Origin of the sequence: Dokdonella sp. (genome assembly GCF_051958935.1) — a bacterium.
GTDB lineage: Bacteria > Pseudomonadota > Gammaproteobacteria > Xanthomonadales > Rhodanobacteraceae > Dokdonella_A.
The window spans coordinates 57,672-114,342 of sequence record NZ_JBQCFP010000023.1; the positions used below are offsets into that span (position 1 = coordinate 57,672).

Below are 56,671 nucleotides of genomic sequence, written 5' to 3' on the forward strand. Positions count from 1 at the left end.
CCCGCACGGCCTCATCGACACGCTGGTCTGGCTGCGCGACCGCTACGGCAATCCACCCGTCTACATCACCGAGAACGGATCCGCGTTCTACGACCCGCCGGTCGCCGAAGGCGACACGCTGGACGATCCGCTGCGCGTGGACTACCTTCGCAAGCACCTGCGGGCGATCCATGCGGCGATCGGCATGGGTTGCGACGTGCGTGGTTACATGGCGTGGTCGCTGCTCGACAACCTCGAGTGGTCGCTCGGTTTCTCCAAGCGGTTCGGCATCGTGCACGTCGACTTCAGGACGCAGAAGCGCACGCCCAAGCGGAGCGCGCGGCTGTATTCGAAAGTGGTCGAAAGCAACGGTCGCGTCCTCGCCGAGTAGCCGCGCGCCGCGCAGGAGCAAAGGCCGCCGCGGCGGCGCGCGACAAGGAGGCGACACTTGCACGATACGCTGCTGCTGTTCGGCGCCACCGGCGACCTCGCCGCGCGCCAGCTGTTCCCGTCGCTGCTGCACCTCGCCGTCGACGCGCTGCTGCCCGACACGTTCCGCATCGTCGCGGTCGCGCGCCAGCCGATGACGACGGAGGAGTTCCGCGCCTGGCTCGGCGAGAAGCTCGCCAAGGAAGCATCCGGCAGCGATGCGGTCGCCGCACTGCTCGCACGCGTGGAGTACGTGCACGTCGACCTCGCCGACGCGGCTGCGATCGCGCCTGCGCTGTCGGCGATCAGCGGCCGTTGCGTGAGCTACCTCGCCACGCCGCCGTACCTGTTCGTGACGATCGCCCAGGGCCTCAAGGCGGCCGGGTTGCTCGAGGAGCCGTCGCGGCTCGTGCTGGAAAAACCGATCGGCAGCGACCTCGCCTCGGCGCGCGCGATCAACGCGGCGCTCGACGCCTGCCTCGGCGAGGACCGCATCTTCCGCATCGATCACTACCTCGGCAAGGCGGCGGTGCAGAACCTGCTCGCGCTGCGCTTCGGCAACACCCTGCTCGAAGCGGTGTGGCACCACAGGTGGATCGAATCGGTCGACATCCTCGTCGCCGAAACGGCCGGTGTCGACGGCCGCGAGAGCTACTACGCCGACTACGGCGCGCTGCGCGACATGGTGCAGAACCACGTGCTGCAACTGCTCTGCCTCGTCGCGATGGAGCCGCCCGCGTCGCTCGACGCCGACGTGCTGCGCGACGAGAAGGTCAAGGTGCTGCGTGCGTTGCGGCCGTACCGCGCCGACAGCGTGGCCGACGATTCCGTGCGCGGCCGGTATGAAGCCGGCCTCGTCGATGGCGAACCCGTGCGCGGCTTTTCGCTGCAGGCGGTCAAGGGACGCGAGCCGGTCGAGACCTTCGTCGCGCTGCGCGCGTCGATCGACAACTGGCGCTGGGCCGGCGTGCCGTTTCGCCTGTGCACCGGCAAGCGCCTCGCGCAGCGCGTGACCCAGGTCGTGGTGAATTTCCGGCCGACCTCGCACTGGCTGTTCGAGAAGCCGCGGCGTGAGCGCGCGAGCGCGAACCGCCTCGTGCTGCGCCTGCAGCCGAGCGAGAACATCGAACTCGAGCTCATGAGCAGCCTCGCCGGACCCGAATGGGGCGCGCTGCAGTTGCAGCCGCTGCCGCTCGACCTCTCGATGGAACCGCCGCTACGCAGGCGCATCGCCTACGAGCGCCTGCTGCTCGACGCGCTCAACGGCAACTCGACGCTGTTCGTGCGCAGCGACGAAGTCGAGGCGGCGTGGGCTTGGATCGACAGCATCGAGTCGGCCTGGCGCGAAGCCGATGCGCCGATCCTGCCGTACATGGCCGGCAGCTGGGGTCCCGGCGCCGCGGCGGATTTCCTGCGCAACCTGCCGACCTCGGCCGAACGCGCGCGCGCGGCGCGCAAGGCGTGATGGAGAGGCCGGCCGGCGAGTGGGTGCTGCTCGCCGACGTCGGCGGCACCAACGTGCGCTTCGCGCTCGCCGACACGGGCGCGGCGATGCCGCTGCTCGGCGACAGCGTGCGGCGTCGCCGCGTCGCCGACTTCGCGAGCTTCGGCGACGCCGCGCGCGACTATCTCAAAGCCTTGCCGCAACGCCCGCGTCGCGGCGTGTTCGCGGTCGCCGGGCCGGTCACCGGCGACAGCGTGCGGATGACCAATCACCCGTGGCTGCTCTCGCGCAGCGCGCTCATGGACGAACTCGCCCTCGGCGAACTGAGCATCGTCAACGACTTCGCCGCGATGAGCCACTGCGTTCCGCTGCTCGGCGCGCGCGACGTCCATCCGCTCGGCGGCGCGCACCGCGCGGCCGATCCGCACCGGCGTTGCACGTATGCGATCGTCGGCCCCGGTACCGGCCTCGGCGTCGGCGGGCTGATCGTCGAGCAGGGGCGCTACATTGCGCTCGAGACCGAGGGCGGCCATGTCGGCTTCGCGCCCGGCGACGAGGTCGAACTCGAGGTGCTGCGCCGGCTCATTCCGCGCTTCGGGCGCGTGTCGGCCGAGCGCGTGCTGTGCGGTTCGGGCCTCGTGAACCTGCATGCGGCGCTGCATCCGGACGCTGCGCCACGCACGACGCCGGAGGCGATCACCGCGGCCGCCGCGGACGACCCTGCCTGCAGCGCGACGCTCGATCGCTTCTGCGCGATGCTCGGCTCGATCGCGGGCGACTTCGCGCTCGCATTCGGTGCGTGGGACGGCGTATACATCTCAGGCGGGCTCACGCCGAAATTGCTCGCGCGCCTCGAGGCCGGCGAGTTCCGCCGCCGCTTCGAATCGAAGGGTCGCTATGCGCGCGTGCTCGCGAACGTGCCGACGATCGCCGTGTTGCACGAAGACGCGGGCCTGCTCGGGGCCGCTGCGCTCGCGGTGCTCGATGCGGGGCGTGCGCTGGCGCCGGTACAGGCTCCGGCATGAATGCATCGTCGCCCCATGCATGGCATGCGAGCGCCGACGAATCGTCGTGGGCGCGCGGTGCTGCGGACCGGTTGCGCGACGCGCTTGCGACGACGCTCGCGCGCGCGCCGCGCGCGCTGATCCTGTTCTCGGGCGGCAGCACGCCTGCGCCGGTGCACCGAACGCTTGCCGCGGCGGAGCTCGACTGGTCGCGCGTCGTCGTCTCGCTCGTCGACGAGCGGGACGTGGAGCCCGATGCCGACGGCAGCAATGCGCGCCTCGCCGTGGAGACGCTGCTGGTCGGCCATGCCGCCGCCGCGGAATTCTGGCCGTTGCGCCCTCCACACACCGCGCTCGCCGCTGCGGTCGATGCCGCCAACGCGCGCTGGCACGCGGCGGGCGGCGCGCTCGAACTCGCCGCGGTCGTGCTCGGCATGGGCGAAGACGCGCACACGGCATCGCTGTTCCCGGGCTCGCGCGGGCTCGCCGCCGCGCTCGCCTCGCCCGAGCCGTACGCAGCGATCGATGCGAGCGGTTGCCCGGGCGCCGGGCATTGGCCACGACGCATCAGCCTCACGCCCGCGGGCTGGGCCGGTGCAGCGACACGCCTGCTGCTGCTGCGTGGTGACGCCAAGCGCTCGGTATTCGAACGCGCGATGAACGCGGACGCGCTGCACGCGCCTGTGCGCGCCGCGCTTGATGTGGGCACCACGGCTCTCCATGTCCACTGGTGCGCCGCATGAGGTGGCGCTGCTCCGGAGTCCATTCATGTCCATGAATCCGCGCATCGAGGCCGTGACGCAGCGCATCCGCGAGCGCAGCGCCGCGACGCGCGCCGCCTATCTCGCGCTCGTCGAAGGCGCGCGCTCGCGCGGGCCCAATCGCAGTCATCTTTCCTGCGGCAATCTCGCGCACGTCGCGGCCGGTTGCGGCGCGGCCGACAAGGCGGCACTGATGGGGACTGCGAGGCCGAACATCGGCATCGTCACCGCCTACAACGACATGCTGTCGGCTCACGAGCCGTTCGAAACGTATCCGGCGCTGATCCGCGAAACGGCGCGCTCGGTCGGCGCGACCGCGCAGGTCGCCGGCGGCGTGCCCGCGATGTGCGACGGCGTGACGCAGGGCCGCGTCGGCATGGAACTGTCGCTGTTCAGCCGCGACGTGATCGCGCAGGCGACCGGTATCGCGCTCTGCCACGACGCCTTCGACGCCGCGCTCTGCCTCGGCGTGTGCGACAAGATCGTGCCGGGCCTCCTGATCGGCGCGCTCGCGTTCGGCCACCTGCCGGTCGTGTTCGCGCCCGCGGGGCCGATGCCGTCGGGCCTGCCGAACAAGGAGAAGGCCGCCGTGCGCGAGCGCTACGCGGCCGGCCAGGCGACGCGCGAGGAACTGCTCGCCGCCGAGTCCGCCTCGTACCACGCGCCCGGCACCTGCACGTTCTACGGCACCGCGAACTCGAACCAGATCCTGCTCGAGGCGATGGGCCTGCAGTTGCCGGGCACGTCGTTCGTCAATCCCGGCACGCCGTTGCGCGACGCGTTCACGCGTGCGGCGACGGTACGCGCGGCAGCGATCACCGCGCTCGGCGACGATTACCGCCCGATCGGCCGCCTCGTCGACGAGCGCGCGCTGGTCAATGCGATCGTCGCTCTGCTCGCGACCGGCGGCTCGACCAACCACACGATCCATTTCGTCGCGGTCGCGCGTGCCGCCGGCCTGCTCGTGACCTGGGAAGATTTCGACGACCTTGCCGCGAACGTGCCGTTGCTCGCGCGCATCTATCCGAACGGCGATGCCGACGTGAACCGCTTCCATGCCGCGGGCGGTACGGCGTTCGTGTTCCGCGAGTTGCTCGACGCCGGCCTATTGCATGACGTCGAGACGATCGTGCCGGGCGGTCTGCGCGCCTACGCGCGCGAAGCGCGGCTCGGCGCGGATGGTGTGGACTACGTGGAGGCGGTAGCGACGAGCGGCGACGACGAGATCGTGCGCCCCGCGAGTGCGCCGTTCGAGGCGACCGGCGGGCTGCGTCTGCTGCAGGGCAATCTCGGCCGAGCGCTCGTCAAGATCTCCGCGGTAAAGCCGCAGCATCGGCGCGTAGAGGCGCCTGCGGTCGTGGTCGACGACCCCGGCCGCCTGCGCGAGCTGCACAAGCAGGGCGGCCTGCCGCGCGACTTCGTCGCGGTCGTGCGCTATCAGGGCCCGCGCGCGAACGGCATGCCGGAGATGCACAGCCTCATGCCGCTGCTCGGCATGTTGCAGAACCAGGGGCGCCACGTCGCGCTCGTCACCGATGGTCGCCTCTCGGGCGCGTCGGGCAAGGTGCCGTCGGCGATCCACGTGACGCCGGAGGCTGACCTCGGCGGTGGCATCGCGCTCGTGCGTGACGGCGACATCGTGCTGCTCGATTGCGAAGGCGGCATGCTCGAAGCGCGCGTCGACGCGGCGACGTGGGGCGCCCGCCGGCCCGCGCCGAACGGCTCGCCGGCGGGCCTCGACATCGGCCGCGCGCTGTTCGCGCTCAGCCGCGCCGATGTGGGCCCGGCCGACGAAGGCGCGCTGTCGATCTCGTGCGGCCCGCCGCGGCCGCCCGCGCCGGTCGGCGAGCGACGCACCGAAACCGAATACGACCTCGGCCGCGTCGCGGCGCACGCGCCGTTCGAGGCGAAGGATGCCTGAGACCATGGCCGCTGCGAGCCTCGAGAACACGCAACACGCGGCGATCGGACTGCTGCGCGCCACGCGCATCCTGCCGGTCGTCACCGTCGCCTCGGCGGAGCAGGGCGTCGCCGTCGCGCGCGCGTTGGTTGCCGGCGGCATCCGCGCGATCGAGATCACGTTGCGCACGGCCGCGGCGATCGACGCGATCGCCGCGGTGAAGCGCGACGTCGCCGGCATCGCGGTCGGCGCGGGCACCGTGCTCACGCCGCGGCAGCTCGACGACGTGCGCGCTGCGGGCGCGGAATTCCTCGTCACGCCCGGCACGCCGCCCGCGCTCGCGGACGCGCTCGCCGCGTGCGGCCTGCCGGCGGTTCCGGGCGCGGCGACGCCGACGGAACTCCTCGCGCTGCGCGCGCGTGGATTCCGCGTCTGCAAGCTGTTCCCGGCCAGCGCGGTCGGCGGCCTGCCGCTCGTGCGCGCGCTGCAGGCACCACTCGCCGACGTGCTGTTGTGCCCGACCGGCGGCATCGGCGAAGCCGATGCACCGCAGTACCTCGCCGAGCGCAATGTCGCCTGCGTCGGCGGCTCGTGGATGGTGCGCGCGGACTGGATCGCCGAGGGCCGCTACGATCTCGTCAGCGAGGCGTCGGCACGCTCACTCGCAGCGATCGGGGCTGCACTCGCCCAAGACTGATCAGCGCGCCTGATCAGCGCGCGCGGCGCGCGTCGATCACGAGGTCGGCCGGCAGCGCGCGGATGCGCACTTCGCGACGGTCCGCTTCCACGGTCTTGCCGTCGAGTCGGATGCGCGCCGATTCGATGCCCGCCAGCCCGAACACGAGGCCGCCACGTGGCAGGCGCAGGTCGCCGCGCTCGACATGCAGCCGCGTGCGCGTACCGTCGCGACGCAGCGAATACGACAGTCGCCCGTAAGGCGTGCGCAGGCCGTCGATCGCGACGCCATCGCCCTCGAGCCATGCATCCGGCACCCCGGCGGCGAGTACGAGCGCGTCGTCGGCCTGGCGTTCCCATGCGAACAGGTCGAGCACTGAGCGGATGAAATCCGACGCGACCCAGCCGTGCGGCATGTCGCCGACGAAGCGTGACTCGCGCGGATGGCGCCCGACCACTTCGGCCCACTGATTCCATTCGGGCGGGCGCCGGCCCTGCATGAAGAACGCGATCGCTTCCTGCGCGCGGTCGCGCCAGCCGAGCCGCACGAAGCTGCCGACGGTGCGCCATTCATAGGGCGTGTAGTCCTTCCATGCATCGCCGTCGCGACGGCGTACGAATTCGCGCCAGTAGCGTTCGAACGTGCCGCGCAGGAGATCGGACGGCAAAGCATCCTGTTCGCCCGCGGGCGCGAGCGCGATCGTCGTCGAGGTCGCGTCGAAGTCGCCGAGTTCGGCGCAGCCGGGCAGGTAGTCGATCGCATGCGCGGCGACCGCTTGCATGATCGAAGCGTGCAGGTCGGCGCGGAATTCGTCACGCGCCTCGGCGATGCGCGTGGCGTCGGCGTCGCGGTGCAGCGCGCCGGCGAGCGTGACTGCCGCCTTGTAGCCGGTGAGCGCCCAGAAGTCGTCCCAGTACGAATGCATCGGCTTGGCCGAATAGCCTTCGTGGCTGATCGAGGCCGGCATGAGACCGTAGTTCGCCGCGTTGGCCGGCGTGCGATGGGCCGCGGTGCGCTCACTCGCGCGCAGCGCGTCCATGTACTTCACCGCGGCGTCGACATGCGGCCATGCGGCCTCGGCGACACCGCGATCACGGGTGTAGCGCCAGACTTCGGCGGCGAGGTGCACGAGTTCGCCATGGCTGTCGTTCTCGGCCACGGGGTCCGAACCGCGCGCGTCGACGCAGCACGGCACCTTGCCGCTATGGAACTGGTACGGCGCGTACCAGTCGAGATAGGCGCGCGCGACGTCGTCGCGACCGAGGCGCAGCAGGGCGTCGGCCATCATCGCGCCGTCACGTATCCACGAGCGCGCGTACGCGCGCGTCCCCGGCAGCAACGCCGCGCCGTCGCGGCTGACGAGGATGTGCGCGAGCGCGGTGCGCAGCGTATCGGCGCGCGGCTGCGCCGATCCGGGGACGCGCAAGGCGACGCGGTCGAGCACGCCGTGCCACTGCGCGGCGATGCGCGCGCGCTCGGCGGCGAGGGCCGCGTCGTTGCCGATGCCGTCGAGTGGCGCAGTGGCGCCCGGGTCGAGCGGCACCGCGAGCGCGATGGTGCGACTCGCGCCGGGCGCGAGCTCGAGCGGGTAGAGCAGGGCGCCGGAGGCCAGCCGCGTCGGGTCCTCGGCGGTCGGGGCGAGTGGCGTGGATGCGCGGACCGCAAGGCGCTCTGCGATCATGCCGGCGTCGAAGGCGCTCGCGACGAAGCGTTCCGGCGCGTCGCGCGTGTATGCGCGCGCCCGGCCGTCGACGACGACGGCGCGATCCGCATAGCCGAGCGTACCGATCGGGCTCACACCGCCCGGCGTGTTGAGGAATTGCACCGACGGGTTCACCTGGAACGGCTGCAACGCCAGCGCGAGCGTCAATGCACGCGGCTCGGTGCCGGTGTTGCGCACGACGTAGGTCGCGACGAGGCGCGAATCGCCCGCTACACCCGCCGCGAACACCCCGATGTCGAGTTCGACGCCGTCCATCCGCCAGTGGACGCGCGGCATCGGCAGGTAGCGGTCCTCGAGCGCATGCGTGATCGTCGCATCCGCCCATGTCGTCAGGTGGCCCTGCCCGTCGAGCAGGAACGGCTCGATCGAGAAGCCGCCGCGCGCGACTTCGAGGGCGCCGTCTTCCGACAGCAGGCCGGTCTCGTGGCCGCCGTCGGTGCCCACCACGGTCCAGTAGGTCTGTTCGCCGAGGATGCCGCGCGGATAGAGGCCGCGTCGTGCGCGCTGAGCGAGTGCGCCGAAGAACGCGTTCGTCGACGCGCCGAACGCGAGTGGTTCGACCTCGATCGAGGCGAGCCCATAGCTCGCCGCCGGACCCTCGTGCATCGCTAAGCGGACGTAGCGCGCTTCGGACTCCGGCAGGGCGAGCGGATCGATGCCGCCGTTGCCGGCTTCGACGTGGCGCACGTCGCGCCAGTGGCGACCATCGTCCGACAGTGCGACGTCGTAGCGGCTCGCCGGCGCGTCATCGATCCAGTGCAGCACGAGGCCACCGAATTCGCGCCGCACGCCGAGGTCGAGCGTGAACACCTGCTCCGGGCCCTGGCGAGGATCGCTGCGCCATGCGCTGTGCGCGTCGCCGTCGAGCGCGAGCGGAGCGTCGTACCCGGATGAGGAAGCGCGCGCGCGAGGCGGCGGCCACGTCGCCGGTACGGCGGGCAGCGCCTCGAATGCGGGTCGGTCGAAGCAGGCTTCGCCCTTGCCACCGGTGCCTGCGTAGATCGTGAATTCGATGAACTCGCTGTGCCGGAGCACCTTGTCGGCGGCCGGTCCCCAGGCGAAGTCGATCTGGCGCTTCTTCAGGCGCAGCGCCCGCGGTTCGCGCGCGAAGGCGAAATCCGGGCGATTGACCCACCAGACGTTGTCGCCGCTCGCGTCGGCGAGCTTGAACTGCAACGCATTGCCGGGTGCATCGCCGCGCACGCGGAACGAGAACGCGTAGTTGTCCGGGTAGTCGATCGGCAGGCGCCGGCGCATCGAGGCGAAGCCCGAGACGCCGTTGAAGTCGAACGCAAGGCAAAGTGCGTCGCTTTCGGCGCGCAGCGAGGCGTCGACCTGGTCGGAGCCCGTGGCGGTCCATGCCGCGGGGTCGGCGAATGCGTTCGCGAACGCCGACGTGGCCGCGTCGGCATCCGCAGCGGCCGCAGCCGCGAGTCCGCAGGCGAACGACAGCGCGCGCCGCATCATCCCTTGACGCTGCCGAGCAGCAGCCCCTCGATGTAATGGCGCTGCAGTACGAAGAACAGCGCGAGTACGGGCAAGAGCGTGACGACCGAGCCGGCCATCATGAGTTCGTTGTCCTGCACGTGTTCCCGCGACAATGCGGCGAGGGCGACCGGCGCGGTCTGCCAGGCCTGGTCGCTGAGCACGATCAGGGGCCACATGAAATCGTTCCAGCTCGCGAGGAACGTGAAGATCGCCAGCGTCACGACGATGGGCTTCAGCAGTGGCAGCACGATCGACGCGAAGATGCGCAGCTCGCCCGCGCCGTCGATGCGCGCGGCTTCGATGAGGTCGTCGGGGATCGAGCGCGCGTATTGGCGCACGAGGTAGATGCCGAACACGCTCGCCAGCGCCGGCACGACCACGCCGCCGTAGCTGTTGACGAGGCCGAGCCATTTCATCAGCAGGAACAGCGGGATCATGCCGACCTGCGCCGGGATCAGCAGCGCGCCGAGCAACGCCTGGAACACGCGTTCGCGGCCGGCGAAGCGCAACTTGGCGAACGCGTAGCCGGCGGCGAGGTTGAACGCGAGCGAGACCAGGGTCGTCAGCGTCGCCACGATCGCGCTGTTGAACAGGTAGCGCCCCATGCCGGCGCGCTCGAACAGCTCGTGGTAGTTGGCGAGCGTGGGCCTGGAGGGCAGCAGCGGCGGCGGATACGTGCTCGCCTCGCCGTGTTGCATGAACGACACCGAGAGCATCCACAGCAACGGGAACAGTGCGACCACGGCGAGGCCGACGAGGGCGCCGTTGACGGCGAGCATTGGCCAACGCCGGTTCAAGCAACGTCCCCACGCCGGCCCATGCGCACGAGCACGCGCGTGACGGCGAGGATCAGCGCGAACAGCAGGAACGCGATCGCGGTCGCGCGCCCGAGGCTCCACCATTTGAAGCCTTCCTCGTACATGTAGTAGAGCACGCTGACCGTGCTCTGCAACGGATCGCCACGGGTCATCACGTACGGTTCGGCGAACAGCTGGAAATAGCCCGCGACCGTGATGATCGCGACGAGCAGCAGCGCCGGGCGCAGCAACGGCAGGGTGACGTGGCGGAACTGCTGCAGCGCGTTCGCGCCGTCGATGCGCGCGGCTTCGCGCAGTTCCGCGGGCACGGTCTGCAGCGCGGCGAGCAGTATCACCATGTTGTAGCCGAAGTTCTTCCACACCGCGAACAGGATGATCGCGGGCATCGACCAGTGCGGGTCGCCCAGCCAGTCGATCGGCGCGATGCCCGCCTTCGCGAGCAGGTAGTTGATGAGGCCGTAGCGCGTGTGCAGCAGGTAGCGCCAGATCACCGCGACCGCGACCACGGTGGTCACCACCGGTGCGAACAGCGCGGTGCGGAACACGCCTTTCCAGCGCGCGACGCGCGCGTCGAGCAGGAGCGCGGCGCCGAGCGAGGCGGCGATCGACAACGGTACGCCGACGCCGACGAAATAGAACGTGTTGACGAGCGCCTTCCAGAACAGCGGCGCACGCAGCACGTCGGAGTAGTTGCCGAGGCCGACGAAGCGCAGGGTATGGAGGTCGGCGAGCGCGTAGAGATCGAAGTCGGTCAGGCTCAGCACGAACGCGGCGAGCACCGGCACGAAGAAAAACAGCCCGATCACGAGGAGCGCGGGCAGGGTGAACAGCCAGGCGGCGCGGCGTTCGTTCACGGCGCGGCCTGGCGTCGTTCGACCATCCAGCGCCGTTTGGCGAGGATCGCGTCGACGCGCGCGTCGAGGCCGGCGAGGCTCCGTTCGATCGGCTCGCCGCCGCGTACGGTGCGCTCGGCCGCATAGCGGACTTCCTGTGCGATGCGCTCCCACTCCGGGATCTTCGGTGCCGCGACGACGCGCTCGAGCTGGTCGCGGAACGCTTTCGCATACCGGTCGCTCGCGAGCGCCGTACCTTGCCAGGCGCTGCGCCGAGGCGGCAGGTCGCCACAGAGCTCGTGCAGGCGTTGCTGCTGCTCGGGGCGCGAGAGGACCTCGATGAGCTGCCAGACCTCGTCCTTGTGGCGCGAGGCGTGGAACATCACGAGGCTGCTGCCGCCGCCGATCGCGGCGCCCGGGCCGTCGGGGCCGGGCAACGGCGCGGTCATCCAGTCGTCCTGCACGCTCGCGGGCAGGCGGCGCCTGAACTCGCCGACGTTCCATGGGCCGGTCACGTAGAATGCGTAGAAACCGTTCGCGAACTCGTCCCAGACGTTGGAGATCTGTGTATCGCTCATCGGTGGCGCCCAGCCGTTGCGATACATGTCGACGTAGTAGCCGAACGCGCGACGGAAGCCCGGGCTTTCGAAGTTGCCGCGCGTGGCGTCGTCGCGCAGCAGGGGATCGGCCTGCTGTACGCCGAGGTTGACGAGGAGTTCGAACTCGTTGAGGGGCAGCAGGATCGAATAGTCACCCGGTTTCGCTTGCTCCTTCACCGCGGCGAGCTGGCGCGACCACTCGGCCCAGTCGCGCGGCGGCGCGTCGAAGCCCGCCGCGCCGAGCAGGTCGGTGCGGTAGAACACGAGGCGGGTGTCGACGTACCATGGCACGCCGTAGAGGCGGCCGTCCATGACGTTGGTGTCCCAGATGCCCTCGAAGTAGTCGATGCCGTCGATCACCGGCGATGCATCGATGCGTGCCTGCAGCGGCTCGAGCGCGCCGAGCGTCGCGAGTTCGGGCAACCAGGTGTTGCCGAGCTGGCCGACGTCGGGCAGGGCATCGCCGGCGAAGGCGGTGAGCAGCTTCTCGTGCGCCGCGGTCAGCGGCAGCGCTTGCACCTCGACGTGCACGCCCGGGTGCAGGCGCTCGAACTCGGCGAGCAGTACCGGCACGACTTCGGCCTCGCGACCTATGGCCCAGAAGCGCAATGTCACCCGCTCGGCGCGCGCGCCGCCGCCGGCGCCGCGCGCGCGCGGCAACACGAGCGACGCGAGGCGGGCGAACGCGTTCATTCCTTCACGCTGGCCTTGCCCTGCGGCGAGTCCTGCGCGAGCCAGCCGCCGACGAAGCCCGCCCGCTCGAGGCCACGCCGGATATGCGGGTTCTTCCGCATCACGTTCCAGACGAGTCCGCTGCGGTAGTGTTCGATCATCGCCACGATCGGGCCCTGGTCGATGCCGATGTAGAGAGTGTCCACCCAGCCGACGCCGGGTACCACGCGGCCGGTGCGAAGCGGCCGGTCGGTGTAGTCGAAGCTCGGGTTGAACGCGTCGATGAAGCCGTAGCGCGTGTAGAGCGCGCCGTCGTAGCGCTCGCGCATCTCGCGGATCGCGGGAATCACGATCTCCGGCGCGAACGCGATCGACGATGTCGCCGCGGTCGGCGCGATCGTGCCGTCGTCGATCGTGCCGAACAGGCCCGCGCCGCGCGCGATGTAGCCGTAGAACGGCTTGGGGTCGTTCGCGTAGCGGTCGATCTCGCCGATACGGATGTCCTTGCGCGGTCCGTTGCAGGCGGTGAGGCCCCACAGGTCCTTGCCGTAGTCCTTCCATTGCAGCGGATTGTGGATCGCGTACTCGCGCTGGGCGAGCGTCGCGCGCTTGCTGTTCTCGAAGTAGTCGAGGTCGCGCGCGCGCATGTACTCGTCGCGGATGCCGCGGAAGTCGATCCAGACATGGCTGTACTGGTGGCCGAACAGCGGCGCGAAGCCGAGGTGCTGCTGGCCCTGGAACGTGCCCCAGGTATGGTCGTAGGTGGACGTCCATTCGCCCCATGCGGCCGGATCGACCGCATGCGTGGGCGAACCGAGCGCGAGCACGTACAGCAGCATCGCCTCGTTGTAACCGTGCCAGTCGGCGTGGATGAAGCCGGCTTCGGGCGTCCAGCCCATCGCGACCGCGGGGGCGCGCGGCGAAGCCCAGTTCCAGTCGACGCGCGCGTAGATCGCCTCGGCGAGCCGGCGGATCTCGCGCTCGTCGCGCGTATCCCGATCGTAGTAGGACTGCGCGAACAGCACGCCGCCGAGCAGCAGCGTAGTGTCGATCGTCGACAGCTCGACCCATTTCGCCGCGTGGTAGCGGCGCCCGCTCTGCATGTCGAGGAAGTGGTAGTAGAAGCCCTTGTAGCCGGTCGCGTCCGGCTGCTCGCCCTGCGGCGCGTCGTGGAAGAAGCGCAGGGTCGCGAGCGTGCGCTTCACGGCTTGGCCGCGCTTCATCCAGCCGCGCTCGACGCCGATGCCGTACGCGGTGAGGCCGAAGCCGATCGACGCGATCGACGAGAAGTAGTCGCCGCTGTGGTCGTCGGGCCAGTGGTCGGGAATCTGGCCGTTGGCGGTGTTGGCGCTGTCCTTGAAGAACGCGAAGGTGCGCTGCTCGACGTCCGCGATCAGGTCGCGGTCGTCGCGTGAGAGATCGGCATACGTCCCCGCCGAGGCGCCATGCGCGGTGGGGACTTTCGCACCCGACGAGAACGCGAGTGCGATGAACACGAGGATGCGGCTGATCGTCGTCAATTGGACTCCCATCGGGGAAGGAGGGCCGCCGCGAAGGGCGGCGGCCCCGTTGTTCAGAAACTGACCCTTCCCGATACCTTGATCGTGCGCGTGGGGAACTCCACGCCGAGGCCGTTGACCGTGCCGAAGTTCGGGTTCGTGTCGGTGGGTCCGCCGCGCCAGGTATCGTAGTCGGTCCAGTTGCGCGCGTTGAGCACGTTCAGTACATCGACGCGCAAGTGGAGGACCACTTTGTCGTCGAGGTTCCATTCCTTGGATGCCGCAAGGTCGAGTTGCTTGAACCCGACCGTCTTGTCCGGGGTGAACGGATCGAAATAGCAGTGGTCGAAGTCGGGCGTGTCATGGCAGTTCGTCGCGTCGAGTGTTTCCGGGCTCGCGACCGTCGCCTTCGCCGAGTAAGTCACTCCCCAGGGGCCGTCGAGAATGCCGGTCATGACGAGGCGGTGACGGGCGACGCCGACCGAGCGGTGCCAGCCGACCTGGTCGACGTTGGGATAGTCGAACACGTAGTGCTCGTCACCATCGCCGGCGTTCGGCCGGTTTTCGCGCGCATCGCTGAAGGTGTAGGCGAATGTCACGCCCCAGCCCGAGTCGCGTGGGTAAGGCTTTTCGAGCGACAGCAGCAGCGAGTTCAGGCGCGTCTCGATGCCGTTGTCGGCGAGGATCAGGCGGCCGTAGCCCGGGACGCCGTAGTCCCAGGGCTGACTGCCCCAGGTCGCTCCCGGAATGCCGCGGAAGCCGCCGTCCGGATAGCGGTTGCCGAGCGTGAACACGATGCCGTCGTGGCTTTCGATGTGCACGATCGTCGCCGACGACCTCCAGTCCCCGAAGGCGTTGCGCATGCCGATGCTGAACTGGTCGGAATACGGCGTCTTCAGGTTGTTGTTGATCAGGTTGAGTTCGCCGCCGAGATTCGGGTTGGCGGCCACGAGCGCGGCGAGGTTGGCGGGGTCGAAATAGGAAGGGTTCCAATCCAGGCACGTTCCATTGCCGACCTCGCACGGGTGGTCATGCGTATTGAAGTCGAAACCGTAGCTCGGGAATATCGCGCTCGATTGCTCGAGTGCGAGGTAGTCGAACAGGTTGCGGTCGTACGCGCGCCCGGCGCCGCCGAAGATCACGTGCTGTTCGTCGCCGTCGAGATCGTAGGAGAACCCGAGACGCGGTTGCCAGGCGTCCTTGAACGCGTCGCGGTTGTGCCCATTGCTGATGTAATCGTCGATGTTGTAATCCGTGCGCTGGATGTTCTGCCAGCCATGCAGGGCGGCGACGAGCGGTGCCGGGGTCACGTAGTCGAGGTAGCTCGGCGTTTCCTCGTAGTCCCAGCGCAACCCGAGGTTCAATTGCAGCTTTTCGGTGACGTCCCAGTCGTCCTGCAGATAGAGGCCGAACTGCCGATTGCCCGACTTGACGTTGAGGTCCCCGGCGCCCGGAACGAGCTGGCCGAATTCGACGCGGATCGGAACCGTGAGGCTTTCCTGGATGTCGTAGAAGTATTGCGGGTTGTACGGCTCCTGCTCGAACGAATTGACGTCGATCTTCTTGTACTTGATGCCCGCCTTCATCACGTGCGAGCCGGCGAACGTGAAGCCGGTGTAGGTGAAGTCGTCCTGGAACGAATAGCCGCTTTGTCCCTTGTCCTGGAAATCCGGGCCGCCGCCCGTATTGAGGATCGTCCTCCGGTCAGGAGTGATCAAACGATAGCCGGGTGCGTTGTTGATCGCTTTTGGGTTCCACGACTGGTCCTCGTAGGTGAGATGGGCGTCGTTGAGCCAGGTGTCGGCGTTGAATTGATAGCGAAGGTCGACGCGCGTCTCGTCGTTGGTCTTCCGGCTGCCGAAGGAAGCCGTATTGGGCCCATCTCCGACGCCGCCGATGTCCGTTTCCTTGCGATACTTGCCTGTGAGTTCGAAAAGATGCTGGGTGCCGGGCGTCCAGGTCAGCTTGCCGAAATAAAGGTCCTCGTTGAACGGCGCATTCGTCGTGCCGACCTGGCTCGCGAGATCGGGAGGCAAGGCACTGATCGGCACGTTCTCCCCGATCTTGACTTCTTTCGGCGCGAGGATGTCCTTCGCCTCGTACGCCACGAAGAAGTGCAGCAGGTCCTGCACGATCGGGCCGCCGAAACTCGCGCCGTACTGCTTGTCGATCGTGGGCGTCTTCTTGTGGTCGCGCTGTTCGGATGGCGTGGCGGAGCGCAGATCCTGGTCGCTGTAGTCCATGAAGACATCGCCATGGAACTCGTTGGTGCCTGATTTGGTCACCGCGGTTATCGCGGCGCTGCTGATCTGGTCGAACTCCGCCTTGTAGTTCGACGAGATCACCTTGTATTCGGCGATCGCCGATTGCGGAAACGGATTGCCGCGCGTCGAATCCTGGCCGCTGACGCCGCCTTTTAGCACGTAGTTCTTTTGCCCGACGCCGTCGATGTAGACGTTCACGCCGTTGGAGTTCTGCGCGCCGCTCTTGAGTTGGGTCGAGCCATCGCTCTTGGTGACGAACTGGACACCCGGGACGATGTCGGCGAAGGCGAGGAAGTTGCGCGAGTTCTGCGGCAACGCCTCGATTTGCCTGGTCGATATGTTGGTGCCGATTTCCGAGGTCTTCACCTCCACCAGCGATGGCGCCGTCACCGTCACACCTTCGAGTACGGTCGCTTGCGGCGCCACCCCTGCCTCGGGGGCGAGGTCGAGCGTCGCCGTGGATGAAACCGTCAGGGTCGCCGTTCTTTCGGTGCCGGGCCCGGCATCGACGCGATAGGTGCCGGGCGGCAGGCCGAGCAGCGAATAGTTGCCATCGGCGGTGGCCTTGGTATGGCGCGTCGTTCCGGTCGCAACGTTCGTCGCGGTGATCTCGCTGTTCGCCGGCGCCTTGCCGCGCAGGTTCGCGTCGGCGGTCTGCGCCCACGCGAGCGTGGGCAACGCGCTCGCGGCGACGACGGTGCTCGCGATCATCGTCGCGAGCAACTTCCTCTTCAGCATCGATGTACGCATGGCTCTCTCCCCGGCACGCTGGCGATGATGGTTCGGTGGCTAGGATCGGGCGGCCCCGCAGGAGGCGCGCACGACGATTTCGCAGGGCAATACTTCGCTTCGCGCCGGGAACGCTCCCGGCGTTTCCAACTCGGCAATGAGGCGCGTGAACGCGGCGCGGCCGAGGTCGGCGACGCGCACGCGCACGGTGGTGAGCTGCGGCGTCACGTAGCGCGCGATCGGCACGTCGTCGAAACCCGCCAGCGCGATGTCGTCGGGGACGCGCAGCCCGCTTTCGGCGAGCGCGATGAGGCAGCCGACCGCCATCATGTCGTTGGCGGCGAACAGCGCGTCGGGCCGTTGCGCGAGCCCGGCGACATGCTTGCCGGCCGCATGGCCGGATTCCTCGGAGAAATCCCCCTCGAGCAGCAGCGCATCGCGCGCGAGCGACGCCTCTTCGAGCGCGTCGAGCCAGCCGCGGCGCCGTTCGTCGGCGTCGAGGTTGCCGACGGGGCCCGCGATCATCGCGATGCGCCGGTGGCCGCGGCCGAGCAGGTGGCGCGTCATCGCGGCGGCGCCGCCATGGTTGTCAAGGTTGAGCGTCGGGAAGCGCGAATGCTCGTGCGGTGCGTTCATGAGCACTGCCGGCAACGCCTCCGGCAAGCTCTCGTGCAGGAACGAGGCGTCGACGTGCGGCGACATCACGAGCAGGCCGTCGACGCGGCCCTGCATCGAGCGGATCGCCGCGGTCGCCTCGTCGGCATCGCCGTGCGAACTCGACACGAGCAGGTGCAGGCCTTGCGCCCGTGCGGCGACGTCGATGCCGCGGATGAGTTCGGAGAAGAACTCGCCATGGAGATCCGGCAGCACCGCGCCGATCGTGCGCGTGCGCCGGGTGATGAGACTGCGCGCCGCGTCGTTCGGGCGATAGCGCAGCTTGGCCGCTACGTCGAGGATGCGATGCCGGGTCTGGTCGGTGACGTTGTCGCGCCCGTTGAGGGCGCGCGACACCGCTGCCACGGACACGCCTGCTGCCTTCGCGACGTCCTTGATGGTTACGGCCATGTATGCGTCGGGTGATGTAAACGTTTACATCATGCGAGCGCTTAACGGAATTGTCATGCTGCGTCACAGCAGCACAGCCGGACGCCACACGCCGCACCGCGTCGGCGTCGGCGGCGTCAGAACAAGCCGCGGACGCCGATCGAGACGTTGCGCCCAGGCAACGGCGCGGCATCCTTGATCAGCGACGTCGAGAGGCGTGCGGTCTGGTTCGCGAGATTGTTGCCGTCGAGGAACACTTCCCAGCTGCTGCGGTCATCGGCGAAGAAGCTGAAGGCGACATGCGCGTTGACGAGCGTGAAGCCGTCCGTCGAGGTTTCGAAGACCGCCGTATCGTCCTGCGCGAAGTAGCGCGTCGCGCCGACGCTCGTGCGCCAGCGGTCGTTGCGCCATGACAACTCGCTGCCGACGCGAGCGGCCGGGATGCGCGGCAGATTGCCGCCGTTTTCCAGTGTCGCGCGCACGGTGTCGCCCCAGACGCGCAGGTCGTAATCGCCGCTCGCGTTCTTGGCCAGATGGACGGTCGCTTCGGCTTCGCCGCCACGGAAACGCGCGTTCGCCTGCGACCAGTCGCGCACGGGCAGGTCGTCCTCGACGAGGCCGGTGTCGGCGAGATAGATGAAGTCGTCGTAGCGATTCGCATAGACGGCGACTTTCGCCTCGACGCGCTCACCGTGCCAGTGCAGGCCGAGTTCGGCCTGGTTCGCGGTTTCCACGTGCAGCGTGGGGTTGCCGACCTCGAATGTCGCGGAGGCGTCGTGTGGACCATTCGCGAACAGTTCCTCCTCGGCCGGCGCGCGCTGTGCGCGATCGAGATTGAAGCTGAGATGCCAGGCATCGTCGATGCGCCAGGCGAACCCTGCCGACAGGCTGACCGGATGGAAGTCGCGCTCGCTGGCGCCCTCCGGCGTGCTGCCCTGGCGATCGACGCGCGCGCCAAGTTCGACGCCGAGTGCACCCAAGTCGCGGCGCTCGGTCATGAACACGCCCAGCCCGCGCGTCGATGTCGGTGGGACGAAGGTTTCGTCGCCGACCGCGGCGAAGTCGCGCCGGAATGCCTGCACGCCGAACGCGCCGGACCAACTCGCGAGTGGAGCATGCGTCAGCAGCAGGCGGCCTTCGTCGGCGTCGTTGCTGAAGGTCGTGCCCGGGACATCACCCTCGAATTCGACGTGCTGGTAGTCGGTGTGGCCGAGGTCGAACTCGAGTTTGTCGATGCCGGTGAACGGCGCGTTGATCGCGCCCTCGAGGTCGTAGCGCGTCTGCGCCATCTGCAGGTGCACGGGCGCCTCGCCGGTTGCGGCATCACCGGGTTCGGCCGGATTGCCGTAGGTGTCGAGATAGCGCGAAACGGAAACGCCGAGATGACCCCAGTCGCCGATGGCCGAGCCGCCGATCGCACCGGCATTCGTGTGCACATAGCTGTTCGGCAGCGTCGCGCCGGGTACGTCGTAGTCGTGGTCGCGCCGGTCGAGGCCGTCCGCGTGCAGCGCGAAGCCGTTGCCACCCGCGTCGACGCGGAACACCTCGGAGCGGCCGTCCGACACGCTGTCGTAACCGACCTGCACGCGGCCGCTGACGCCGTCGGGAGGGATCGCGGTCGGAATGCGGCCGTCGACCACGTTGACGATGCCGCCGATCGCGCCGGAGCCGTAGAGCAGGGTGGCGGGCCCCTTGAGGATCTCGATCTGGTCGGCGAGGAAAGGTTCGACCGTGACCGCGTGGTCCTGGCTCACGTTCGACACGTCTTCCGAACCGAGGCCATTACTGAGCACGGATACGCGAGGACCGTCGAAGCCGCGGATCACCGGCCGGCCGACGCCTTGGCCGAACGAGGTCGACTGCACGCCGGGCACGTTCGATACGGTCTGGCCGATCGTGCCGGCACGGGCGTCGTCGAGTTCCGCGCCGGACAGCACGCTCACCGGTGCGACGACCTGATCCGCCCTCTGCGCACCGGGCAGTGCATTGACGACGACGGTCGGCAGGGTCTCGCGATCGACCTTCGGCTTGGCACCGCCGAGTTCGGCGTCGGGCGGCGTGGCGGCGTCCTTGCCGGTGTCCGCGGCTCCATCCGCGGGGGCGGCGGGTGCAGCGTGCGTGGATGGCGTGGACAGCACCAGGCCGGCACAGATCGCCAGGGCGAGACGGTGGATCGGCATTGCGGAATTTCCTCGGGCGGGCTAGTGAGTATGTTATATAATAACAATATCACACCGGCCTCCGCCGAAAGTCATGCCCGTAGATGAATGGACCATTGAAACTGCCTCTCGCCGCCGCCACGCCTTCGCATACGGCGTTACGATATAGCCTTGCGAGAGGAACTGGATTGGAACGACGCATTGCCACGCGTTTCGCGCGCTACGCCGACCGTTTCGGCGCGACGGCGTCGTTCGTCTGCGCGCTGCACTGCGCTGCGCTGCCGTTGCTGCTCGCGGTGCTGCCGGCGCTGGGGCTCGGCTTTCTCGCCGATCACTCCTTCGAACGCGGCTTCATCGCGTTCGCGAGCGCGCTCGCGCTGGTCTCGCTCGCGTTCGGATTCCGTCGCCACCGGCGCCTGCGCGCGTTCGGGTTTCTCGTTCCCGGCGTCCTGTTGCTGGTCGCTGGCATCGTCATCGACATCGACGGGGCTCCGCTCGTGCATGCGCTGTTCGTCAGCTTGGGCGGCATGCTCGTCGCGCTCTCGCACCTGACCAACCTGCGCCTCGCGCATGGCCACGTGCACGATGCGGCGTGCGGGCATTGAGCGCCGGTGATTGTGTAACCGCCGCCGCGGCGCCTAGCATCGCGACGATGGGACCGTCGCTGTCGTCATGAGCCATTCGCACGATCACGCGCATCACGCGCACGCCGATCACGGCCACGATCGTGACGACGTGCACGCGTCGGCCAGCAAACGCGAGCGGCGATTGCTGATCGCGTTCGCGCTGACCGCCTGCACGCTCGTCGGCGAGGCCGCCGGCGGCTGGCTGTCCGGCTCGCTCGCGTTGCTCGCCGATGCGGGCCACATGCTCGTCGATGCGCTCGCGCTGCTGTTCGCCTGGCTCGGCGCGCGCTTCGCGCAGCGGCCGCCAGACGCACGCCGCAGCTTCGGTTATGCGCGGCTGGAAGTACTGGTGGGATATACCAATGCGCTCGCCCAATTCGTGCTCGTCGCCTGGATCATCGCCGAAGCGGCGGGCCGCCTGCTGCAGCCGACGATGATCCTCTCCGGCACGATGCTCGTCGTCGCGATCGGTGGCCTGCTCGTGAACGCGCTCGTCCTGCGCGTGCTGCACGACCACGACCACGACGACATCAATACCGCGAGTGCGCGCCTGCATGTGCTCGGCGACCTGCTCGGTTCGCTCGGCGCGGTCGCGGCGGCCCTGCTGATCCGCTGGCTTGGGTGGAACTGGGCGGACCCGGCGATCTCGGTGCTGGTGTCCGTCCTCATCCTCGGCAACGCGTGGAAGTTGCTGCGCCGCTCCGGCCACATCCTGCTCGAAGGCGCACCCACCGGATTCGATTCGACCAACGTCGCGACCGTGCTGCAGGAATCAGGCATCGGCATCGTCGACGTACACCACGTGCACCTGTGGGAACTGTCCGGCGGGCGCGCGGTGGCGACCCTGCACGCACGCGTCGAACCGGGGGCCGACACCGACCGCGCCATCGGCACGGCGCAGCGCCTGCTGCGCGAGCGCTTCGGCATCGTCCACGCGACGGTGCAGGTCGAGTCGGCCGATTGCGCCGGCGGTCCCTGCGGCGGCGCCCGGTCCTGATCGAGCGCGGCGGCGGCGCGCTTGCGCCGCGGTCGCGGGCTGCTATCCTGCGCGCCCGCTTACCGAATCGTTACAGGAGTCATCATGGGCAAGGGCGACCGCAAGACCCGCAAGGGCAAGATCGGCATCCGCAGCTACGGCAACGTGCGTCCGCATTCGGCCAAGAAGGCCGCCGGTGTGGCCAAGCCGGCCACCAAGACGGCGAAGCCCGCGGTCAAGAAGGCCGCCGCTCCGGCCAAGAAAGCCCCGGCCAAGAAGGCGGCAGGCTGAATCGAGACCCTGGCGAACGGGGTCTTTACATGGAATTAGCATTCGCAAACGAATGCAGGTATAGTCGGCCGCACTGTGTTTGCTAGGGTCACTGTGAATCGTGGCCTTTGATGCAGCTTGATCCTCAGACGATCCGCTCATCGTTTCGCCTCGCTAGCTCCCGGCAACCCAGTCTCGTCGCGGAATGTTCCGCGCTCGCGATGTTCAACGTGTTTTCAGGAGTTTCAGATGTCGAATCGTCAAACCGGTACCGTCAAGTGGTTCAATGATGCCAAGGGTTTCGGTTTCATTACCCCGGAGAGCGGCCCGGACCTGTTCGTGCATTTCCGCGCGATCATGGGCACCGGTTTCAAGTCGCTGCAAGAAGGCCAGCGCGTGAGCTTCGTCGCCGTGCAGGGCCAGAAGGGCATGCAGGCCGACCAGGTCCAGGTGATCTGATCCCACGCCGGTATCCAGCATGATTTAGAAGGCCCCGGATGGAAACATCCGGGGTCTTTTTTTTTTTTTTGGTGCAGGGTCGGCCTCGGCCCACCATGCGGAACATTCCGCCTCGGTCGGGCGAATGCTCGCGCAACGCTTCTTTCACACTCGCGGGGCGAGCGGAGCCACGCGACAGCGCCGCGAACGTACGAAAGAAGCCTTGCGCAGCCACCCGGGCCGGATTGCGGCCGTGATGCGCCGCGCGCGCGGGCCAAGTCGGCCAAGGTCAACCTTGCGCATGCGCGCGAACGCGCGATCAGCGCGAAGGCCAGCGCACCTCGCCTGCGACGACCGTCGCCGTGTTCCCCCCGACCCAGACCTCCGCGTCTTCGATGTGTATCAGCAGCGAAGCGTCGCGACCCATCTCGCGCCCCTGGCTGACGCGATAGCCGCGGGCGAGTGGACCGTCCGGTTCGCGTTGGGCGATCCATGCGGCGACGAGCCCGTTCGCCGCGCCGGACGCCGGGTCCTCGACGATGCCGACGCCCGCGGGAAATGCGCGCACGACCAGATCGTACGCGTCGCCGCCGCAACGCGCGAACACGCACAAGCCGAGGCTGTCGCTCGCCTGTGCGAGGCGCGCGATCGCCGCGTGATCGGGCTGCCAGCCGCGCACCGCAGCTTCGTCGGCGAATTCGGCGACCCACCAGCGCCGGCCGCCTTCGACGAACGCGGGTGGCAGCGCGCCGGGACGGGTACCGTCGAGCACCGAGCGCAACAGCGGTTCGTCCTCGCCTCTCGCGCGAAGGACGTTGGCCGCGGGCGCGCGCACGAACAGCCGCCGGTTCGAACCCTCTTCTTCGACCCGGATCGGCAGCAGGCCGGCGCCGCATTCCTGCACGAGCCGGCCGTCCACCGCGCGCGCGATGCCGCATTCGAGCACCGCGTGGGCGCTACCCACCGTGGGGTGCCCTGCGAACGGGATTTCCCTGGTGGGAGTGAAGATGCGCAGCCGATAACTCGCGTGCGGCGTCGTCGGCGGCAGCACGAAGGTGGTTTCGACGAGCTCGGTCCACCCGGCGAAGCGCTGCATCTGCGCATCGCTCCAGCCGGCCGCGTCGAGCACGACGCCGAGCGGGTTGCCACCCCCCGGCGTCGCCGGGAACACGTCCAATTGCAGGTAGCGCGAGATCGGCGGCATGCGTCGGCGGCGTTGCGGCAGGGCCGGCGATCATACCGCCGCTACATCCAGTTGCGCCGCTTGAACCAGAGCAGCGGCAGCACGATGCTCAGCGCGATCGCGAGCAGCGCGAGCGGATACGCATGCGGCGCGTGGAGTTCGGGCATGTGGTCGAAGTTCATGCCCCAGATGCCGGCGAGAATCACCGGCGGAATCGACACGACCGAGGCGACGGTGAGGATCTTGATCACGTCGTTCTGGTCGATGTTGATGAACCCGAGCACGGCATCGAGCAGGAACTGCAGCTTGTCGGTGAGCTGCCCGTCGAACTCGCACAATACGTCGAGGTCCTTCTGCGCTGCATGCAGGCGCGCGAGCGCGGGCTTGGGGATCCACGCCGGCGGCGCCTCCCGCAGCGCGAGCACGATGCGCAGGAGGCCCGTCGCGGACAGGCGCATGCGCGTGAGGCGCGCTTCGACGCGGCCGATCTCGGCGAGCATCGCGCGCAGCAGGCTGGTTCGGCGCCGTCCGTCGCCGAAGATGCGCGCCGACAGGCTGCCGCCTTCGGCCGCGACGGCCTCCATGCCGTCGGCGGTGCGTCCAATGATGGACTGGACGAGGACGACGAACGCGTCGGTGCTCGTGCCCGGCACCGACGCGCGCACGCGTTCGGCGGCGAGATCGAACGCGGGCGAGGGCGCATAGCGCAGCGAAACCAGGTGTCGCGGGGTCAGCACGATGCCGACCGGGCTCGGTGCGGCGTCGTCGTCGGCACTGAAATACGGGATGCCCAGGCGGAGCGCGTCGTCGGCGATGCCCACGCGGTTGGAGAGTTCGATGCCGCCGAGGTGCTCGCGGTCGGGCAGGTGCAGGCCGGTGGCGCGCTCGACCCGGGCGCGTTCGCCCACGTCGTCGCCGACGAGGTCGAACCAGGTGCCTTCCCGGCCCGCGGCTTCCGCTGGGGTCGGCGAGGTGGTGGAGACGTGGCAGGTCAGCATGCGGTCGCTTCCACTCGCGCGCTTGTTCGCGGCGGCGCGCGCATCATATATCGTTCACTCCCGTCCGCCGTCGAGCCGCCGCATGCCCATCGCCACCGCCGTCGTCAACGTCGCGATCATCGCCGTCACCTGCGTCGTGTCGTTCATGGCGTTCTCCAACCCGCGGCTGCTCGACCGGCTGATCCTGTGGCCGCCCGCGATCACGCGCGGAAAGGAATACTGGCGGCTCGCGACCTGCGGCCTGATCCACGCCGATCCGCCGCACCTGTTGTTCAACATGATTACGCTGTATTTCTTCGGCGCGCCCATGGAGCGGTTCTACACGCAGCAGACGGGGGCGATCGGTTACCTGCTGTTCTACGTCGGCGGCCTCGTCGTGTCGTCGCTGCCGAGCTGGCAGCAGCATCGCAACGATTCGGGCTATCGCAGCCTCGGCGCGTCCGGTGCCGTTTCGGCGGTGCTGTTCGCGTTCATCCTCTGCCGCCCGTGGACGACGATCTACGTGTTCGTGCTGCCGGTGCCGGCGATCCTGTATGCGGTCGCCTATATCGCTTACACGATCTACATGGATCGCCAGCGCAGCGACAACATCAACCACAGCGCGCACCTGTGGGGCGCCGTATACGGCGTCGTCGCGACGGTGCTGGTGGAACCGCGCCTGCTCGGCGCCTTCTTTGCGCAGCTCCTGCATCCGTCGCTGATGTGAGCAGGCGCTTGCAAGCGGGGATCGGATGCCGACAATCGGCACACGTCCATTGATGGAGCCGGACATGAACTGCAAGGCGGGATGCCGTAGCGGGCGCACTGCGAGCGTGATCGACGCAGGCTGCGGCAGGGGGGCCGGCGCCCGCGCATCCACGCGCCCGGCCGGCATCCCCGCGCCGGACGGCGCGTAACCATGAATCGGCCGCGCACGGCCACACCCGATCGCGACGCCGACGCGCGCGCCGCGACCGCAGCCGCCGGCAGCCTCATCGTTGCGATCTCCTCGCGCGCGCTGTTCGACCTCGGCGACAGCCACGAGCTGTTCGAACGCGAAGGTGTCGACGCGTTCGCGCGCTACCAGATCGCGCGCGAGGACGAGCTGCTCGCGCCCGGCATCGCGTTTCCGCTCGTGCAGAAGTTGCTCCACCTCAATCGCGCCGACCCGGATGTGCCGCGCGTTGAAGTGATCCTGCTGTCGCGCAATTCGGCCGATACCGGCCTGCGCATCTTCAACTCGATCGAGCACTATGGCCTCGACATCGCGCGCGCGGCCTTCACGCGCGGTGCGCCGACGTCACCGTACGTGCACGCGTTCGGCGCTGACCTGTTCCTGTCGGCCAATCCCGACAGCGTGGCGCAGGCGCTGCGCGCCGGCATCGCGGCTGCGACGATCCTGCCCTCGAAGGCGCCGCAGCGCCAGTCGGACCAGTTGCGCATCGCCTTCGACGGCGACGCGGTACTGTTCGGCGACGAGTCGGAGCGGGTGAGCGAAAGCGCCGGCATCGATGCGTTCCATCGCCACGAGACCGAGCGCGCGCTCGAACCGCTGTCGGGCGGCCCGTTCCGCGGGTTCCTCGACGCCTTGCACCGCCTGCAGCAGGCATTCCCGAGCGAGGATTCGCCGATCCGTACCGCGCTGGTCACCGCGCGCTCCGCACCGGCGCACAAGCGCGTGATCCTCACGTTGCGCGATTGGGGCGTACGCATCGATGAAGCACTGTTCCTCGGCGGGCGGGCGAAGGGGCCGTTCCTCGAAGCCTTCGGCGCGGACATCTTTTTCGACGATTCGGTCGCCAACGTCGAGTCCGCGCGACGCCACGTCGCCACCGGGCACGTGCCGCGCCGCGAGCGGTCGGAGCCGTGAGAGCAGCCGCGCTCGACATCCGCGAGGTCGCCGATGGCGGGTTCCAGGCGCGCGAGTTGTTCCGGCGTCACTTCGGCGACGAACCGCCGGCCATCCCGCATCACGTGATCGCGTTCGAACGCGCGGCCGACGGCGCCGCGACGCCCGTCTGCTACGTGCATTTCACGCCGCTCGGCGATCTCCTGCTCGGCGGCGGTGCCTGCGTCGATCGCCGTGCGATGCGGCGCATGACGCCAGTGCTGCGCGAAGCCATCCGCGCCGGCGGCGGGCTTTACCGCATCACGCTCGAATGGGCCGTGCGGCATTTCGCGCCGACGCACAAGGCGATCTTCGGCTACTGCGGCGATGCGCTCGCCGAACGCGTGGATCTTGCGGCGGGGTTCGAGCGCACCGGCCATCGGCACCTGCTCGTGCATTGGACGCGCGAGCTCGACGAGGCGGAGCGCGCCCGACTCGTCGCGCAGGCGCACGCGATCGGCCCGTTCTAGCCCGATACGAGCAGGCGCTCGAGCTCCGCGGGCGAGGACCAATGCGCGCCGCAGACGTAGCGCGGCAGGTTCCAGCGCGGGGACGATCGCTCGACCGGCGCGGGGTCGGTGCCGAAAGCAGCGCGCACGCGATGTTCCGCGCCGTGTCGCGGCAGGTAGTCGCGCACGAGGTAGTCGTTTGATTCGCCGTACGGATAGGCGAACAGCGTCGTGCGATGCGGGGCGAGATGGCGGTCGAGCCAGTCGGCGGCGCGCCGGATCTGCGCGTCCGCGTCCGCAAGGGTGTCGATCGAGCGGAACGTTCCTTTGCGCCCCGCCTGCTGTGCGGTGACGGCCAGGGTGTGGTGGTTGTGATCCCAGCTGTGGCTTTCCAGGGCGATCAGGCCTTCCTCCTGCGCGGGACGCCACCAGGCGTCATCCCACCAGCCGCGGCCCGCGAGGCAGGTGCGGTCGAGCGTCGCGCGTGCCTCCGGCGAGACGATCACGAAGCTCGTCGCGTGCACCGCGGCGCCGGTTTCCGCGGCGAAATCGCGCAGCACGCCGGCGAAACCGCGTTGCGGTCCCCAGGTTGGATGGTCGATGTCGTGCCAGTCGAACCACGAGCCATCGTCGAAACTGAGGGCTATGGCCCGCTCGACCGTGTGCGGTGGTGCTTCGCCGAGCAGCACCTCGACCACCCGGGCGAGCGGAACGATGCGCAGGCCCAGACGCGCGATCAGGCGCAGGTCCGCCGCCAGTGCGACGTGGTCGTTGCTCGCGTAATCGTTTCCGGCGACGTTGTTGGAGTGGTAGGCGAGGACGGGAACGCGCATGGTGGCAACGTGGGTCGGGTGCCCGAGTATGCGGCACGAAACGGCGCGGACGCATGGCCGGGCAGGCGGCGGGCCGCTACACTATCGCGCTTTGCCCGCGCCCGGACCCGAGCCATGCCCGCCACCCCGCTTAACCCGACCGACCTCTACGACATCCGTTCGATGCTGTCCGACGAAGAGCGCATGGTGCAGGACACCGTCGCGCGCTTCACCGACGAGCGCGTGCTGCCGATCATCGGCGACTGCTTCGACAAGGGACGCTTCCCGACCGAGCTGATTCCCGAGATGGCCGAACTCGGCCTGCTCGGTTCCTCGCTGCCGGTCGAATACGGCTGCGCGGGCATGAACGGCGTCAGCTACGGCCTCGTCTGCCAGGAACTCGAGCGCGGCGACTCCGGCATCCGCAGCTTCGCCTCGGTGCAGAGTTCGCTGTGCATGTATCCGATCTACGCCTATGGCAGCGAGGAGCAGCGCAAGCGCTGGCTGCCCGACATGGCGGCGGGCAAGGTGATCGGCTGCTTCGGCCTGACCGAACCGCATGGCGGTTCCGATCCCGCCAACATGAAGACGAACGCGAAGAAGGACGGCGCGGACTGGATCCTCAACGGCGCCAAGATGTGGATCACCAACGGCAACCTCGCGCACATCGCGATCGCGTGGGCGCAGACCGACGAAGGGATCCAGGGCTTCATCGTCGAGAAAGGCATGCCCGGCTTCACCGCGCAGGAAGTGCACAAGAAGATGAGCCTGCGCGCGTCGGTGACGAGCGCGCTCTTCTTCGACAACGTGCGCGTGCCGGAAGCGAACCGCCTGCCGAACGTCAAGGGTCTCAAGGGCCCGCTCGGCTGCCTCACGCAGGCGCGCTACGGCATCACCTGGGGACCGATCGGCGCGGCGATCGCATGCTTCTCCGAAACGACCGAGTACGCGAAGAACCGCACGCTGTTCCAGCGCCCGATCGCCGCGACGCAGGCCGTGCAGATCAAGCTCGCCGACATGGCGCGCCGGATCACGCTCGCGCAGCTCCTGTCGCTGCAGCTCGGCCGCCTCAAGGACCAGGGCGTGATGCAGCCGACCCAGGTGTCGCTCGCGAAGTGGAACAACGTGCGCATGGCGATCGACATCGCCCGCGAATGCCGCGACATCCTCGGCGGCGCCGGCATCACGACCGAGCACTGCCCGATCCGCCACGCGCTGAACCTCGAGTCCGTCATCACCTACGAAGGCACCGAAACGGTGCACCAGCTCGTGGTCGGCCGCGAAGTCACGGGCATCAACGCGTTCTGATTCAGTAGGGGCGTTGGCCGTTGTTGCCGGGAGGGCTGTAGTTGCAGACGACGATGGTCCAATTGGGGAACTGCGCGCCGGACGGCGAACCGGTACTGCAGTTGCGAATCGCGCAGCCGACCTGGCTCGTGCTGCGCCAGACGACTTGCGTGTAGTGGCCGCATTGCTGGCCCGAGGCGCAGGTGTTGGCTGCATAGTTGTAGTACGCAGCCTCGGCGGCCCAGCTCGTGGCCGCCGGCGTCTGCGCCGCGCCCCATGGCGCCGAGGCGTAGAGGTTTTCGCCGAGCCCGGGCGTGCCGCTGTGCTGCCAGACGCACTGGTTCGCCCAGCCCTGCGCGGTCTGTGCGAGCGAGGTCGACCAGCGCAGCAGCGGGAGCGGTGGGTTGGCTGGGGGGACGACGGTGCGCCGGGCGCAGTTGTGCACCTGCAGGTTCCCCTTCCATTCCGCGCGTGCTGTGGCGGATTCGCCGTCGAACCCGTCGAAGTACAGGCAGTCGAGGAATGTCGCATGTGCCGGATCGGCGACGAGTAACAAGACCACGAGTCCGGACGATCCTGAAACATGCATGGCGGCATTCCTGTTCGATCCAGTTACCTGATACCGCAGCCTACATGAACGATACCGCTCCGATCGTCGAAACCGAACGCCTCGTCCTGCGGTTGCCGCGCATCGAGGATTTCGACGCGTACGCCGAGATGCATGCGAACGAGGACGCCGCGCGCCACATCGGCGGCGTGCTGCTGCGCGCGCCCGCGTGGCGCAAGTTCCTGCAGATGCCTGGCGCCTGGATGCTGCAGGGCTACGCGATGTTCTCGGTGGTCGAGAAGGCGAGCGGCCGCTGGGTCGGCCAGGCCGGTCCATGGCAACCGGAAGGCTGGCCCGGTACCGAGGTCGGGTGGGCGTTCCACCCGTCCGCGTGGGGCCAGGGCTACGCGACCGAAGCGGCGACCGCAGCGATCGACTGGGCGTTCGCCAACCTCGGCTGGAGCGAAGTCATTCATTCGATCGCGCCGGAAAACATCGCCTCGCAGGCGGTCGCGCGCCGCCTCGGCTCGGTCAATCGCGGTCCCGGCCGGCTGCCGCCGCCACACGAGGACGTCCGCATCGACATATGGGGCCAGTCGCGCGAAGACTGGCTTGCACGACGCAACGGAGCACGCCCGTGATCACCATCCACGGCTATTCACCGTCAGGAAACTGCCACAAGCTGCGCATGCTGCTCGGCCACTTGGATCGCGTCGAAGGCCGCGATTACCGCTGGATCGAAACGGATAGTGCGCACGGCGCGACGCGCACGCCCGAGTACCTCGCCAAGAACCCGAACGGCCGCGTGCCGATGCTCGAGACCGGCGACGGCCGCATCCTGGTCGAGTCGAACGCGATCCTCTACTGGCTCGCCGAAGGCACGCCGTATTTTTCGGGCGACAGCTGGCAGCGCGCACAGACGCTGTCGTGGATGTTCTTCGAGCAGTACAGCCACGAACCTTACGTGGCCGTCGCGCGCTTCATCTGCGGCTGGACGCCGCTCGACTCCGAACGCCGCGCCGACCTGCCACGCTTGCGCGAGCGCGGCCACCAGGCACTCGCGGTGATGGAGAAACATCTTTGCGCGCACGCCTGGTTCGGCGCGACCGGCTATGGCATCGCGGACATCGCGCTGTACGCGTACACCCATTGCGCGGAAGACGGCGGCATCGCGCTCGCCGCGTACCCGGCATTGCGCGCGTGGCTCGCACGGATCGAAGCGCAGCCAGGCTTCGTGCCGATGCCGCCGATCGCGGCCGAAAACGCAGAACGCATCGCGCGCTCCCTCTGATCCCGCGCCCCTTCCGGATTCCGACGCCATGAACGCGATCCCCAATCCCATTCCCGCCCGCCACAAGAACGTCAACCGCGCCGAGGTCTGCGACCAGAACTTCGCCGAATACGTGCAGGAATGGAGCGGCACGCCGCGCCCTGCGCCGCGCGCCGACGAGCCCGTGTTGCCCGGCAGCCTGTGCACCGCGCATGACTTCATCGAGCTGTTCGAATCGCAGCTCGTCTCGCGCCACCTCGACCTCATGGCGCGCGTGCTGCGAGTGAAGAACAAGGTGTTCTACACGATCGGCTCGTCCGGCCACGAAGGCAACGCGATGGTCGCGCGCCTCACGCGGCATACCGACCCTGCATTCCTGCACTATCGCAGCGGCGCGCTGATGGCCGAGCGCTTCCGCAAGCTGCCGGGGACTGATGGCAGAAGGCTCGATCCGATCATGGATTCGGCGCTGTCGTTCGCGGCGAGCAAGGACGACCCGGCCTCGGGTGGTCGCCACAAGGTCTGGGGCAGCAAGCCGCTGTGGGTATTGCCGCAGACATCGACGATTGCGTCGCACCTGCCGAAGGCGCTCGGCACCGCGGTCGCGATCGAACAGGCGCGCCGCATCGGCCACGCGCTGCCGATCCCCGACGATTCGATCGCGATCTGCTCGTTCGGCGACGCGTCGTCGAACCATGCGACCGCGCAGACCGCGTTCAACGCGGCGCAATGGACCGCGTACCAGAAGCTGCCCGCACCGGTGTTGTTCGTCTGCGAGGACAATGGCATCGGCATCTCGGTGAAGACGCCGGGCGGTTGGATCGGCAATGCGTTCCGCAATCGCGACGGCCTCGACTACTTCTACGCCGACGGCCTCGACCTTGCCGCAGGCTACGAGCAGGTCGCGCGCGCGGTCTACCACTGCCGCACGACGCGCCGGCCGACCTTCCTGCACCTGCGCACGACGCGCATCATGGGCCACGCGGGCACCGACTTCGAGATCGAATGGCGCAGCATCGAGGAACTGGTCGCGGTCGAGGCGACCGACCCGCTGCTGCGCAGCGCGGCGATCGCGCTGGAATCGGGCCTGTACACGAAGGAATCCCTGATCGCGAAGTACGAAGACATCCGCCGCAAGTGCTTCGCCGCCGCCGAAGAGGCGGATCGCCGTCCCAAGCTCGACAAGCTCGAGGACGTGATCGCGCCGCTCGCGCCCTACAGCCCGGACGAGGTCGCCGCGGAAGCGGCGCGCGCCGACTACGCCGACAAGCGCCTCGCCGTCTTCGGCGGCGAGGACAAGCTGCCCGAAAAGCTCGCGCCGCGCCACCTCGCCATCCAGATCAACAACGCGCTGCACGACCTCTTCTGCAAGTATCCGGAAACGCTGCTCTTCGGCGAGGACGTCGCGCAGAAGGGCGGCGTGTACACGGTGACCAAGGGCCTGCACAAGGCGTTCAAGAATGCCCGCGTGTTCAACACGCTGCTCGACGAGACGATGATCCTCGGCCTCGCGCAGGGCTACGCCAACATGGGCATGCTGCCGGTGCCCGAGATCCAGTACCTCGCGTACTTCCACAATGCCTGCGACCAGATCCGCGGCGAGGCGGCGTCGCTGCAGTTCTTCTCCAACAACCAGTACAAGAACCCGATGCTCGTGCGCATCGCGGGCCTCGGCTACCAGCGTGGCTTCGGCGGGCATTTCCACAACGACAATTCGATCGCCGCGCTGCGCGACATCCCGGGCCTCGTCGTGGGTTGTCCTTCGCGCGGCGACGACGCCGCGACGATGCTGCGCACGCTCGCCGCGCTGGCGAAGGTCGACGGCCGCGTCAGCGTGTTCCTCGAGCCGATCGCCCTGTACATGACCAAGGACCTCTACGAGCCCGGCGACGGCCAATGGCTGACATCGTATCCGTCGCCCGATCAGGCCATGCCTCTCGGCGAAGGCCGCATCTACGAAAGCGCCAATGGCGCCGCGCCGCCCGCAGACCGCGACCCTCAGCCCTCCGATCTCGTGATCTTCACCTACGGCAACGGCGTGCCGATGAGCCTGCGCGCCGCGCGCGAGATCGAGAAGGCACTCGGCTGGAACGTGCGCACGGTCGACTTGCGCTGGCTCGTGCCGCTCAACGAAGCGTTCATCGGCGAACAGGCCAAGGGTGCGAAGCGCATCCTCGTGGTCGACGAAGGTCGCCATTCGGCCGGCGTCGGCGAGGGCGTGATCACCGCGATCGTCGAGGCCGGGGAGGGCGCGAAACCGCTCCGTCGCGTCGTCGGCGCGGATACCTACACGCCGCTCGCGGGCGCCGCGTTCCTCGTGCTGCCGTCCGATGCGGACATCGTGGCGGCGGCGCGCGAACTCGCCCGATAGCACGGCCGGGAGGAAGCGCGCGCGCTCCGCCGGTCTGCAAAAGCGGCCATTGCAGCGTTATCGCCGGTCGGCTCATTCAGCTTCGCAGGCCCGCGGGTGGCGCGCGACGACTTTGCAGCATTCTGCAGTCGACCGCGCGCCTGCAGCGGTCATGCCGACTGCGCACGGATTCGTTATGATTTCCGCGATGACCGAGCGCCGTCCCCTCACGATCCTTTTCGCCGACGTCTCCGGCAGCACGCGGCTGTTCGAGACGCGTGGCGACGAAGCGGCGCGGCGCATCGTCGCGAACGTGCTGCTCGCGCTCGCCGAAGTGTCGGCGCGCCACGGCGGCCGCGTCGTCAAGACGATCGGCGACGAGATCATGTGCACGTTCCCCGGTCCCCTGAATGGGCTCCTCGCGGCGACCGACATGCATCGGCGCATCAAGTCCGATCCGGAATTCCATCTCGACAATCTAGCGATCCGCATCGGCTTGCATCACGGCGACACCCTGGTCGAAAACGGTGACGTCTTCGGCGACGCCGTCAACACGGCGGCGCGCATGGCGGACAAGAGCCTCGCGCGGCGCGACCAGATCGTCGCGACCGCAAGCACGGTCGAAGGCGTGAGCAACACGACCGGCCTTCGCGTGCGCCCCCTTGGCAGCGCCTGGGTGCTCGGCAAGCAGGCGCCGATCGAGATCGTGGACGTGCTCTGGCAGGAAGATCTCGCGCATGTGACGACGGTGCAGCGCGTGATGACGCCGATCGACGCGACGCCGTCCGATCGCCCGCGCCTCACCCTGCGCTTCAAGAGCCAGGTGTTCGAGCTCGACGAAGGCACGCCCTTCTCGATCGGCCGCGATCCGGCCAGCAGCCTCGTCGTCGAAACCGAGTGGGTCTCGCGCAACCATGCATTGATCGAGTGGAAGCGCGGTTACTTCATGCTCGCCGACCGTTCGACCAATGGCAGCTGGCTCAGGATCGGCGACGACGACGAACTGTTCGTGCATCGCGACGAGACGCACCTGCGCCGCGGCGGTTCGATCAGCCTCGGTCAGGCCCACCAGCTCGACGACGCGGACCTGATCTGGTTCCAATGCGGAGGCGAGTGAGCGGCCGCGCAGTCGGGAGCACGCGCGGGTGCTCGCGCGTGCGGGTGACGTGCGCCGGCCCGCGCGGACTCGCCCTCAGGCAGCCTCGAACCCGTTCCTGAAGATCTGGTCGAACCCCGTCGGCGGCAGGTCGCTGCCCTGGAAGATGCCGAGCGGCGCGTAACCGGAGTAGCCCGGGAACGCGTAGTAGATGTTCGGGTTGCCCATGCGGCGGATCAGCGCCTCGGAAATCACCTGGCGGTAATCGGTCGTCACCGCGACGTCGTTGCCCTCGAACAGTTCGCCACTGCCGAGGCCGGGGAACGTGCCGTAGACCTGCGCGCCGTTCACCGCGCCGCCGAGCACGGTGATCACGTTGCCGTAACCATGGTCGGTGCCGCCGTCGGAGTTTTCGAGCACGCGCCGGCCGAACTCGCTGACCACGATCACGCTGACGCGGTTCATGAGGTTGCCTGATGCCGCGGTCGAAAGGTCGGTGTAGAACGCCGACAGCCCCTGCGACAGGCTTTCGACCTGGTTGCCGAACCAGTCGTAGCTCTGCGTCGGGTTGCCCTGGCCGACGTGCGTGTCCCAGTTGCCGAGATCGATCGTGACCGCGCGCAGCCCGAGGTTGAGCTTGATCATCTGCGCGACGTTGCGCAGCTGCGTGCCGAAGCCGCCGTTGTTGGCGAGCGTGTAGTTGGCGCCGCCGGTCGGCTGGTAGCCGTCCGGGTTGTTCGTCGCGTCGTACAGGCCGAAGTCGATCGGACGCAGCAGGGCGAGCGAGTCGAGCGCCTCCATGCCGGCGCGTTCGAGCTGGGTCGCGCTGCTGTTCCACAACGCATTCATGCGGCTGACCGCGCCGATGCGTCCGCTCGCGGCATCGTCGTCCTGCCAGGACCAATGGAACGTGTCGAGGCGGAAGTCCGAGCCGCTGTTCATCGTGATCGCATCGCTGCTGCCGAGCAGGCTGTTGGCGGTGATGCTGCCCATCGATACCGCGGGCAGCGGCACGTTCGCGGGCAAGCCACCGCTGACGAGATGGCGGGTCATCCAGCCGATGCCGCTGCCGCCGCCCCCACCGACGCCGAACTCGAGGTTGGACTGCGCCTCGAAGTGGCTGCGCACGACCGGGTTCGGTTGCACCTGGCCCGCGGCGACGACGAACGCGGCGTGGCCGGCCTGGTAGAGCGCGTGCAGGCCGCTCGCGCGCGGATGCAGCGCCCAGGTCGAGTTGGCGAGCGCGAGCGCGGCGCCGGTGCCCGACAGGGGCACGCGCGTGTCGGTGCGCGAGGCTTCGTAGTCGGCGCGGTAGGGACTCGACGCGCCGGGCGGCAGCAGGCTGAGGCCGTCCATCGCGCCGCGCAGGAACACCACCACGAGCGTGTCTTCGGTGGCCGTCGCCGGCAGCAGGGATGGTGGCGCGAACCAGGCCCGGGCGCGGCTGCCGGGGCCCGCGGCGAGCGCGCTGACGCAGCATCCCTTGAGGAAGTCGCGGCGATTGAATGCATTCATGGCGATCGTCCTCTCAGCGACGCAGGAATTCGGGCGAGCACAGCAGCAGGCCGATCGCGACGCGCAGGCGCGCGATCGTGTAGTGCTTGGACAGCGTGTTCGGCGGGTTCAGGTGCCACACGCCGGTGTGCTGCGGCTGGCCGTTGCTGATCGAATCCGTGACGAGATCGAGCGGATCGGTCGGCGCCGCTTCCTGGCGGAGGAAGTCGAGCGCGACGCCGAACGTCGGCTGCGGCCGGTAACCGAGGATGCGGTCGCACCAGAAGCCGATCACGTTCGCGGCGGTACGATCGGCCGCGTTCGGGAACGCGCTGAGCGTCTGCTCCTGCACGTCGACGATGAAGGGATAGGCATTGTTGTAACTCTCGGTCTGGTGCATCTCGAGCAGGCGCGGCAGCAGCTTCAGCGTGAGGCCGAGCGCGCCGGTGCTCGACCACGCGGTGATCGTGTCCGGATAACCGTTCGGCGCCGGCCAGTAGAACAGACGCTGGCCCGCGGCCTGCAGGCGCCCGATGAGTTCCTCGGTCGGCGTGTAGGTGGAACTGTTGTCCGGCACCGGCGTGAAGTTCGCGAGCGTCGCGCGCAGCGCGCTGACGACGCTGCGTGCGGGGCCCTTCATCTTCGTGCCCCAACTGGTCTTGAACTCGTTGGAATGCAGGATCAGGGCGATCACCTGGGCGATCTGGTCGGGCGCCTGCCATTGCTGGTGGAACAGGTCGGCCGCGGCCTGGACGAGCGACGCCGGCACGACGTCGCCGACGAAGCGCCGGCAGAGTTTGCCCGCGATGAAATGCGCCGTGCCCGGGTGCTGCGCGAGCATGTCGAACAGCAACGTGCCGTCGTTCTGCCCGCCGCCGGCCGAGAAATTGCGGTGCAGGACGCGCTTGACGCCGGCATCGTGCAGCGCCTGCACGAACTCGAAGGCGCCGGGGTTGGGATCGTTGCGCGTTTCCCAGGTGCTGTGCGAGATCGTCCAGCCGGTGAGCACGCGCGCCGCCTCGTAGACGTCGTCGTCGACGTATTGCAGGCGCTGGATCTTGCCCTGCCAGTCGATGTAGGTCGGCAGCGAAGGGTCGTCGTCGGGATCGTCGACGATGCCGGCGTAGTTCTCCGCGCCGAGCGTGTGCAGCTCCATCAGTTCGCGCGCGTAGTTCTCGTTTGGATGGCCCGAGTAGCTCGTGTAGAGGTCGAGCATGTACATCATCGCCGCCGATTCGCAGGTCGCCTGCAGCATCGCGCGGAAATTGCCGAACACGTGCGGCCGGATCGCGTCGCGGTCGAACGGCGGGAACAACGGGCCGCCGTCGTAGTCCCAGCCGAACACGCTGAAATGGTCGTGCCAGAACGATGCCGTCGCTTCGAACAGCTGGCGGCGGCTGTAGATCTGCCGGATCAGCGTCGCGCATTCGGTTTCGGCGATCGGCAGCATGCGCTGGAAGTAGCTGCTGCTCGCCTCGCGCGCGGCCCACAGCTGCTCGGGCGTCTTGTCCAGCGTCGTGAAGCCGGCGCTGGCGAGGCGCGCGTCGCAGGCGGCATCGTCGATCGTGGCGGGCGACAGCTGCTGGTCGACCCAGGCTTGCCAGCGCGCGTCGTCGTTGCCGCCGAGCGCGTTGAACGCGATGAGGTCCAGGGTCGAATAGCCGCAGGTCGCGCGCGTGAGCCAGCGCACCGCGGCGGGTGGCGAGCTGAGCGAATCGGGGCTCGCCGGCAGCTCGTCGAACTGGCCGTCGCGTCCGGGGCGGCGCCGGGACAGGCGCGGGTCGGTCGGCGGGACGACCGCGGCGAACACGGCGTCGAACAGGCGGCGGCGAGCGGTGTTGAACGCGGCAGTCGCAGGGGCTGAGGCCATGGAACCGGCTCCGGAGGCGCGAGGAAGTGCGGCGATTGTCGTCCGGAAGCAGCGTGGCCGGGTGTGATCGCGCGCGCGCTTCGGCCAGCCCGCTCGCGGGCGGCACGCTTCAGACGACGAGCGGTTCCGGCTCGAGTTCGACGCCGAAGCGCTCGCGCACGCCCGCGCGCACGCGCTCGGCCAATGCCCAGAGCGCGGCGCCACTCGCATGGCCGCGATTGACCAGCACCAGCGCATGCTGGTCGGACACGGCCGCATCGCCCTCGCGCAGCCCCTTGTAGCCGCAGGCCTCGATCAGCCACGCGGCAGAGAGCTTGCTGCGGTCGCCGGCGGGCCAGGCCGGCAGTGCCGGATGCGCCTCGCGCAGGGCGTCCGCATGGGCGCGTTCGACCAGCGGATTCTTGAAGAAGCTGCCGGCATTGCCGAGCAGGGCCGGGTTCGGCAGCTTGCGCGTGCGGATGCGCGCGATCGCCTCGGCGACCGCCGGTGCACGCGGCTCGTCGATGCCCATCGCCGCGAGTTCCTCGCGCACGCCGGCATAGTCCAGGCGCAGCGGCCGCTCGCGCACGAGTTCGAATTCCACCGCGGTCACGATGTAGCGATCGCGCTCGCGCTTGAACACCGAGTCGCGGTAGCCGAACGCGCAGTCGGCGTTGGCGATTCGCACGAGTTGTCCGGCGTGGCGATCCCAGGCTTCGACCGCGACGATGAACTCGCGCACCTCGGTGCCGTAGGCGCCTATGTTCTGGATCGGCGCGGCGCCGACCGTGCCGGGGATCAGCACGAGGTTCTCGAGGCCGGCGTAGCCGCGTGCGAGTGACCAGCGCACGAAATCGTTCCACGGTTCGCCGGCCTCGACGCGCACGTGCGTGCGGCCGCCGTCGTCGCCGAGCACGCGCACGCCATGCGCGGCGATCGCGAGCACGACGCCGGGCCAGTCGCGCGTGAACAGGACGTTGCTGCCTTCGCCGAGCACGAGCAGCGGCTGCGTGCGGAGCGCCGCATACCCGAACAACTCGCCGAGCGCGGCCGGCTTCCGTACATCGACGAGCATCCGTGCACGTGCCGCGACGTGGAACGTGTTGCGCCCGTGCAGCGAGGCGTTCTCGACGATCGTGTAGCCGTTGCCTTCGGCGATCGCGGCACCGACAGGATGGCCGCTCATGCGCCATTTCCCCGGCGGATCGCCTCGACGCATTCGCCGACGAGTGCCGGACCGCGATAGACCATGCCGGTGTAGAACTGGACGAGCGTGGCGCCCGCCGCGACCTTCGCCGCGGCATCCGCGCCGCGCAGGATGCCGCCGACCCCGACCAGCGGGATGGCGTCACCGAGCCGCGCGCGCATGCCGCGCAGCACCTCGGTGGAGCGCGCGAACAGCGGAGCGCCGGACAGGCCGCCGGCCTCGTCGGCGTGGCGGTGGCCGGCGACCGCGCCGCGGTCGATCGTCGTATTGGTGCAGATGACGCCGTCGATGCGCGCAGCGCGCAGCACGTCGGCGATCGCATCGAGTTCAGCCTCGGCGAGGTCCGGTGCGATCTTCAGCAGCATCGGCTTGCGCCGCCCGTGCTGCGCACCGAGGCGCTCCTGCGCCTCGCGCAGGGCGCCGATGAAGCGCTTGAGCGTTTCCTCCTCCTGCAGGTCGCGCAGGCCATGCGTGTTCGGCGAGGAGATGTTCACGGTGACGTAGCTCGCGCGCGGGTACACACGCTCGAGGCAGTGCAGGTAGTCGTCGATCGCGCGCTCGTTCGGCGTATCCTTGTTCTTCCCGATGTTGATGCCGAGCACGCCGGTGTAGCGCGCCCGCTCGACGTTGCGCACCAGCGCGTCGACGCCGCCGTTGTTGAAGCCGAGGCGGTTGATGACCGCTTCGTGCTCGGGCAGGCGGAACATGCGCGGCTTGGGGTTGCCCGCCTGCGGCCGCGGCGTCGTCGTACCGACCTCGATGCAGCCGAAGCCGAGCGCGGCGAGCGCATCGACGTGCGCGCCGTTCTTGTCGAGCCCCGCGGCGAGGCCGACCGGGTTGTCGAAGCGCAGGCCGAACGCCTCGACCGGCAGCGATCGCGGCTTGCCCGCGAGCAGCGGGTTCGTGCCGGTGCGCCAGGCGGCCTCGATCGCCGCGAGCGCGAGGTCGTGTGCGCGCTCGGCGTCGAGGCAGAACAGGAACGGGCGGGCGAATGCGTACACGCCGGTGGTGTTCAATGCCAATGCGAGCCGAAGAATGCGAGGCCGCCGAAGAACAGCATGATCGCGATGAAGGCGAGCGCGAACAGCGCAAGATGGATCCAGCCGAGCACGAGACCGGCGATGGCCATGCCGTCGCCCTCGATCGCGCCGGGCGGGGCGCGACGGATTTCGCCGCGCGCGACGTGGCCGCAGACCACCGCGGCGATCGCACCGAGGAAAGGCAGCCCGACCCAGCAGACGATGCCGAACACGAGACTGAGGACGGCCGTCGTGCTCGTACGCGAAGGAGTGGCATTCATGCGCAAAAAACCGGGACTGCGGCGCGCGAGCGGCGCCGGTGCGCAAGAGTAGTCACTCGCGCGTGGCGGTTCAACGCGCCGCGCGCCCGCGCCGATCAATGCGCGGCGAGTTCCGGCGGCGGCGCGGGGAACTGCACGACCGGACCGGGCGGCCGCACGCCCGGCGGCAATGCCGCGGGCGCCTGCTTGCCGGCCGGGCCGAGCGCCTGCACGAAGGCGTACAACGCCTCGAGATCGGCGTCGCTCATCGCGTTGACGGCCCAGTACGGCATCGGCGGACGCGCCTTGAACGTACGGGCGTACTGCTTGAACGAGGCGAGGTCCATCGTCGCGAAGCGCAGGCGCAGGTTCGGCGCATAGGTCGTGCCCCATTCGCCCGACCAGCCGAGTTCGTCGCCGGTCAGCCATTGCGATTCGGGCACCTGCCCGCCGCTCGCAGCGAAGCCCGGCGTGTGGCAATCGTTGCATCCGCCGATCATGGCGACGTAGCGGCCGTGCTGCACGAGGTCCTCGCGCGAGGCGGCGGCCAGCGTGGCGACGGCCGCGCTCGCGCTGAGCGCGACGGCGAGGGCAATGAAAAGCTTGTTCATCGGACGTCCCGGCGGCGCGGCGGAATGCCGCGCCTTCGTACGTCCCAATACGGGCGGCGGCGCGGATTCCTATCAGGCCAGCGACGGACCCGAACCCTCGAAGGCGCCGTGCCCCGGCTTTCGCCGGGACGAGGCCGTCATGGGAAACCGTGTGTTCCCATGTCGCCGCGGATCAGAACTCGAACTTGATGCCCTGCGCGAGCGGCAGCGCGTCCGAATAGTTGATCGTGTTGGTCTGGCGGCGCATGTAGGCGCGCCACGCGTCGGAGCCGGATTCGCGGCCGCCGCCGGTCTCCTTCTCGCCGCCGAACGCGCCGCCGATCTCGGCGCCCGAGGTGCCGATGTTGACGTTGGCGATGCCGCAGTCGGAACCCGCCGCACCGAGGAAGGCCTCGGCCGCCTTGAGGTTCTGCGTGAAGATCGACGACGACAGGCCTTGCGGCACCGCGTTCTGCATCGCGATCGCCTCGTCGAGCGATTTGAACTTCATCACGTACAGGATCGGCGCGAACGTCTCGTGTTGGACGATCGCGGCGTCGTTCGACAGGCCCGTGACGATCGTCGGCAGCACGAAGTTGCCCTTGCCCTCGATCGCCGCGCCGCCGGTCTCGACCTTGCCGCCGGCCGCCTTCGCCTGCGCGATCGCGTCGAGGTAGGCCTGCACCGCGTCGCGGCTGTTGAGCGGGCCCATGAGGTTCTTCGCGTCGGTCGGGTCGCCGATCTTCTTCTCGACCTGCTTGTAGGCGGCGACGAGCTTGGCGAGCACGTCGTCGTGGATCGACTCGTGCACGAACAGGCGACGCGTGGTGGTGCAGCGCTGGCCGGCGGTGCCTACCGCGCCGAACACGATCGCGGGGATCGCGAGCTTCAGGTCCGCCGTCTCGTCGACGATGATCGCGTTGTTGCCGCCGAGTTCGAGCAGCGAGCGGCCCATGCGCTGGGCGACGCGCTCGCCGACGATGCGGCCGATGCGGGTCGAGCCGGTGAAGCTGATCAGCGGCACGCGCTTGTCGTCGACGAAGGTCGAAGCGAGTTCGGTGCCGGCGTCGTTGAACAGGAAGAACAGGTCCGGGAAGCCACCCGCCTTCAGCGCGTCGTTGCAGATCTTCATCGCCGCGATCGCCGACAGCGGCGTCTTCGGCGACGGCTTCCAGATCGAGATGTCGCCGCACACGGCCGCGATGAAGCTGTTCCAGGCCCATACCGCGACCGGGAAGTTGAACGCGGAGATGATGCCGACGAGGCCGAGCGGATGCCACTGCTCGTACATGCGATGGCCCGGGCGCTCGGAGTGCATCGTCAGGCCGTAGAGCTGGCGCGACAGGCCGACCGCGAAGTCGCCGATGTCGATCATCTCCTGCACTTCACCGTCGCCTTCGGGCTTGGACTTGCCCATCTCGAGCGCGACGAGCGAGCCGAGCGCATCCTTGTGCGTGCGCAGCGCGTCGCTGCACAGGCGGATCGCCTCGCCTCGGCGCGGCGCCGGCGTGACGCGCCAGGTCGCGAACGCGGCCTGCGCGCGCTTGACGATCGTCTCGTAGTCGCTCGCGCTGGCCGAATGCACCTCGGCAATCACCTCGTTGGTGCTCGGGTTGATCGACTGCAGCAGGCCGGCATCGGTCGTCTTCGACCATTCGCCGTGGCCGAGGTAGGTGCCCGAATTGACCGGGTCGAGGCCGAGGGACTTGAGGATCTGCGCGGACATGGAGGCTCCAGAAAGGCGGGACGCGCCGGGGCGCGCGAAACCGCCGATTGTATCAGGACGGCGTATCAGGACGCGGATAGCAGGACGCGTGCGGGAAAATGCGGGCAGCAGGACGCGCCCGACGCCGTCGGGGGAGACGGTCAGCCGATCTGGAACGCCGACACCGGCTTGCCGAATACGCGGTCGTTGAACGTGCGGCGGCCGGCATCGCCGCCGGCGGCCCCGGCGACCACCATCAGCGGCAGCAGGTGCTCGGCACGCGGATGGCAGGCGAGCGCCGCCGGCATGGCCTTCCACCCGGCGAGCCGCGCCTCGCGGGTGCGTGCTTCCGCGTGCTCGATAGCGCCGGTGAGTGCCGCATCGAACTGCTCCGCTCCGGCGGTGACGCCGGGATCGTCGGCGAAGAACTCGCGCAGGTTGTGGTAGCTCATGCCGCTGCCGACGATGAGCACGCCTTCCTCGCGCAGCGGCGCGAGCGCGCGCCCGATCGCGAGGTGTGCTTCGGGATCGAGGCCGGCTTGCAGCGACAGCTGCACCACCGGGATCCCGGCGTCGGGCCAGGCGAGCAGGAACGGGACAAACACGCCGTGGTCGTACCCGCGCGTCGCATCCTCGTCCGAATCGATGCCGGCAGCGGCAAGGAGCCTCTGCACGCGCGCGGCGAGCGCGGGCGATCCGGGCGCCGGGTAGGAGAGGCCATAGGTGTGCGGCGGAAAGCCGTAATAGTCGAACAGCATGCCGGGGTGCGCGCTGCTGTTGACGGTCGGGCGCGCCGCCTCCCAGTGCGCGGAGATGACGAGGATCGCCGACGGCTTCGCGCCGATCGTCGCGGCGAGGCCGCGCAGGTAGGCTGCCATGCCGTCCCACGCCTGCGGCGCCTGCGGCGGTGGGTCCATGAAGAAGCAGGGGCCGCCGCCGTGCGGAAGGTAGATGGTCGGCAGGCGCGGAGCGGAATTCATCGTCGATGGCCTCGTGTGCAAGCCGACGATATGGAGGCGCACGGCAGGTCCTGCAAGCGCACGGTAGGCCGCATCGGGCCGAGCCGCTACAATCGGCGGCCACGCGGCCCCGTAGCTCAGCTGGATAGAGCGCGCCCCTCCTAAGGGCGAGGTCGCCCGTTCGAATCGGGCCGGGGTCGCCATCCATGGCGCGTGCTCGAGCGTCCGCTCGGCGACACCGCAATCGGACGACCCCCGCGATCCGCGTGGGATCGCCAGGCAAAAGCCTGAAACACGAAGCACACCGGGTACACGAAGCAGGGCCAGGAGAACGCACTCCCCTGGTTCCTCGAACGGTGAGACTCAGTTCGGCGCGGCCTCGCCTGCGGGTGTGAAGGGCACGGGCGCGGACTCGTGCAGGGTGCGGCGCCAGGCGGCGAGTTTCGCTTCGATGCGTGCGCTCGTCGCGATCTGCGGCTCGGAGTGCAGGATCGGTTCGACGTCGCCGTCCGCGCCCGCCGCTGCCTTCGCCGTGGCTTTCGCATCGTTCTGGTCGGCGGTTTCCCAGGCGTCGACCGAGGTGCGCGCGAGATCGAACGCCTCCCGCAGGGACGTGGTCTTGTTCAGCGCCTCGGCGAGGAACGCCTTGCCGAAATAGGTGATGTCCGAATCGGCGCCGCAGCCGAACGAAGTGCGGTCGGCGCGCGCCGATGTCATCACCATCGTCGAATCGTCGCGCAGCGCGTCGAGGAAGCCGCCCGAATAGCAGGCGTTGACGACGATGACCTTCCAGCGCATCGCCGGTGTCGTCTTCAGCGCGTCGACGATGTCGTCCGGGCCGATCTGGTTGAGCGGCAGCGGGTCGAGGTCGACCAGCAGCTGGTGGTCCTGCGAGCCGTGCGTGGTGAAGTACAGCAGCAACACGTCTTCGGCCGGATCCATCGTGCGGGCGATCGCCGCGAGCGAGCGCTGCAGGTTGGTCCAGGTCGCGAGCGGACGCGTCGTCACGGTCGCCGCGTTGTTCTCGAGCACCACCGTGCGGCCGGCGGCTCCGAAGCGCGCGGCGAACAAGGTCTCCACGTACTCGGCTTCGTTGCGGAACACGTCCTCCTGCGCATCGCCGGCGAACGCGACGACGTAGAGGTCGATCTTGCCGGGTGTCTGCGGTTTCAGCTGCGCGAGCGCGGCGTCGAGCAGGGCGGGTTGCGCGTACATCGCCGCCTCGGCGTCGAAGTCGTTGTTCGCGCCGGCGACGCCCTCATCGGCCGGCTTCGTTTCCGTGGTCGCGTCCGCATCGGGGGCGTCGTTCGTCGCGGCCGCGGGCGCTGGCACGGGCACGCTGCGGATCAGTGCCGACTGCGGCAGCCACCACCACGCGGCGGCGCTGATCGCGTAGGCGAGCAGCGCGCTTGCGAGGGCGTGTCCGAGGCCGCGCGGTGCGAGCCAGTGCGCGAACACGAGCAGGACGAAGAACCACCAAGCGCGCGCGACGAGCTCGAGGAGGATCGCCCATCCGCCCTGCCCGTGCTCGACGAGATACGACGCGAGCTTGCCGAGCGGCCAATGCACGACGACCGCGGCCGCGAGCGTCGCGGCGAGCAGTACCGTCGCGATGCCCCAGACGGCCTCGCGGCGTGCCGCGCGCACGGCGAGCAGCCAAGCTGCGATCAGGGTCAGCATCGAATCGCACAGCACGGTCAGCACGCCACCGGGCACGAGCACCCATGGCGGTGTCGTGCCGGCCATCTCGACCAGGATCGAGGTGAGCAGGTAGGTCGCGACGACCGCGACGAACATGCCGGCGTCGCCCGTCGTCGATGTCACGCGGGGATGGCGGAACAGGGTGGCGCGCAGGCCGTCGATGAGGATCGCGGGAAGTCGATGCACGGCAGACCGGACGCTGGGAGGTGGGGCCGTTCGCACGGCTCGCGCCATTATCGATGCGCGCGCGTCGCCGCACCATCCCGCACGTCGCGCGGGATCAACAATCGACCGCGTCGAAGTCGTTGACGCAGCGGTGCGCGCCGGCGGCGGGGCAGGCGCCGGGTGCGCGCGCGAGCAATGTCGTGCCGAGGCCGGCCGCGGCGGCAGCGTCGAGTTCCTCGACGATGTCGGAGAGGAACAGGATCGCAGCCGGAGGCTCGCCGATCGCACTCGCGATGCGCCGATAGGATTCGGCCTCGCGCTTGGGCCCGGTCTCCGTATCGAAATAGCCCGAGAAGCACGGCGTGAGGTCGCCGGCTTCGGTGTGCGCGAAGAACAGCCGCTGCGCCGGCACCGAACCCGACGAATAGACGTACAGCCGCTTGCCGGCGGCCTGCCACGCGCGCAGGCGCGCGGCGACCTCGGGGTAGACGTGCGCGCGGTACTCGCCGCTCGTGTAGCCGTCCTTCCAGATCATGCCCTGCAGGGCCTTCAGCGCGGTCGACTTGCGATCGGCATGGATCCAGCCGATGAGCAGCTCGATGAGCTCCTGCCGGCTCGCCGAGACGAGTCCGGCTTCCTTCGCCGCCTCGTGCAGCCAGTGCTGCACCTCGGGATCGTCTGCATGCGTCTCGATGAATGCCGGCAGGCGCTCGCGCGCGTACGGAAACAGCACGTCCTTGACGAAGCTGATCGAGCTCGTCGTGCCTTCGATGTCGGTGAGGATCGTCGTGATCATTCCGGTTCTTGATCCGCATTCGTGGGAGCGGCTTCAGCCGCGCTGCTTTCGGATGCCCGCCGCCGCGACATGGGCGCGCCATGACGAACCTACGACGCGTGCTCCGAAGGATGCCCGCGCGTCGCCTCGACGTTCGTCGCATATGCACTTTCGATCGCGCGCTTGGCCTCGAGCGGCGCACCGAGCCGCGTGAAGATCATCGCGGTTTCGCCGCGGCCGGTCAGCACGACATCGCCATAGCCGAACAGGCGGCCCCAGGCGCTCTGGCGCAGGTCGATCGTTTCGATCGAGGCGAGGCGCAGTTCCGTCGTCTCGCGGCTCATGATGCCGGTCTTGCGTACGACGCGGCGGTTCGTCACGCCTTGCTCGATCGAACGCAGGCGCAACCATTCGTACAGCGCGGCGAGCAGGGCGAGGCCGAGCGTCGGGATCGCGAGCAGCAGGAAGGCGATGAGCCGCCACTTCGCCGTCCAGTGCAGGTCGAAGCGCGCGACGATCGCCTCGCCGGGCGCGAGCGACTCGTCCAGGTAGGCCATTAGGCTGCCTCGATCGGGCGCGGCGCCATCCGCGGGAAGCGGCCGGCGATCTCGTCGCCGGTGAAGTCGGCGACCCAGCCTTCCTTGTTGGTGAACAGGCGGATCGCGACGAAATAGGGCGACTCGCTCATGTCGAACCAGTGGCGTGTGCGGTCGGGCACGCCGATGAGGTCGCCGCTTTCGCACAATACCTCGTACACCCTGCCGTCGATGTGGAGGGTGAACTGGCCGGCGCCGGCGACGAAGAAGCGCACCTCGTCCTCGCTGTGCGTATGTTCGCTCAGGAACTTCCTGCGCAACGCAGCGCGGTCGGGGTGATCGGGCTGGAGGCTGATCACGTCGACCGACTGGTAGCCTTCCTCACGCATGAGCCGGTCGATGTCGCTGCGGTAGGCCGCGATGACTTCGTCCTGGCTCGCACCGGGAACGATCGGCTGCGACGCCTCCCATTGCTCGAAGCGGACGCCGACCGCAGCGAGTTCGCGGGCGATCGCCGCGTGCTCGGTGTGGGTCGCCAGCGGCGCGTCGGCGCGCGTGTCGTCGTAGATGCGCAGGCGGCTCATGGCGCGTGTCCTCTCAGTCGCAACAGGTCGAGTTCGCAGTTCAGCAGGAATTCGAACGCCTCGAGGTGACGGCGCGTTTCCGGCATGTCCTTGCCCCAAGTGTAGATGCCATGGCCGTCGATCAAGTAGCCGTGCAACGGCTTGCGGGCGTCGAGCCAGGCATCCACGCGCGCGACGAGCTCGGCCATGTCCTGCGTGTTGGGGAACACCGGGAGGTCGAGCACGCTCTCGTGCGTGGTGTAGCCCGCGATCGCCTTCTGCAGTTCCCAGCCCTCGAAGCGCACGGCTCCGCGCGCCGCGTACAGGCGCGAAGCGACCGATTGCGCGCGCGAATGCGTGTGCAGGACCGCTCCGGCGGAAGGAAAGCGGCGATAGACCTGCGTGTGCAGCGCGGTTTCGGCGGACGGGCGCGCGTCCGTGCCGACCGGCTGTCCGTCGAGGTCGACCACCATGATGTCGTCGATGCCGAGGCGCCCCTTGTCGCGCCCGGAAATGGTCACGGCCGCGTGCGCGGCGTCCAGGCGCATCGAGAAGTTGCTGCTCGTCGCCGGTGTCCAGCCGAGGGCGCCGAGCTCGCGCCCGGCTTCGGCGATCTCTTTTGCGCAGCGCTCCAGGCGGCTGCGATCGATCGGGGAGGAATGGATGGCGCGACTCCAGGCAACCGGCGGGGACAGTTGCGCCTACTATACCGAAGCGGCGCGGCGGCCCGACTTCACTTTCGGGTCATCGGCGATCCGCTACCGTTCGCGCGGCGCGATGCGGCAAAGCGGCGCAGCAACATGCTTGACGCCGTGCATCGCGCTAAGCTGAACGGGTCGGGCGCGGGTGCGTCCGGACACACCCAGACAACGCAGACTACGAGGAGTGGATCATGTCGGACCCAGCCGAAAGCCAGGCCAGACGCCGTTTCCTTAAGATCGCCGTCGTCGGCGCCGCCGTCGCGCCGGTCGCCGCGGCCCTGTTGCCGCGCATGGCCGCGGCGCAGGATTCCGCGCCGCACCTCGATACGAACGATCCGACGGCGAAGGCGCTCGCCTACACCGAGGACGCGAACACCGCCAAAGGCAACCCCGTGTACAAGGAGGGTTCGGCCTGCGCCAATTGCAACTTCTACAAGGGCCATACCGAGATGAACTATGGCCCCTGCGACCTGTTCCCCGGCAAGGTGGTCAACGCCAAGGGCTGGTGCGCGAGCTGGACCAAGAAGGTCTGATCGAATCGGCACTCGCGGGTTCCCGGCGCGGCGCGCCGGGAATTCCCGCTCGAGCGCCGCCCGATCTCGGCATCTGAGACTGCGGCTGCGACAATCGCGCTCCGTCACCCTGAGCGGTCCAGCGCGTGTCGACCTACCCTCCCATCGTTTTGATCCTCGCCGGCGTCGCCGCCGGTTTCGTCGCCGGTCTCCTGCTGGCGTGGTTCGCAGCGCGCGTCCGCATCGCCCACGCGCATGCCGATGGCCGCGCGAGTCGCGACGCCGAAGTCGCCGCGCTCGGTGGCCAGCGCGACGCGGAGGCGCGCCGCGCGGAAGAATTCGCCGCGCGCATCCAGCGCTACGAACAGGAATGGACGCTGGCCGAACAGAACCTGCGCAAGGTCACCGCACATGCGGCCGCGCAGCAGTCGCAGGCGGAGCGGCTCGGCCGCGAACTGGCGGATGCGCGCCGCGCGCGCGACGAAGCGCAGGCGCAGCTCGTCGACCTGACCGGCCGCCATGCCGCGCTCGAAGCGGGGTCGGCCGCCCAGGCGCACGCCGCCGCCGAAAAGCTCCAGCTGCTCGAACAGGCCGAAGTGCGCCTGCGCGAAGCGTTCCAGAATCTCGCCCAGGGCATCCTCGACGACAAGGCCGAGCGATTCCGCGAACAGAGTGGCCAGCAGCTGAGCGGCCTGCTCGATCCGTTCAAGCTGCAGCTCAAGGAGTTCCGCGAAACGGTCGAGCAGCGCCACGCCAGCGATCAGCGCGAGCGCGGCATGCTCGCCCAGGAGATCCAGAGCCTGCGCCAGCTCAACCAGCGCATCAGCGAGGACGCGCTCAACCTCACGCGCGCGCTCAAGGGCGACACGCGCGCGCAGGGCGCGTGGGGCGAACTCGTGCTCGAACGCGTGCTCGAAGCGTCCGGCCTCGCCGAGGGGCGCGAGTTCGAGCTGCAGGTCGTCATGAACGACGACGATGGCGGCCGGCCGCGCCCCGACGTCATCGTGCACCTGCCCGAGCGCAAGGACCTCGTCATCGATGCCAAGGTGTCACTGACCGCCTACGAGCGCATGCAGTCGGCGAGCGACGACGGCGAGCGCGCCGCGCTGCTGCGCGAACACGTCGCCTCGTTGCGGCGCCACGTCGATTCGCTCTCGAAGAAGAAGTACGACGCGATCCCGGGCCTGCACACGCTCGATTTCGTGCTGCTGTTCGTGCCGATCGAGGCGGCGCTCATCGAAGCGGTGCGTGCCGACGACGGCCTCTACACCTATGCGCTCGCGCGGAACATCTCGCTCGTGTGCCCGAGTACGCTGCTCGCGACGCTGCGCACGGTGTCGCACCTGTGGCGGCTCGAGGATCGCAACGTCAATGCGATGGAGATCGCCAAGCGCGCCGGCGCGCTGCACGACAGCTTCGTCATGCTCATGAACGAACTGCAGGGCGTCGGCGACGCGATCGCGCGCGCGCAGTCGCTGCACGAAGGCGCGCTCAAGCGCATCGGCAGCGGCCGCGGCCATCTCCTCGGCCGCGTCGACCACTTGCGCCGGCTCGGGGCGGATACCCGCAAGCAGCTCTCACTGCTTCCGGACGACGCGCAGCCCGAGTCCGATTCCGATGCCGACGAGAACGGCGACGAAGCGTAGGGCGGGGCGGAGTGGCACGACAACGCACGTGCCTGGCGACCCCTGGCCCGCGATTCCCACCGATCATCGCCGTCGAATCCGCGCCACCGGCCATGGCGGAACCGCCCCGTAGGGTGGGGCGCAGTGACACGAAAACGCTACGTGATTGCAGGCAGCGTGTCCGCGTCTCCCGTCGCCGACGATCGAATCAGCCGCGCAGCCGACTGTGCCGAAATCCGTAGGCGAAGTAGATCACGAAGCCGATCACCGTCCATACGCCCATCAACGTCCAGTTGTACCAGTTCTCCCAGTACAACAGCATGAGGCAACTCAGCACGCCGAGCACGCAGGTGACCGGCGCCCACGGCACGCGGAACGTACGCGGCAGGTCGGGGCGCGTCTTGCGCAGGATCAGCACGCCGATGCAGACCGCGACGAACGCGATCAGCGTGCCCATCGACACGAGGTCGCCGAGCACATCGAGCGGGAACACTGCGGCGAGCGCGGCGATGCCGACGCCGGTGATCACGGTGTTGATGTGCGGCGTACGGTAGCGCGGGTGGATTTTCGCGAACACCGGCGGCAACAGGCCGTCGCGACCCATGATCATGAAGATGCGCGGCTGCGCGATGATCATGACGAGGATCACCGACGACAGGCCGATCAGCGCGCCGATCTCCACCACCCAGCGCAGCGCGCCGAGCTCGGGGTGTGCCTTGATCGCGGTGACCACCGGCTCGCTCGTGCCGAGCTGGTCGTAGGGCAGCAGGCCCGTCAGCACCGCGGCCATGCCGATGTAGAGCACGGTGCACACCGCGAGCGAGGCGATCGTGCCGAACGGCAGGTCGCGCTGCGGGTTCTTCGCTTCCTGCGCGGCGGTCGACGTCGCCTCGAAGCCGATGTAGGAGAAGAAGACGAGCGTGGCGCCGCGCATGATGCCGGCCCAGCCGTATTTCTCCGGCCCTTGCTGTTCCGGGATGAACGGATGCCACAGATCCGGATTGACGTAGCTCCAGCCAGCGACGATCACGATCACGATCAGTGCGACCTTAAGGATCACCATCGCGGTGTTGACGCCGCTCGACTCACGGATGCCGATGTAGCACAGCCACGTCAGCGCGAGCACGATCGCGACAGCCGGCAGGTTGAAATACGCACCGGTCGCGACGAGCTGGTTGTCCTTGAACGCGAGCGGGGCATTGGTGAGCACGTCGGGCAGGTGGATGCCGATGTGGTCGAGCAGGCTCGTGAAGTAGCCGGTCCAGCTGACCGCGACCGCGGATGCGGACACGCCGTATTCGAGCACCATGTTCCAGCCGATGAACCAGGCAACGAACTCGCCGAGCGTCGCGTACGCGTACGAGTAGGAGCTGCCCGACATCGGGATCAACGTCGCGAACTCGGCATAACAGAGCGCGGTGAAGCTGCAGCAGAGCGCCGCGATCACGAACGAGAGGATGATCGCGGGACCGGCGTGCTCCGCCGCGGCCTGTCCGGTGATCACGAAGAAGCCGCCGCCGATGACCGCGCCGATGCCGAGGGCGGTGAGGCCCCACGGCCCGAGCGTGCGCTTCAGGCTGGGTCCGTCGTCGATGGCCGCGTTGCTGAAATCGGTCTTCTTCGCGAGCAATTGGTCGAGCATGGGGATTTCCGGATCGGTCGCGCGGGGCGCGTTCGGCAAGAGGCCGGCATGAAGCCGGCCTCGGTGTTCATGATCGCCGTGCAGGCACGCCTCAGGCGTTCTGGTTGGCGAGCTGGCTGCGGCGATAACCGTAGGCGCTGTACAGGACGAGGCCGATCGCCGCCCACGTCACGAACACGATCTTCGCCGTCATGCTGAGGTTGATGAACAGCAGCAGGCAGCCGGCGACCGCGAGGGGGCAGACGATCCATGCGAACGGCGTGCGGAACGGGCGCGCGCGCTCCGGCTGCTGCTTGCGCAGGATGAGCACGCCGATCGACACCATCGCGAACGCCAGCAAGGTGCCGGAGTTGGACGTGTCGGCGAGCTTGCCGACCGGGAACAGGGCCGCGCAGATCGACACGACGACACCGGTCAGGATCGTGATCACATGCGGGGTGTGGAAGCGCGAATGGACCTTGGACAGCGCGTCCGGCAGCAGCCCGTCGCGCGACATCGTGAAGAAGATGCGCGTCTGGCCGAACATCATCATGAGGATGACCGACGGCAGCGCGAGGATCGCCGCGATGCCGATCCAGTCACCGATGCGGTTGTGGCCGAGCAGGCGCATGACGTGCGCGAGCGGCTCCTTGCTGCAGACGAGCGCTTCGGAACCGGCGCACGCGGCGGCCATCGCCGGGGTACCCGGATCGAGCGGGAGGCCATTCGCGCCGAGCATCGGCTGTGCGCCGACCGAGCCGGCCGCGCCGTAACCGACGAGCAGGTAGAAGATCGTGCAGACGGTGAGCGAGCCGATCAGGCCGATCGGGATGTTGCGATTCGGGTTCTTGGTTTCCTCGGCCGCAGTCGACACCGCGTCGAAGCCGACGTAGGCGAAGAAGATCGACGCCGCGGCACCGAGCACGCCGGCTCCGCCGAGCGGATTGCCCCAGCCTCCCGGCAGGAACGGTTCGAAGTTGCTGCTCTTCACGGCCGGGATCGCAAGGAAGATGAAGACGGTGAGGGCGACGATCTTGACCGCGACCAGTACCGCGTTGACGCGAGCGCTCTTCGACGTGCCGATCACGAGCAGCACCGTCACGGCGAGGCCGATGAGGAAGGCGAGCAGGTCGAATCCGCCGCCGGCGAAATAGCCGGTGCGGAGGAACTCGGGCAACGCGATGTCGTTCGCGCGCAGCAGTCCGTTCATGTAGCCCGACCAGCCGACGCACACCACCGCCGCGCCGATGCCGTACTCGAGCCCGAGCGCCCAGCCGACGATCCATGCAATGAGTTCGCCGAGCACTCCGTACGTGTACGTGTATGCGGAGCCGGACACCGGCACCATCGCCGCGAGTTCGGCGTAGGCCAGTGCGGCGAGCGCGCAGACGATCGCGGCGATCACGAACGCAAGCATCATGCCCGGGCCGGCCTTCTGCCCGGCTTCGGCCGTGAGCACGAAGATGCCGGTGCCGATCACCGCGCCGATGCCGAGCAGGGTCAGCTGCAATGCGCCGAGTTGTCGCTTGAGGGACTTCTTTTCTGCCGTTTCGAGAATCTGGTTGAGCGGTTTGACACGCCAGAAAATCATTGCGTCCCCTTGACGAGCTGTGGGTTGCCAGGCCATTCGAACGTGCGTGCGCCTGGAAATCCCCCAGCGCCGTCGTACACCGTGCAGCACTCGACGAAGGTCGAACGCGGCGGTTGGGTAACATACGCGACCCCTCGACGAGCGGCAAGCGAACGAAGTCATGCCCGGACATGCTGCCCTGCCGCAATCCGCGACGCCCGATCAGCACCACTGGCTTGCGCTGCTGGACGCCTATGAACAGGCGCATCCGGCCGAGATCGAGGTGATCGCCGTCTTTCGTGAACTCGCCAGTACGGATGCGAACGCGGCCCGACGCGAACGCAGGGCGGGGCACCTGACCGGCTCGGCCTGGCTCGTCAGCGCCGACGGCGCGCGCGTGCTCCTGACCCACCACCGCAAGCTGGACCGCTGGCTGCAGCTCGGCGGCCACGCCGACGGCGACGCCGATCTCGCGCGCGTCGCGCTGCGCGAGGCCGAGGAAGAGTCGGGCCTAGCCGACCTCGCGGTGGAGCCGATCGTGTTCGATCTCGACCGCCATCGCATCCCCGCGCGTCGCGACGAACCAGAGCACTGGCACTACGACGTGCGCTTCGTCGTGCGCGCGCGCGGCAGCGAGGCCTTCGTCGTCGGCGAGGAGTCGCATGCGCTCGCCTGGCGCGATGTTGCGGAAATTGCGCGCGACGTGACGGCCGATGTTTCGCTGCGGCGCATGGCGCGCAAGTGGCTCGCGCGCGGCGCGTGACCTCTCGCTTCGTCGCGGCGCACGCTCCGTCCACCGCAACGGATACCGCGGCGACGTGCAGTCGACGAGTGGCGGCTACGAACATGCATCCGTCCATCACGCGAGGAATCGAACCGATGTCGATGCGCCCAAAGATGTCCCGGTCATTCGTCGCGGCGATCGCATCGGTGGTCGCGACCTTCGCATCCGCGGCGCTCGCCGGCGAACGCGTCGATGCGTGGACGCCCGCGGGCGTGTCGAGTCCGCAGTTCGAATCGCACGCGGCCTTCGATCCGCGCGACGGCGATTTCTGGTTCGTGCGCAGCTCGCCGAAGTTCGAAGGCTGGCGCATCCTCGTGAGCCGGTGCGGCGCCACCGGCTGGAGCACGCCGCAGCCGCCCGCGTTCGCCGGTGACGGCGTCGAAGCCGATCCCTGGTTCACCCCCGACGGTCGCACGCTGTATTTCATTTCGACGCGAACCACCGACGGGATCAGGCGCAAGGACCTCGACATCTGGCGCGTCCAGCGCGGCGCGGACGGACGCTGGGGCACGCCGCAGCGACTGCCGGAACCGGTCAATTCGAGCGCACAGGAATGGTTCCCGCGCCTCGCCGCCGACGGCTGGCTGTACTTCGGCTCGGCCCGCGCGGGCGGCCATGGCAAGACCGACATCTGGCGCGCGCGCGAGCGCGACGGGACCTGGCTCGTCGAGAACGCGGGCGCCGCGTTCAACGGCCCCGGCGACGAGTACGAGCCGCTGCCCTCGCCGGACGGCACCTGGATGCTCGTCGAGGGCGAGGACAGCTACTACCGCGTGCGCCGCGACGGCGACGGCTGGCATCCGCGCGAGAAACTGCCGGTCGAAATCAATAGCAACGGCAGCGAGATCGGTGCGGTGTTCTCGCCGAGCGGGCGCACGGTCCTGTTCGCGCGCGACACGAAGGGACCGCTGTCCGGCGAATTCTTCGTCTGGCACGTCGGTGCGGACGAAGCATGGCCGCCGGCATGCCCCGCGGCGAAGTGAAGCGCGCGCCACGCACGTCGGCGCGCGACGCGGTCACGCGCGTCCGGCGAACTCGCCCGTGACGGTGTTGACGTTCACCTTTTCGCCGGTCGTGATGTACTCGGGTACCTGGATCTCGATGCCGGTCGAGAGCTTGGCGGGCTTCGGCCGTTTCGTCGCCGTCGCGCCCTTGAGTTCCGGTGCCGTCTCGACGACTTCGAGCACGACCGACTGCGGCAGCTGCAGCGCGACCGGTGCGTCCTCGATCAGCTGCACGTAGCAGCCCTCGATGCCGTCGACGAGATAGCCCGCGGCGTCGCCGATCGCACTCGCGTCGAGCGTGTACTGGGTGTAATCCTCGCTGTCCATGAACACGAACGCGTCGCCGTCCTTGTACGAGTAGGTGACGGCACGGCGCACGAGCTCGGTTTCGCGCAGTTCATCCTCGGCGCGCATCGACACGTCGAGCTTGGTGCCGCCCGGCACGCTGTACATGATGAAGCGATAGGTGACATTGCCACCGCGGCCCTGCGGCGAGCTGCGTTCGATGTCGCGCACCTGCCAGACCTTGCCTTCGTGTTCGACGACGTTGCCCTTCTTGACTTCCGCTGCTCGCATGGGAGTTCCGTAGCTTGAGTGTTCATGCGCCGCGCTCGCTGCGAGGCGGCTGCCAGTCCCGCATTATCGTCGATCCCCCCGAGTCCGCGACAGCGCCGCCGCCCGGCGCCGCGGCCGTCAGTGCGCCGACGGCAGCGATCCCTCGGGGAAGTGCGCGACGGCGTAGACCGACCCTTCGACCGTCATGTGGTAGATGTCGTAGAACATGATCGACGAGGCGTCGTCGCGCGTGCGCGTGAGGCAGCCCGATCCGTCGCAGAGGATCGACAGCATCGACACGTACGCGACGCCGGGCCGGGCAACGAGCTTCGCGAAGTCCTGGTCGAACGCCTTTTGCTGCGCGGCCGTGGCCGTCGGCAGGCGGCGCGGCATCCGGTGCGCCGGCACGTCCGCCTTGGCGCGGGCGTAGAGGATTCCCGGCAACCCCGACGGCCAGAGCGGCCCCGGACCGACGACGAGCACGCGACCCACGCCGGCGGCGAGCAGTCGATCGATCGTCGCGGGCAGCCGTTGCCACGCATACGACGGCCAGTAGGCGGACAGCACGACTTCCGCCGGGCGCTCGCGCGCGATGCGTGCGAATACGGCGTCGTTGATCGACCGGCAAAACGGACGCTGGTCGGAGTCGACGTCGAGAATCGGCGGGCATCCGCTCGCGGTGAGCTGGGTCAACGTGAAGCGCCCACGGGCGACCGCTTCGAGGCCGGGGTAGAGGTGGCCGGCATGCGAGTCACCCCACAGGACGACCGGGGGCGATCCGGCGACCGCGGTCGTGCACGCGCGAAACTGGCGGAAATCCTGCTCGGGCCGCAGGAAGCACTCGCCTTCGCGGAACGGCACCGCATACTCGAACTTGAACGCGGCGAGGGCGGTCAACGTATCCGGCGTACGTGCCGGAAAGCCCGCGTGCCGGTAGACGCTCCAGCCCGCGAGCCCCGCGACCGCAAGTACAGCGCACGCGCCCGCGACCTTGATGCGCGAACGCGATCCGGTCCGCACCGGCTTGTCGATCCATGCATGGGTCGCCCACGCCAGCGGGAAACTCACGGCGATCGCGAGCGCGCGCAGCCCGGCGTCCGAATCTTCCGGGCGGGCGATGTGCACGAAGGCCAGCAACGGCCAATGCCACAGATACAGCTGGAAGCTGATCAGGCCGATCCAGACCATCGGCCGGCACGCGAGCACATGGCGATTGACGATCGCTTCGGGACCGGCCCAGATCAGCGCGGTCGAACCCGCGACGGGAAGCACGGCCCACCACCCGG

General features: G+C 68.7%; 51 protein-coding genes and 1 tRNA gene (2 of these 52 only partly in view). 23 read left to right on the plus strand and 29 right to left on the minus strand.

Annotation, left to right across the window (positions count from 1 at the left end; genetic code table 11):
* The 6 genes in view from ACTHK2_RS02435 to eda are tightly spaced (at most 57 nt apart) and all read left to right on the plus strand, a layout consistent with a single transcriptional unit that may run on beyond the window.
* Positions 1-370, plus strand: the 3' portion of a protein-coding gene (locus ACTHK2_RS02435) for a GH1 family beta-glucosidase (protein ID WP_440244100.1). It extends 983 nt beyond the left edge of the window; 370 of the gene's 1,353 nt are visible here — the last part of the coding sequence; its start codon lies off the left edge, out of view; its stop codon occupies positions 368-370.
* A 57-nt stretch (positions 371-427) separates the two neighbouring features.
* Positions 428-1,873: a glucose-6-phosphate dehydrogenase gene (gene zwf, locus ACTHK2_RS02440; RefSeq protein WP_440244101.1), complete on the plus strand. Its 1,446-nt coding sequence runs from the start codon at positions 428-430 to the stop codon at positions 1,871-1,873.
* A complete protein-coding gene (glk, locus tag ACTHK2_RS02445; protein ID WP_440244102.1) occupies positions 1,873-2,877 on the plus strand; it encodes a glucokinase in 1,005 nt (334 codons plus the stop codon). The genes zwf and glk overlap by 1 nt, the downstream gene beginning before the upstream one ends.
* Complete coding sequence (locus ACTHK2_RS02450; protein WP_440244103.1) at positions 2,874-3,599, plus strand: 6-phosphogluconolactonase; 726 nt, start codon at positions 2,874-2,876, stop codon at positions 3,597-3,599. The genes glk and ACTHK2_RS02450 overlap by 4 nt, the downstream gene beginning before the upstream one ends.
* 25 nt (positions 3,600-3,624) lie before the next feature.
* Positions 3,625-5,538, plus strand: coding sequence for a phosphogluconate dehydratase (gene edd / locus ACTHK2_RS02455; protein ID WP_440244104.1), 1,914 nt, complete (start codon positions 3,625-3,627; stop codon positions 5,536-5,538).
* A 4-nt stretch (positions 5,539-5,542) separates the two neighbouring features.
* Positions 5,543-6,214: a bifunctional 4-hydroxy-2-oxoglutarate aldolase/2-dehydro-3-deoxy-phosphogluconate aldolase gene (eda, locus tag ACTHK2_RS02460; protein ID WP_440244105.1), complete on the plus strand. Its 672-nt coding sequence runs from the start codon at positions 5,543-5,545 to the stop codon at positions 6,212-6,214.
* A 13-nt stretch (positions 6,215-6,227) separates the two neighbouring features.
* Here the strand turns inward: eda and ACTHK2_RS02465 are convergent, their stop codons facing one another.
* The 8 genes from ACTHK2_RS02465 to ACTHK2_RS02500 form a co-directional block, all read right to left on the minus strand.
* Positions 6,228-9,380, minus strand: coding sequence for a discoidin domain-containing protein (locus ACTHK2_RS02465; protein ID WP_440244165.1), 3,153 nt, complete (start codon positions 9,378-9,380; stop codon positions 6,228-6,230).
* The gene (locus tag ACTHK2_RS02470; RefSeq protein WP_440244106.1) at positions 9,380-10,183 is read right to left on the minus strand and encodes a carbohydrate ABC transporter permease; all 804 of its coding nucleotides are present in this window, start codon (positions 10,181-10,183) and stop codon (positions 9,380-9,382) included. Before ACTHK2_RS02470 ends, ACTHK2_RS02465 begins: the two co-directional genes overlap by 1 nt.
* Before the next feature lie 14 nt (positions 10,184-10,197).
* Positions 10,198-11,076 carry a carbohydrate ABC transporter permease gene (locus ACTHK2_RS02475; protein WP_440244107.1) on the minus strand — a complete coding sequence of 293 codons (879 nt, stop codon included), beginning with the start codon at positions 11,074-11,076 and terminating at the stop codon, positions 10,198-10,200.
* A complete protein-coding gene (locus ACTHK2_RS02480; RefSeq protein ID WP_440244108.1) occupies positions 11,073-12,347 on the minus strand; it encodes a sugar ABC transporter substrate-binding protein in 1,275 nt (424 codons plus the stop codon). The genes ACTHK2_RS02475 and ACTHK2_RS02480 overlap by 4 nt, the downstream gene beginning before the upstream one ends.
* Positions 12,344-13,858 (minus strand): glucoamylase family protein, encoded by a 1,515-nt coding sequence (locus ACTHK2_RS02485; RefSeq protein ID WP_440244109.1) that lies wholly within the window; start codon positions 13,856-13,858, stop codon positions 12,344-12,346. The genes ACTHK2_RS02480 and ACTHK2_RS02485 overlap by 4 nt, the downstream gene beginning before the upstream one ends.
* Before the next feature lie 41 nt (positions 13,859-13,899).
* Positions 13,900-16,839 carry a TonB-dependent receptor gene (locus ACTHK2_RS02490; RefSeq protein WP_440244110.1) on the minus strand — a complete coding sequence of 980 codons (2,940 nt, stop codon included), beginning with the start codon at positions 16,837-16,839 and terminating at the stop codon, positions 13,900-13,902.
* 39 nt (positions 16,840-16,878) lie between these two features.
* Positions 16,879-17,883 carry a LacI family DNA-binding transcriptional regulator gene (locus tag ACTHK2_RS02495; protein ID WP_440244111.1) on the minus strand — a complete coding sequence of 335 codons (1,005 nt, stop codon included), beginning with the start codon at positions 17,881-17,883 and terminating at the stop codon, positions 16,879-16,881.
* A gap of 116 nt (positions 17,884-17,999) precedes the next feature.
* Positions 18,000-20,042: a TonB-dependent receptor gene (locus ACTHK2_RS02500; protein WP_440244112.1), complete on the minus strand. Its 2,043-nt coding sequence runs from the start codon at positions 20,040-20,042 to the stop codon at positions 18,000-18,002.
* Positions 20,043-20,209: 167 nt separating this feature from the next.
* Between ACTHK2_RS02500 and ACTHK2_RS02505 the strand changes: the two genes are divergently transcribed.
* The 4 genes from ACTHK2_RS02505 to ACTHK2_RS02520 all read left to right on the plus strand — a co-directional run bounded on the left by ACTHK2_RS02505 (position 20,210) and on the right by ACTHK2_RS02520 (position 22,352).
* On the plus strand, positions 20,210-20,626 hold the full coding sequence (locus ACTHK2_RS02505) for a MerC domain-containing protein (protein WP_440244113.1): 417 nt from the start codon (positions 20,210-20,212) through the stop codon (positions 20,624-20,626).
* Positions 20,627-20,693: 67 nt separating this feature from the next.
* Entirely contained in the window at positions 20,694-21,644 is a 951-nt protein-coding gene (locus ACTHK2_RS02510; protein ID WP_440244114.1) for a cation diffusion facilitator family transporter, read from the plus strand.
* 84 nt (positions 21,645-21,728) lie between these two features.
* Entirely contained in the window at positions 21,729-21,914 is a 186-nt protein-coding gene (locus ACTHK2_RS02515) for a 30S ribosomal protein THX (RefSeq protein WP_440244115.1), read from the plus strand.
* Between the two features lie 228 nt (positions 21,915-22,142).
* Complete coding sequence (locus ACTHK2_RS02520) at positions 22,143-22,352, plus strand: cold-shock protein (protein WP_131997266.1); 210 nt, start codon at positions 22,143-22,145, stop codon at positions 22,350-22,352.
* Between the two features lie 298 nt (positions 22,353-22,650).
* Here the strand turns inward: ACTHK2_RS02520 and ACTHK2_RS02525 are convergent, their stop codons facing one another.
* Positions 22,651-23,535 (minus strand): PhzF family phenazine biosynthesis protein, encoded by an 885-nt coding sequence (locus ACTHK2_RS02525; RefSeq protein ID WP_440244116.1) that lies wholly within the window; start codon positions 23,533-23,535, stop codon positions 22,651-22,653.
* A gap of 41 nt (positions 23,536-23,576) precedes the next feature.
* Positions 23,577-24,512 (minus strand): CorA family divalent cation transporter, encoded by a 936-nt coding sequence (locus ACTHK2_RS02530; RefSeq protein WP_440244117.1) that lies wholly within the window; start codon positions 24,510-24,512, stop codon positions 23,577-23,579.
* A gap of 82 nt (positions 24,513-24,594) precedes the next feature.
* Between ACTHK2_RS02530 and ACTHK2_RS02535 the strand changes: the two genes are divergently transcribed.
* The 3 genes from ACTHK2_RS02535 (at position 24,595) to ACTHK2_RS02545 (ending at position 26,849) form a co-directional block, all read left to right on the plus strand.
* Entirely contained in the window at positions 24,595-25,218 is a 624-nt protein-coding gene (locus ACTHK2_RS02535; RefSeq protein ID WP_440244118.1) for a rhomboid family intramembrane serine protease, read from the plus strand.
* Between the two features lie 192 nt (positions 25,219-25,410).
* A complete protein-coding gene (locus tag ACTHK2_RS02540; RefSeq protein WP_440244119.1) occupies positions 25,411-26,361 on the plus strand; it encodes a 5'-nucleotidase in 951 nt (316 codons plus the stop codon).
* The gene (locus tag ACTHK2_RS02545) at positions 26,358-26,849 is read left to right on the plus strand and encodes a hypothetical protein (RefSeq protein WP_440244120.1); all 492 of its coding nucleotides are present in this window, start codon (positions 26,358-26,360) and stop codon (positions 26,847-26,849) included. Before ACTHK2_RS02540 ends, ACTHK2_RS02545 begins: the two co-directional genes overlap by 4 nt.
* Here ACTHK2_RS02545 and ACTHK2_RS02550 read toward each other — a convergent pair.
* Complete coding sequence (locus tag ACTHK2_RS02550; protein WP_440244121.1) at positions 26,846-27,661, minus strand: polysaccharide deacetylase family protein; 816 nt, start codon at positions 27,659-27,661, stop codon at positions 26,846-26,848. The genes ACTHK2_RS02545 and ACTHK2_RS02550 overlap by 4 nt on opposite strands.
* A 114-nt stretch (positions 27,662-27,775) precedes the next feature.
* Between ACTHK2_RS02550 and ACTHK2_RS02555 the strand changes: the two genes are divergently transcribed.
* On the plus strand, positions 27,776-28,948 hold the full coding sequence (locus ACTHK2_RS02555) for an acyl-CoA dehydrogenase family protein (RefSeq protein ID WP_440244122.1): 1,173 nt from the start codon (positions 27,776-27,778) through the stop codon (positions 28,946-28,948).
* A 1-nt stretch (position 28,949) separates the two neighbouring features.
* Here ACTHK2_RS02555 and ACTHK2_RS02560 read toward each other — a convergent pair whose 3' ends face one another.
* Entirely contained in the window at positions 28,950-29,489 is a 540-nt protein-coding gene (locus tag ACTHK2_RS02560) for a CAP domain-containing protein (protein ID WP_440244123.1), read from the minus strand.
* Positions 29,490-29,560: 71 nt separating this feature from the next.
* Here ACTHK2_RS02560 and ACTHK2_RS02565 point away from each other — a divergent pair, with 71 nt between their 5' ends.
* From ACTHK2_RS02565 to ACTHK2_RS02580, 4 genes are all read left to right on the plus strand, one after another.
* Entirely contained in the window at positions 29,561-30,115 is a 555-nt protein-coding gene (locus ACTHK2_RS02565; RefSeq protein WP_440244124.1) for a GNAT family N-acetyltransferase, read from the plus strand.
* Positions 30,061-30,765, plus strand: coding sequence for a glutathione S-transferase family protein (locus ACTHK2_RS02570; protein WP_440244125.1), 705 nt, complete (start codon positions 30,061-30,063; stop codon positions 30,763-30,765). Before ACTHK2_RS02565 ends, ACTHK2_RS02570 begins: the two co-directional genes overlap by 55 nt.
* 28 nt (positions 30,766-30,793) lie before the next feature.
* A complete protein-coding gene (locus ACTHK2_RS02575; protein WP_440244126.1) occupies positions 30,794-33,115 on the plus strand; it encodes a thiamine pyrophosphate-dependent enzyme in 2,322 nt (773 codons plus the stop codon).
* A gap of 187 nt (positions 33,116-33,302) precedes the next feature.
* The gene (locus ACTHK2_RS02580; RefSeq protein ID WP_440244127.1) at positions 33,303-34,211 is read left to right on the plus strand and encodes an adenylate/guanylate cyclase domain-containing protein; all 909 of its coding nucleotides are present in this window, start codon (positions 33,303-33,305) and stop codon (positions 34,209-34,211) included.
* Positions 34,212-34,286: 75 nt separating this feature from the next.
* Here the strand turns inward: ACTHK2_RS02580 and ACTHK2_RS02585 are convergent, their stop codons facing one another.
* From ACTHK2_RS02585 to ACTHK2_RS02620, 8 genes are all read right to left on the minus strand, one after another.
* Entirely contained in the window at positions 34,287-35,705 is a 1,419-nt protein-coding gene (locus tag ACTHK2_RS02585; RefSeq protein ID WP_440244128.1) for a DUF1501 domain-containing protein, read from the minus strand.
* A 13-nt stretch (positions 35,706-35,718) separates the two neighbouring features.
* Positions 35,719-37,554 (minus strand): DUF1800 domain-containing protein, encoded by a 1,836-nt coding sequence (locus ACTHK2_RS02590; protein WP_440244129.1) that lies wholly within the window; start codon positions 37,552-37,554, stop codon positions 35,719-35,721.
* Positions 37,555-37,663: 109 nt separating this feature from the next.
* Positions 37,664-38,719, minus strand: coding sequence for a UDP-N-acetylmuramate dehydrogenase (murB, locus tag ACTHK2_RS02595; RefSeq protein ID WP_440244130.1), 1,056 nt, complete (start codon positions 38,717-38,719; stop codon positions 37,664-37,666).
* Positions 38,716-39,741: a quinone-dependent dihydroorotate dehydrogenase gene (locus ACTHK2_RS02600; protein ID WP_440244166.1), complete on the minus strand. Its 1,026-nt coding sequence runs from the start codon at positions 39,739-39,741 to the stop codon at positions 38,716-38,718. Before ACTHK2_RS02600 ends, murB begins: the two co-directional genes overlap by 4 nt.
* Positions 39,742-39,752: 11 nt before the next feature.
* Entirely contained in the window at positions 39,753-40,040 is a 288-nt protein-coding gene (locus ACTHK2_RS02605) for a DUF4190 domain-containing protein (RefSeq protein WP_440244131.1), read from the minus strand.
* Between the two features lie 95 nt (positions 40,041-40,135).
* Positions 40,136-40,630: a cytochrome C gene (locus ACTHK2_RS02610; protein WP_440244132.1), complete on the minus strand. Its 495-nt coding sequence runs from the start codon at positions 40,628-40,630 to the stop codon at positions 40,136-40,138.
* Between the two features lie 172 nt (positions 40,631-40,802).
* Positions 40,803-42,335, minus strand: coding sequence for an L-piperidine-6-carboxylate dehydrogenase (gene amaB, locus ACTHK2_RS02615; RefSeq protein ID WP_440244133.1), 1,533 nt, complete (start codon positions 42,333-42,335; stop codon positions 40,803-40,805).
* 140 nt (positions 42,336-42,475) lie between these two features.
* Positions 42,476-43,294 (minus strand): DODA-type extradiol aromatic ring-opening family dioxygenase, encoded by an 819-nt coding sequence (locus tag ACTHK2_RS02620; RefSeq protein ID WP_440244134.1) that lies wholly within the window; start codon positions 43,292-43,294, stop codon positions 42,476-42,478.
* 105 nt (positions 43,295-43,399) lie between these two features.
* On the opposite strand from ACTHK2_RS02620, the gene ACTHK2_RS02625 reads away from it, so the two are divergent.
* A tRNA-Arg gene (locus ACTHK2_RS02625) sits at positions 43,400-43,476 on the plus strand.
* A gap of 160 nt (positions 43,477-43,636) precedes the next feature.
* Here the strand turns inward: ACTHK2_RS02625 and ACTHK2_RS02630 are convergent.
* The 5 genes from ACTHK2_RS02630 to ACTHK2_RS02650 form a co-directional block, all read right to left on the minus strand.
* Positions 43,637-45,160 carry a C13 family peptidase gene (locus ACTHK2_RS02630; RefSeq protein ID WP_440244135.1) on the minus strand — a complete coding sequence of 508 codons (1,524 nt, stop codon included), beginning with the start codon at positions 45,158-45,160 and terminating at the stop codon, positions 43,637-43,639.
* 94 nt (positions 45,161-45,254) lie between these two features.
* Complete coding sequence (mtnC, locus tag ACTHK2_RS02635; RefSeq protein WP_440244136.1) at positions 45,255-45,935, minus strand: acireductone synthase; 681 nt, start codon at positions 45,933-45,935, stop codon at positions 45,255-45,257.
* Positions 45,936-46,024: 89 nt separating this feature from the next.
* The gene (locus ACTHK2_RS02640) at positions 46,025-46,471 is read right to left on the minus strand and encodes a PH domain-containing protein (protein ID WP_440244137.1); all 447 of its coding nucleotides are present in this window, start codon (positions 46,469-46,471) and stop codon (positions 46,025-46,027) included.
* The gene (locus ACTHK2_RS02645; RefSeq protein ID WP_440244138.1) at positions 46,471-47,034 is read right to left on the minus strand and encodes a 1,2-dihydroxy-3-keto-5-methylthiopentene dioxygenase; all 564 of its coding nucleotides are present in this window, start codon (positions 47,032-47,034) and stop codon (positions 46,471-46,473) included. Before ACTHK2_RS02645 ends, ACTHK2_RS02640 begins: the two co-directional genes overlap by 1 nt.
* On the minus strand, positions 47,031-47,678 hold the full coding sequence (locus ACTHK2_RS02650) for a methylthioribulose 1-phosphate dehydratase (protein WP_440244167.1): 648 nt from the start codon (positions 47,676-47,678) through the stop codon (positions 47,031-47,033). Before ACTHK2_RS02650 ends, ACTHK2_RS02645 begins: the two co-directional genes overlap by 4 nt.
* Positions 47,679-47,905: 227 nt before the next feature.
* Between ACTHK2_RS02650 and ACTHK2_RS02655 the strand changes: the two genes are divergently transcribed.
* Positions 47,906-48,247 (plus strand): high-potential iron-sulfur protein, encoded by a 342-nt coding sequence (locus ACTHK2_RS02655; protein ID WP_440244139.1) that lies wholly within the window; start codon positions 47,906-47,908, stop codon positions 48,245-48,247.
* 125 nt (positions 48,248-48,372) lie between these two features.
* Positions 48,373-49,872, plus strand: a complete 1,500-nt coding sequence (gene rmuC / locus ACTHK2_RS02660; protein ID WP_440244140.1) for a DNA recombination protein RmuC — start codon at positions 48,373-48,375, stop codon at positions 49,870-49,872.
* Positions 49,873-50,059: 187 nt separating this feature from the next.
* Here rmuC and ACTHK2_RS02665 read toward each other — a convergent pair whose 3' ends face one another.
* Together ACTHK2_RS02665 and ACTHK2_RS02670 are read right to left on the minus strand one after the other, a co-directional pair.
* Complete coding sequence (locus tag ACTHK2_RS02665) at positions 50,060-51,493, minus strand: amino acid permease (RefSeq protein WP_440244141.1); 1,434 nt, start codon at positions 51,491-51,493, stop codon at positions 50,060-50,062.
* Between the two features lie 91 nt (positions 51,494-51,584).
* The gene (locus ACTHK2_RS02670) at positions 51,585-53,063 is read right to left on the minus strand and encodes an amino acid permease (RefSeq protein WP_440244142.1); all 1,479 of its coding nucleotides are present in this window, start codon (positions 53,061-53,063) and stop codon (positions 51,585-51,587) included.
* A gap of 160 nt (positions 53,064-53,223) precedes the next feature.
* On the opposite strand from ACTHK2_RS02670, the gene ACTHK2_RS02675 reads away from it, so the two are divergent.
* Together ACTHK2_RS02675 and ACTHK2_RS02680 are read left to right on the plus strand one after the other, a co-directional pair.
* Positions 53,224-53,805: an NUDIX hydrolase gene (locus ACTHK2_RS02675; RefSeq protein ID WP_440244143.1), complete on the plus strand. Its 582-nt coding sequence runs from the start codon at positions 53,224-53,226 to the stop codon at positions 53,803-53,805.
* A gap of 134 nt (positions 53,806-53,939) precedes the next feature.
* Positions 53,940-54,809 carry a TolB family protein gene (locus ACTHK2_RS02680; protein ID WP_440244144.1) on the plus strand — a complete coding sequence of 290 codons (870 nt, stop codon included), beginning with the start codon at positions 53,940-53,942 and terminating at the stop codon, positions 54,807-54,809.
* 33 nt (positions 54,810-54,842) lie between these two features.
* Here ACTHK2_RS02680 and yeiP read toward each other — a convergent pair whose 3' ends face one another.
* Complete coding sequence (yeiP, locus tag ACTHK2_RS02685; protein ID WP_440244145.1) at positions 54,843-55,406, minus strand: elongation factor P-like protein YeiP; 564 nt, start codon at positions 55,404-55,406, stop codon at positions 54,843-54,845.
* 117 nt (positions 55,407-55,523) lie between these two features.
* Positions 55,524-56,671: the 3' portion of an acyltransferase family protein gene (locus ACTHK2_RS02690; RefSeq protein ID WP_440244146.1), read on the minus strand. The gene runs 859 nt beyond the window's last position; the window shows 1,148 of its 2,007 coding nt (coding positions 860-2,007); the start codon falls outside the window, past its right edge; the stop codon is at positions 55,524-55,526.

Coding starts and splice junctions, on each gene's coding strand:
- ACTHK2_RS02530 (WP_440244117.1), bottom strand. CDS start 24,512: ATGCTGACCTGCCACGTCTCCACCACCTCGCCGACCCCAGCGGAAGCC.
- ACTHK2_RS02580 (WP_440244127.1), top strand. CDS start 33,303: ATGACCGAGCGCCGTCCCCTCACGATCCTTTTCGCCGACGTCTCCGGC.
- ACTHK2_RS02495 (WP_440244111.1), bottom strand. CDS start 17,883: ATGGCCGTAACCATCAAGGACGTCGCGAAGGCAGCAGGCGTGTCCGTG.
- ACTHK2_RS02470 (WP_440244106.1), bottom strand. CDS start 10,183: ATGCTCGCCGTCAACGGCGCCCTCGTCGGCCTCGCCGTGGTCGCACTG.
- ACTHK2_RS02590 (WP_440244129.1), bottom strand. CDS start 37,554: ATGGCCTCAGCCCCTGCGACTGCCGCGTTCAACACCGCTCGCCGCCGC.
- edd (WP_440244104.1), top strand. CDS start 3,625: ATGTCCATGAATCCGCGCATCGAGGCCGTGACGCAGCGCATCCGCGAG.
- ACTHK2_RS02500 (WP_440244112.1), bottom strand. CDS start 20,042: ATGCCGATCCACCGTCTCGCCCTGGCGATCTGTGCCGGCCTGGTGCTG.
- amaB (WP_440244133.1), bottom strand. CDS start 42,335: ATGTCCGCGCAGATCCTCAAGTCCCTCGGCCTCGACCCGGTCAATTCG.
- ACTHK2_RS02605 (WP_440244131.1), bottom strand. CDS start 40,040: ATGAATGCCACTCCTTCGCGTACGAGCACGACGGCCGTCCTCAGTCTC.
- ACTHK2_RS02575 (WP_440244126.1), top strand. CDS start 30,794: ATGAACGCGATCCCCAATCCCATTCCCGCCCGCCACAAGAACGTCAAC.
- ACTHK2_RS02485 (WP_440244109.1), bottom strand. CDS start 13,858: ATGGGAGTCCAATTGACGACGATCAGCCGCATCCTCGTGTTCATCGCA.
- mtnC (WP_440244136.1), bottom strand. CDS start 45,935: ATGATCACGACGATCCTCACCGACATCGAAGGCACGACGAGCTCGATC.
- ACTHK2_RS02610 (WP_440244132.1), bottom strand. CDS start 40,630: ATGAACAAGCTTTTCATTGCCCTCGCCGTCGCGCTCAGCGCGAGCGCG.
- ACTHK2_RS02565 (WP_440244124.1), top strand. CDS start 29,561: ATGAACGATACCGCTCCGATCGTCGAAACCGAACGCCTCGTCCTGCGG.
- ACTHK2_RS02665 (WP_440244141.1), bottom strand. CDS start 51,493: ATGCTCGACCAATTGCTCGCGAAGAAGACCGATTTCAGCAACGCGGCC.
- ACTHK2_RS02540 (WP_440244119.1), top strand. CDS start 25,411: ATGAATCGGCCGCGCACGGCCACACCCGATCGCGACGCCGACGCGCGC.
- yeiP (WP_440244145.1), bottom strand. CDS start 55,406: ATGCGAGCAGCGGAAGTCAAGAAGGGCAACGTCGTCGAACACGAAGGC.
- ACTHK2_RS02550 (WP_440244121.1), bottom strand. CDS start 27,661: ATGCGCGTTCCCGTCCTCGCCTACCACTCCAACAACGTCGCCGGAAAC.
- ACTHK2_RS02510 (WP_440244114.1), top strand. CDS start 20,694: ATGAGCCATTCGCACGATCACGCGCATCACGCGCACGCCGATCACGGC.
- ACTHK2_RS02620 (WP_440244134.1), bottom strand. CDS start 43,294: ATGAATTCCGCTCCGCGCCTGCCGACCATCTACCTTCCGCACGGCGGC.
- ACTHK2_RS02480 (WP_440244108.1), bottom strand. CDS start 12,347: ATGAACGCGTTCGCCCGCCTCGCGTCGCTCGTGTTGCCGCGCGCGCGC.
- ACTHK2_RS02585 (WP_440244128.1), bottom strand. CDS start 35,705: ATGAATGCATTCAATCGCCGCGACTTCCTCAAGGGATGCTGCGTCAGC.
- ACTHK2_RS02680 (WP_440244144.1), top strand. CDS start 53,940: ATGTCCCGGTCATTCGTCGCGGCGATCGCATCGGTGGTCGCGACCTTC.
- ACTHK2_RS02525 (WP_440244116.1), bottom strand. CDS start 23,535: ATGCCGCCGATCTCGCGCTACCTGCAATTGGACGTGTTCCCGGCGACG.
- ACTHK2_RS02515 (WP_440244115.1), top strand. CDS start 21,729: ATGGGCAAGGGCGACCGCAAGACCCGCAAGGGCAAGATCGGCATCCGC.
- ACTHK2_RS02675 (WP_440244143.1), top strand. CDS start 53,224: ATGCCCGGACATGCTGCCCTGCCGCAATCCGCGACGCCCGATCAGCAC.
- ACTHK2_RS02655 (WP_440244139.1), top strand. CDS start 47,906: ATGTCGGACCCAGCCGAAAGCCAGGCCAGACGCCGTTTCCTTAAGATC.
- glk (WP_440244102.1), top strand. CDS start 1,873: ATGGAGAGGCCGGCCGGCGAGTGGGTGCTGCTCGCCGACGTCGGCGGC.
- ACTHK2_RS02450 (WP_440244103.1), top strand. CDS start 2,874: ATGAATGCATCGTCGCCCCATGCATGGCATGCGAGCGCCGACGAATCG.
- murB (WP_440244130.1), bottom strand. CDS start 38,719: ATGAGCGGCCATCCTGTCGGTGCCGCGATCGCCGAAGGCAACGGCTAC.
- ACTHK2_RS02555 (WP_440244122.1), top strand. CDS start 27,776: ATGCCCGCCACCCCGCTTAACCCGACCGACCTCTACGACATCCGTTCG.
- ACTHK2_RS02570 (WP_440244125.1), top strand. CDS start 30,061: ATGGGGCCAGTCGCGCGAAGACTGGCTTGCACGACGCAACGGAGCACG.
- ACTHK2_RS02490 (WP_440244110.1), bottom strand. CDS start 16,839: ATGCGTACATCGATGCTGAAGAGGAAGTTGCTCGCGACGATGATCGCG.
- ACTHK2_RS02640 (WP_440244137.1), bottom strand. CDS start 46,471: ATGGCCTACCTGGACGAGTCGCTCGCGCCCGGCGAGGCGATCGTCGCG.
- ACTHK2_RS02520 (WP_131997266.1), top strand. CDS start 22,143: ATGTCGAATCGTCAAACCGGTACCGTCAAGTGGTTCAATGATGCCAAG.
- ACTHK2_RS02670 (WP_440244142.1), bottom strand. CDS start 53,063: ATGATTTTCTGGCGTGTCAAACCGCTCAACCAGATTCTCGAAACGGCA.
- eda (WP_440244105.1), top strand. CDS start 5,543: ATGGCCGCTGCGAGCCTCGAGAACACGCAACACGCGGCGATCGGACTG.
- ACTHK2_RS02465 (WP_440244165.1), bottom strand. CDS start 9,380: ATGCGGCGCGCGCTGTCGTTCGCCTGCGGACTCGCGGCTGCGGCCGCT.
- ACTHK2_RS02535 (WP_440244118.1), top strand. CDS start 24,595: ATGCCCATCGCCACCGCCGTCGTCAACGTCGCGATCATCGCCGTCACC.
- ACTHK2_RS02645 (WP_440244138.1), bottom strand. CDS start 47,034: ATGAGCCGCCTGCGCATCTACGACGACACGCGCGCCGACGCGCCGCTG.